We start from the raw sequence: 57671 nt of genomic DNA on the forward strand, positions 1-57671 counted from the left end.
TGTTCCATTTTAGAGATTTGTTTAAGATAAGATATAACTCATTGAGATGTGTCATAGTATTCGTCGTTAGAAAACAATTATTGTGACATTATTTCAATGAGTTATCTATTTTTGTCGTGTACAGAGAAGAAATTTCATTAAAAATATCTTTAACTGAATTAAGAGTTGATGTGTAATATTTAAATATAGCTTCTGCCATAATTTTTGGTAGTAAACTATCCAACAAAATTAAATTATTCTCAAATACAGCATTATTTAAATGGGAAAATTTAATATCGGCTCCCAACATTTTTAAATGTGCTATACGAGATTTAATAATTGGTTGTGGCAATGCAAGCTGATTAAAATCTTCAATCTCTTTTTCGGTTAGGCAAATATTTTTTATTTCAAAAATAAAATTTGTTGTCTTTCCTGCATTTAACAATGTGGATGGTTTACCTAATTTTGACTTTACGCTAAATCCCAATTCAGGCATTGTTCCAATTTTTGCATCATAAATTACGATTCTAATATCACTTTTCGCACTAGATTTTGCTTTAATCTTATTTGATTGGTATCTGGATATAAAGTTTTCCACATCTAGAATAGTAAATGATGCCGTTTGCTTTTTCTGTAATTCTGCCAGCAAAAACTGAGTAATATCTCTGAGTTCCTGTAATGGTATCTGAAAAACATCTTCACCCCGCAAAATCTCTACTATACCCTCTGATTTATGCGGTACATAAGTGAATAAATGATGATGTTCTTGACGTAAAATTCTAATTACAGGATAAATTAAATTATTTATTTTATTTAAGTTTTCATCACCCGCACTTAACTCCCCATCACATAGTAATTTAAAAATGGCATAGAGTTCACTCCATTCCCCCTTATTTGCTGTAATCATACTCACCAATCTTCAATGCTTTTAATATTTCTTTTGCAGTTGCCTGTATCGCTGGAATAGCAACAGAATTTCCAAATTGTTTATAGGCTGAGGCATCTGAAACCACGATTTTGAAATGATCTGGAAACCCCTGCAACCGTGCCCATTCTCTTGGCGTCATTTTCCGAATACCTTTCCGATTTACCTCTCCTTTAATTCTAGTAGTTGGAGTAAAGTCTGTAATTCTATGATCTATAACTAAATTACGCTCTCTCCCCATTCCACCTACAACTATGGCATTGGCAATTGCGTGATCTGGAATAATAGCGTAACCAAAACCATTTCCTTTATTTTCATGTCGAGCTTTATGCTTTTCCAAGGTATCTAAATACTGTGTAGATAAGTAATATTTAGTAGGTACAACCTGAGTTTCCTTTATATCGGCAAAACAGGTTTTTTTATTTAATGGTTGTGGATAAGAGAAATTTTGAATTCCAGTATCTTTATGGAAGCCTACAATAAAAATTCGCTCTCTATTTTGGGGAACACCAAAATCTTTAGCATTTATAATTTGAGGCTCAGCAACGTAGTAACCTAAATCATCTCTTAATGTTTTTAAAATAGTTTTAAGTGTATTTCCCTTATCATGACTAATTAAGCCTTTAACATTTTCTAAAAAGAAAGCTTTAGGTTGTTTCCGTTTTATAATATCCGCAACGTCAAAAAATAGCGTACCGCGTGTATCTTCAAATCCAGATCTTTTACCTGCAATTGAAAAAGCCTGACAAGGGAAGCCTCCACATAAAATATCGAAATGATCAGGTATCGCATTTTTAGTAGACTCTAAAGTGATATCACCATAAGGCGTTTCACCAAAATTGACGGAATATGTTTTTTGGGCATATAGGTCTATTTCTGATGAAAATACGCACTCGCCACCAAGATTTTGTAACGCTAGCCGAAATCCACCAATTCCTGCGAATAGGTCAATAAATTTAAATTTACTTGGGTATTCTGGATAAAAAGGGATTGATTCAAAGAGGGAAAGGTTTTCCTCTTTGTTTACCACTAATTCACCATGAGCCTTTAAAACTTTTGGACTAGTAGAGTTCATCTCAAACCTTCAAGGCGATACAATAACAAAGCCATTACAATAACAAAATTTATCTTAAATAGCATGCAGTGCAAGACACAAGCTGTCGCTCTAGCACAATATTCGATAAGCGTTAGGACAGATGCCTGAGCTGAACTCAAATCACAAAAACGCTTCCAACACCGAATTTAAAAACACATGCCCTTGCGCAGTACATGCCAATCGCTTCGGATCATCCTGCAACAATTGCCGCTGACGCAATGTATTTAAAATATCCTGCAAATCATCCAAGTTTAAACCTGTGCGGGCAGTATACAAGTTTGCCTCAACCCCATCATTCAGGCGCAGTGCATTCATCATAAATTCAAATGGCAACTCATCGGCTGCAATTGCTTTAAACTGCAAGTTTTCCGCAGGTACTTTGGCTAAGTAATCTTTCGGCAAACGGGTTTTTTGGAAGCGATACACACCATCATGCAAAGTCACTTTGCCATGCGCCCCCGCACCTATCGCCAAATAATCGCCAAACTGCCAATAATTTAAATTATGTGCAGACGGCAACTCTTTACGCCATGCAGACACTTCATAATTCACAAAACCTTGCGCAGTTAAATAGGCTTCACCCTGCGCTTGAATTTCTTCCAAGACATCATCTACAGGTAAAATTGGCTGAGTGCGGAAAAAAACAGTATTAGGCTCAATAGTCAATTGATACCATGAAATATGCGTTGCACCATGTTCCACTGCCAGTTTTAAATCCTGCAGTGCTTGCTGCAAAGTCTGTTCAGGCAAGCCATGCATTAAATCGACATTAATTCGCTGAAAGCCCGCTTCACGCGCCAAGCCAATTGCGGCAATCGCATCATCATTAGAATGAATACGCCCTAATTTTTTTAAATGCTCAGTATTAAAACTCTGCACGCCAATCGACAAACGGTTAATGCCTGCAGCCAAATAATCTGCAAAGGGATCATGCTCCACTGTTCCCGGATTAGCTTCCAACGTAATTTCGCAGTCATCTTCAAAAGCTAGCACGGCTTTCAGCTGTGTAAATAACCATTGATACCCCTGTGCTGAAATTAGCGAAGGTGTGCCACCGCCAATAAAAACACTGTGAATTTTCCGCCCCTGCGCAAACTGAGTCTGGGTTTTAAAATCTTCCAGCAAAGCCTGTAGATATTCCTGTTGTAAATCTAAGCTCAACTTACCGTCAGGCACAGCATGTGAATTAAAATCACAATACGGACACTTACGCACGCACCACGGCATGTGAATATATAAAGATAAAGGAATATCAATGGGTTGAAGTGGATTCAAAGACAGACTCAATGCAAAATCAAAACAGTGATACAGATTTTAACATGACTACAGCAGGACACTGATGTATTCCCTAGAATTTGCTTTAGACTAGAATCTGTTTAATAAGAAAAAATGTGAAAATGATGAAGATATCCAGCCAATTACTCTTAATTTTGCCACTGGCGATGGGCATCGGGATTGCAATGGCCTTTCAAACTGCAATCAACAGCCAATTGCGTGAATATTTATATTCTCCGTTACAAGCTGCCCTTTTCTCTTTTTTGGTTGGTACAATAGTTTTAGCCATACTGGTATTTTTTCAGCAAGTCGAAAAACCCAACCTCAGCACCTTGCTCAACATCCCATGGTATTTATGGATTGGCGGATGTCTAGGGGTTTATGCCATCAGCATGAGTATTTATAGTGCTCCAAAACTAAGTTTACTCACTTTATCTGGGGTGATTATTTTTGGACAAATGGTCACATCAATGCTGATTGATCATTTTGGGTTCTTGGGCACTGAAAAAGTCAGTATCAATTGGCAACGTCTTTTAGGTAGCGTGGTGATTTTTATTGGTGTGCTTCTCACTTTACAACGCTAATACCCAAACGCTAAGCACCTCATGCATTGAGATTTTTTGTGTCAAATATACATTCTGTGACCACGACCCGTTTTGAATTAAAACAGCTTTTTCAACTGATGATTCCAATTTTGGTCACACAATTTGCGCAAGCAGGTTTAGGTCTGATTGATACCATTATGGCAGGTCACATGTCTGCCACCGACTTAGCTGCTATTGCTGTTGGGGTCGGTTTGTGGATGCCCATTATGCTACTGTTCAGTGGCATTATGATTGCTACCACACCCTTAGTCGCCGAGGCTAAAGGCGCGCGTACCCCAGAAAAAATTGCAACCATCGCCCGTCAGTCTTTATGGATTGCGTTTATTTTAGGTGTGATTGCAGGGCTGATTTTACAGCTCATGCCTGCACTATTGCCATTATTTGGTGTGCCTGAAAATTTACAGCCCAAAGCAGGCTTATTTTTACATGCCATTGGTTTTGGGATGCCTGCCGTGACCATGTATGCTGCCTTGCGCGGTTATTCAGAAGCACTGGGCTATCCACGCCCTGTGACTGTAATTAGTCTGTTGGCATTGGTTTTATTGGTTCCGCTGAACTTTATGTTTATGTATGGCTGGGGGCCTCTGCCTGAACTGGGCAGTGCGGGTTGCGGTTTTGCCACCGCCATTTTGCAATGGTTAATGTTTATAACTTTGGCATTTTATATTTTTAAAAGTCGCGCCTATCAAAGCACGCAGGTATTTAGCCAATGGGAAGCGATTGATGCGGTCTGGATTAAACGTATTTTGCTGTTAGGACTGCCCATTGGTTTAGCCATTTTCTTTGAAGTGAGTATTTTTAGTACTGCCGCCATTGTAATCAGTCCTTTGGGAGAAACCAAACTGGCAGCCCATCAAATTGCCATGTCAGTCACATCTCAGTTATTTATGATTCCCATGTCTTTGGCAATTGCCCTGACCATTCGTATTGGCACATATTATGGCGAACAAAATATTCACGCCATGCGTAAAGTACAAGGCTTAGGCTTTGCAACTGCAACTGTATTTGCCTTTTCTACAATGACGCTGATGTGGTTTTTCCGTCCTGAAATCATTTCAATTTACACCCGCGACCCGCAAGTGGCGCAAGTGACGATGTCTCTATTATTATTTGCGATTGCCTATCAACTCATGGATGCATGGCAAATTAGCGCAGCAGGTTGTTTGCGTGGCATGCAAGACACTCAGGGCCCAATGTGGATTACCATGCTTGCTTATTGGGTTGTGGCTTTCCCCATTGGCGTGTATTTAACTCGTTACAGCAGTATGGGCGCTGCAGGGGTTTGGGTCGGGCTGATTGTCGGTTTAAGCATTGCCTGTGTGTTACTTCTGACCCGTTTATATTTCAACAATCAACGACTGGAACGCCAATTTACAGCATAAACCTCAGCCTACTCACCTACATGCCAAAATACGTTTTGGCACGTGGGTCTTGTGATCAAAAAATACTTTAACAATTAAAAGTAGGCATTTTGCTCACGAACACTTATGATCAAAAGATAGTAAAGATGATCTTGAGGAACATCGCATGGCAAAAACGGCGCGTACACCTGGTCGTCGCTTTATGAAACTTGCGAGCATGACAGCAAGTATTGCAACCAAAACGGTATCGAACTCGATTAAAAACCTCACCGCAGATGAAGAACAAAAAAATGCGGCACGCAGCCAATTGTTTCAGGATATTGGTATCCAAATTGCTGATACCTTAGGCGAAATGAAAGGTGCGGTGATGAAAGTCGGGCAAATTGCCTCGCAATATAAAGATATTTTTCCGCCTGAAGTTGCCAAAGCCATCAGTAAATTACAGCGCCAAGCACCTGCCATGCCTTTTGCTGAAATTAAGGCACAAGTTGAAAAAGAACTCGGTAAACCGCTCGACAAAATTTTTAAACACTTTGATGAAACTCCGTTTGCAGCCGCATCTATTGGGCAAGTGCATAAAGCCATTTTACCCAATGGCGAGCAAGTGGTGGTCAAAGTGCAATATCCTGGGGTCGATGAAGCCTGCGAAAGTGACCTGAAACAAGTCCGTTTGGCACTGCGTTTAATGGGTGTACTTAAAATAGACCGTAAATTACAAGACCGTCTATTTCAGGAAATTCAGGAAAGTTTAGACAATGAGCTGAACTACCAGATTGAGGCACAAAACCTAGAAGTAGCGCGTACCTTTCACGCGGCTTTGGATGATAAAATTATTATCCCACAAGTGTTTAAAGACTATTCTTCGCGGCATATTCTCACCTTAAGTTTGGAACAAGGTGAAAATATAGAAACGGCAAGCACATGGTCACAGCGTACCCGCAACACTTTGGGACGACGTTTATTGCGTGCCATGGGTCAAGAAATCTTTTATTTAAAACGCTTTCATTGCGACCCGCATCCGGGCAACTTTGCGTTCCGCCAAGATGGTTCTGTGGTGATTTATGATTACGGCGGCGTCAAAACTCTATCGAATGATGTAGTGCATCATTTTCGACAACTGATTCATGCTGCGCGTGCGCAAGATATTGCCGAAATTGAACAGCATCTAGATGCACTGCAGGCAATTTCTGCATTGGGTAAATTCCCTGAAGATTTATATTTGCAATGGTTAGAAGTGCTGATGCGTCCGCTAACCACACATTATGATTTTGCTGAAAATTCTGCCCATCATGATGGCGTTGAGTTGGTCAAAAGTTCATTGAAATATTGGGATGTGTTTAAGCCTTCTCCCGATACCTTAATGGTGAATCGAACTGTTTCAGGGCATTATTGGAATTTAATTCATTTAAAAGTACATGATAATTTAAATGATATTTTTGAGGAGTTGGTTCCACCGCGAGCTTAGACTCAACTTTGGACTCAGCAAAGGATGCTGAAAATAAAGCCCAATCTGTTTTATGCTCCGTAACTAAAATTATAATCCAGACAAAAAATCCTCCCAAATGTAGGAGGATTTTTTGTTATCTAAACCGATTCATTCAAGTTGAAACGATGAAATTCAAATTATTGAATTTCAAGGTGTTTGATTAAGCATTCCAGATCATCGGCAGACAGTTGTCCAATATAAGTGAGTTGTGTTTTTTGGATAGGCAGCTGATATGTTTGTACTGTATCAATCCACGATGGCTTTTTTAAACCAGCCTGTTGCCAGTTTTTAATTTCCACATATTTGCTTTTAATAAAAGCAGACTTATTTTCGTACTGACTACTTAAACGGAATACAACATAGTCGGTGTCCGTTTGGCGAATATACAACACAGGTCTGGTCTTACCCTCGGCAATATCTGTAAAGCCAACATAAGCCCAATAGAGTTGTTGGGTCATTAGTAGCCGCCATCATCTTCTAAAAAAGCAGCAGTATCCGCAGCGTTAGACACTTTTACACTAGGAACATTATGGCTCATCGCGATTAATCTTGCTGTATTCAAATCCTCGTCACTCACTTGAGTCGTGACAGGTATTTTTCCAGTTCGTGCAATTTCAGCGTAAACCATGCTCATTACAGTGGCAGGCGTCAGACCAACTTTTGTCATAATGTATTCTGCCGATTCCATAATTGCCTGATCAACCGTGTATTGAACCCGTTTTTTTACCAATGTTGTCATCATCTACTCCATACATACCACTGAATGCCATTTTATGCCTTAAAATGGCATGGGTCAAACTTGTTCTTACGATGCCTTTTCACTTCCAATAGAAAAAATTATTTAATCTGTGCAGACACTATTCCCTCAATGACAGCCCTTATACAACAGGTTTAAAAAGGGATTGGATAATTTTTGATGTAAAACTCACTAGAAAGAATGCATGTGGGTTTTATTTGCCAAATTAATTGTTATGTTATAACATTTCACAAATTACACACTTAGTTTGGAGAAATCTCATGCGTCCGAATATCCACCCAGAATATCGTGAAGTTTTATTTCACGACACCAACGCCAATGCCTATTTTGTGATTGGCAGCACCTTACAAAGCAGCCAAAGTAAAGAATATGAAGGCAAAGTATATCCTTATGTGACTTTGGATATTTCAAGCGCATCGCATCCGTTCTACACAGGTGAACAACGTCAAACCAGCAATGAAGGACGTGTCGCGAGCTTCAACAAACGCTTTGCACGTTTCAAACGCTAAGCTTGAGTTTTATTGCAAAATCTCACAATCACTTCATATTCAGTTAAGTTTTCTGTTTTATATTTTAAACATAGCAAGATTGCTCATCGAAACGATGGGATATCCTCTATCTTCAAAGCCCAAGCACTCTCCTCCAGCTTGGGCTTCTTTTTATTTATAATTTTTATCTAATGGATTTTTCTACTCAACGATTGATTTGGTACAGACCCTAATCTAATGTTTTAAAAACTGTTGAATCACATAAAAACCCAATCCCAGCAACATCACTCCCAAAACCACACTGGAAAGCGCATAACTAAACGCCATACCTTGCTGTCCATGTCTTAAGAGTTGCCAAGTTTCCAAACTAAAACTGGAAAAAGTGGTAAAGCCACCTAAAATACCTACCATCAGTAATAAGCGGGCTTCCTGCTGCAACACAGGATATTTCTGACTCAATGCAAAAAATACACCTGCCAAAAAGCAGCCAAACAGATTGACCGACCACGTTGCCCATGGAAAATGCTGTGCCGATTTAAATAAATACAGGCTTGCGGCATAGCGTAAACTTGCGCCAATTGCACCGCCCATTGCTACCAAAAGCCAATTCATCTGTTCTACTGTCCTTTTTGCGGCTATGTCGTGTATTTCTCACAGCCATAATTTTTAGTCACATGTGATCTCTCTCTGTATTTCAAGATATTCTTGCCCGAAGCATCCATATCTTTGCTCAGATTTTACATCTTCCTAAATCACATAAGTTAAATACACGAAAAAGTTTTCCACTCAAAACCAAATTGCGCTAGTCTGCATATTATTTCAATTTAGGCACATGTGGAGGATGTCATGGCAAAAGAATTATTGGCTCAAGTTGAGGCAGGCAGTGCAACATTTGCCGATGTGATTGCATTCATTGAAGCACACTATAACCACACCCCAACCGCATTTAAAAATGGACAACAAAACAATGCGGCCACTGAAAATCAGGGCAGTGCCAAAATCTTTTCATTTGCGAAACTCAATGGCTTAAATCAGGCGCAAACCCTCAGCCTATTTGCGGAACATTATGCTTCGGTACTTGCGACACCTGAAGGAATTGATCATCAAAATATCCGCCAGTTTATGCAGCACGGTTGGGATGGTATTCAGTTTGAAACGCTAGCCCTTAGCGCCAAATAAAAACAACTTTAACCAAGCAAAAACCGCATGAAAGTTAAACCTAATCATGCGGTTTTTTATTAGGGATGTGTACGTTTCACGTGGAGCAATACTGAAGCTATTTACCGTGTATAAGATGCGGTTTCGGCAACTATCTACAATTCAAACTCTAAACTAAACATCACACTCAGCTTTTGACTTTTTCAATCCACTGAATTGAACTAACGCGAAATACTTCACAAGCACCATCCCCCGTATCGGTGGGTGTAAGAGAGGATGTCCAAACCAAGTCGTGATCTTTCACTTCAACCAACTCACCTTTTAAACGTACCAAATCACCTCGTTTTACTTTTTGAATGTCTTTGGCAATTTTTGGGTTGGCAGGAATGATGTGCATATTAGATACCATTTGCATGGCTTGTTCAGCAGGCACAGGTAAACGGTCTATTTTCCAGTTTAAATAGCGGTCATATTGATTGACTGTGATATGACGGGCAATTTCAGGCTCAGCAAACAAGCCCCAACTCACCGCATAATCAATCGGAGAAAATTTGGCTTGGGCATCATCCTGATAGGTTTTTGAACCCAAAATCCGAAAATCACCTTTAAAGGGTTGCAACACTTCAATCGACTGACTTTTCAATACAGGAGGCAAGCCTTTGGCAATATTACGCTCGACCGCAGCATAGACGGAACATGGCAAAGCCAGAGTCAGTAACAATGCCGTGAGTTTTAGCGAAATATGCGTGTTCATCTTAAAATCTGCCTATCAAGTTCGTGTATCTATATTTATCTTAATCACAGATCATGAATACAATAGTTGAAATTGGTAACAAAATGCAGTCATTGGCTCATTCTGACATGGCAAAAACCCTGTAATTTCAGCTAAGCTTGTCGGTATAAAAATCAATAATCAGATCTGCACATGCTCTATAAATTTTATCAAAAACATATTTTCCCGCACTTGCTGAATCAGGTCATGCAAACTCCATCCTTAATGGATTTACGACGTGAGCTTTTATTTGGCGTATCGGGCGAAGTTTTGGAAATTGGCTTTGGCACAGGTTTAAATTTACCTTTTTATCAAAGTGTAGATACCGTGTATGCCTTAGAACCCAATGCAGCAGTTTTCAAATTGGCGCAGCAACGAATTGATGCAGCACCGTTCGTGGTTGAGCAGATTACCGCAAGTGCAGAACAACTGCCTTTTGTAAATGATCAATTGCAGCATGTGGTGTCCACGTGGACCTTGTGCAGTATTCCAGACCTAGAACAAAGCCTGCGAGAGATTTATCGCGTCTTGCAACCAGGCGGTACTTTGCACCTCGTAGAACACGTTTTAAATCGACAAAATTTGAATGTTCAGCGTTTACAACATCTGCTCACACCAATTCAAAAGAAAGTTGCAGATGGCTGTCACTTAAACCGTGACATTGAAATTGCCCTACTGGAAACTGGTTTTGAGTTGGGTGAAATCCAATATGTTGATGCTGCAGATATCCCCAGTCTTGCACAGCGCATGTTATTGGCGCGAGTACATAAACCTCTTTAATCACAATCCTCAAAATCAATCCGAATGGTTTCAAAACGCAGTCTGCCCTGCTGAATGGCCTGCGCAATTGCTTGCTGACCTTTGGTCAAACGTGCGCCACCACTTTTAATATCAATTAGGACGATTGCAATATCTTCGGCATGCCCATTGCCATCCCGATAATCGGTATAGCCATCAAACACGATATAATCAACAGGATCACCTAAAAATTTGGCATCGCTCGGTAAATACTGAAATTCAGGCATAATCGGTGCTAATTGCTCTGCCATTTTGCCTTTCAGTACCGCACGACTGGTATTTACACTGCGCTTTTGTGCCTGCAATAATGCCTGCTGATGTGACAGTTCAATTTCTGCAATATATTGTTCATACTCGGCTTTAATCCGTCCATTGCGGCTATTGCTTAAAATTAAGGTGGTCAGCACCACGCCTATACAGGCACCAATCAGCATCGCCATCCAGATTGACATAAAACCTTCCTAAACCTTTTTTGCAGAACTCGATACGACTTTTGTCAACTGTCATATTCCGAGCACAAAACAATGATATGCTAGGGATGAGCAGATTAAAATCGATTCGAGGGTCATGAAAACTATATTAATTGCCAACCAAAAAGGTGGCTGTGGAAAAACCATTACGGCTATTAGTTTAGCATCTGCGCTTGCACAAAAAGGCTATAAAGTTGCTTTGGCGGATGCCGACAATCAAAAATCTGCGCTGCAATGGTTAAAACAACGACCAGAAACAGCCGCTCCAATTCAAAGTTTAGATTGGCGTCATGAAAAGTCGATTGGCGATGCACCCAAAAACATTGAATATTTAATTATTGATGCACCTGGTGCGTTATCGGGTGAGCATGCCGAGCAGCTGATTAGCGAAGCACATGCCATTATCACACCTCTACAGCCTTCATTTTTTGACATTGACTCCACCCGTCGCTTTTTAAAGCATTTACAAGATATTAAGCGGATTCGCAAAGGCAAGGTACAAATTTTATTGCTGGCCAACCGTGTTAAACCAAACTCTGCCAGTTCTAAAGATATTCAGGATTTTTTCCAGAAAATTGAACAACAACCTGTGGCTTGGATTTCAGAACGTGCCGCTTACGGACAATTGGCCATGCAGGGTCTCAGTATTTTTGATAAAACCCAAAAATCTTATTTACAGATGCAAAACCAATGGCAACCTGTATTAAACACCATTGTAGATGACCCTGCTCAATGGTTTTAAAGCCTAGAATCGCCACCGTTTAGAACTTATTCACCAGAACTTACCAAGCTCTCGTTTTCGGGAGCTTTTTTTTCAGTTAATATGGCACATGACCTTAGGAATGTTTCAGTGAATTCAGTGCAACAGTACGCGCCAACATTACAAAAAATTTTATTGTTTGGACTGTTTTTTGTCCTGATCTTTTTGGGTTTTCACATACTCAAATATTTTATTGTTCCTGTTGTTTGGGCAGCAATCATTGCCTATATGAGCTGGCCACTATATCAGTCGGTGCTACGTTTATGCAGTCATCGTCCTACGCTTAGCGCAGCCTTAATGATGCTGATGGTCACGTTGGTGGTCGGCATTCCACTCACTTTTGCCATTTTTATCCTGCAACATGAAGGTCGCAACTTATATTACGAATTACAAAAACAGGTCTTTTCCGGACACTTAAATGTCCCTGATTTCATTCGCAATTTACCTATTATTGGTAAAGAAGTCACCCGCACCCTTAAAGAAATTAATCACGATCCGAACAGCATTGTGCAATCCATTTCCTTATGGATTCAAGGGCATTTGAATTACGGTAAAGTGGTGATTAATGAAGTCAGCAAAAACCTGATCAAACTGGGTTTTGCCCTGCTGTCATTATTCTTTTTCTACCGCGATGGTCACACCATCTTGCATCAAGTCAGCAAAGCGCTAGAAATGGTGATTGGGCCACGTATTCATCACTATTTAGATACTATTTCTGAAACCACACGTGCCGTGGTGTATGGGGTTGGTCTTACGGCAATTGCACAGGCCTTATTGGCAGGTGTAAGTTATTTTGTGGCCGATGTACCTAACCCAATGGTACTGACAATTGTGACCTTCTTATTTGCGCTGATTCCCTTTGGCCCACCGCTGGCTTATGGTTCGGTATCCTTATGGTTATTCACCCAAGGGCATACCATGGAAGCCATTGGCGTTATGGCTTGGGGCGTGTGTGTAGTCAGCACGGCAGATAACGTCATCCGACCTTTGGTGATTTCAGGTGCGACCCAAATTCCATTCTTATTGATTATGTTTGGTGTACTGGGTGGTATTGCTAGCTTTGGCTTAATTGGTCTGTTTATTGGCCCTGTTATTTTGGCCGTGTTACTGGCCATTTGGCGTGAATGGTTGCATGAAAATAATCAACCCGAAGCTTTAATGATGCCGAAAGCCACACTTGCCCACGACCTACCCGAAGACGATTCATCTTCCAATTCAAAGCTTGATTAAGCTTTCTTTCTGATCATATTGCTCACATGACTGTGTTGATCTGAACAAATCAGCTCAACACAGTACATACATTCCACTACGCAAACGTTGTATTGTAACGTGGCTAACTTTGTTTCAATCAAGACATCCCTAAATATTATGCACAACAAACAGGATGTCTTTTATGCGCTCAATACTCCAATTTGCCAGTCTTGCTGCTTTTAGTGGTCTCGTACTCATGGGCTGCAGCACCACTGCAACCTCACAAGAAAAATCAAAATTAGTGAAAATGCATGCTGTTTCAGCACAAGGTATTGGCAAAGAATTAGGTACGGTTGAACTGCGTGACAGTGCAGCAGGCTTAGTTATTCACACCCAACTCCAGCAACTCCCTGCAGGTGAACGTGGTTTTCATATCCATGAAAAAGGTTCATGTGCAGCAGCAGAAAAAGATGGAAAAATGGTTGCTGCTTTGGCAGCGGGCGGTCATTTTAATCCGAAAAATGTCCCGCATCATGGTACACCACTAACAGGACATTTAGGTGATTTACCTGCTTTAAGTGTTGCAAGCGATGGAACAGCCAAAGTAACCGTGATTGCACCACGTTTAACATTGGCACAAGTTGAAGGATTGGCTTTAATGATTCATGCAGGCGGCGATAACTATGCCGACCATCCAAAACCATTGGGCGGTGGTGGTGAGCGAATCGCCTGTGGGGTCATTTAAACCCGCTTTATACATTTTCAATAAAACATTTAAAATCAATTGTGGATAAGTTAAGGGTTATACACATGCCTTTCGACTTATCCGCAAAAAAGTAAAATCATCTTGTTGTGGATTATTCTAAAAATAAGCTCAATGCAGCTCGTCTCGCTTTATATCAGTCGTGTTTCATATCCACACTCACTAATTTTTGAAAAACTTGCTACGAACTAGCAGAAAACAGCTCAATTTTGCAAACATCGTGTCTAACTTATAAATGTGCAGAGATCACAACCGCTCATCTTTGCGAATGTCTAAATTTCAGCTACACTGCATTTTTATCCACTTTAAAAAGATTGGCATGAACATTAAAACATTACGTCTGGTTGGGTTCCTAGAAGGTATTTCATTCTTATTGTTGTTATTTATTGCTATGCCCATGAAATATATGTTCGATAACCCAATTTTAGTGAAATATGTAGGTATGGGACACGGCGTATTGTTTATCGCATTTTTAGTGGTGCTTTTTGTGGTTTGTGAAAAACAAAAATGGTCTCTTAAAATGTTTATTTTGGGCTTAATTGCTTCAATTTTACCTTTTGGCCCATTTGTTTTTGATGCTAAATTGAAAAAGATGGAACAACCAGTACAAGCTTAATCTGCAAGTCCTTTTCAGCTTTCATCATATTACACATTTTCTGAAATTTAATTTATAAATCAAATGTTTGCAAGGTGATGCCACATCACCTTGTTTTATGATGCAGCTGAAAAATTTAAACCCTTAAAACTGCCCTGCAGCAACTCGCTCCTGCATCACCTGTTTAAGCATCATGCGTGGCAAACTAAACCAAAGCGTTATCAACACCAAACAAGCCAAACTATACGCCCAAATATCAAACCGCATATATAAAACACGTACGAGTTCAATCACAATAAAAAAGCACAGCATCAATAGCATTGAAACACTAGCAGCAACAGTACCTTTAGACACTTCCGATGACATTAAGGCGAAACGGTATAAGACTGAGAAGCTCATTCCCTCACCAAAACTGATCAAGCTCATACCAATCACCAAACACCAAACAAAATAACTTTGCCAAATTGCCCCCAATACGATCAGCACACTACCCAACAACATTAAAGGTAAACCAATCAAGACTGTTTTTCCTAAAGGTAAACGGTCAATGACTTTCATCAGTACCAGATTGCCTAAAATCAAACCACCCAAAACAGGAAACTGCGCCAAACCGTATTGCAGACTACTAAAGCCTAACTCTTCCACCAACATCACAGGAGATAACGCAATCCACAACATTAAAGGCATGCTCAATAAGGGCAGCGCCAATGTCAAACCTAAGAATCTGGTATTTTGAAAAACTTGTTTAAAATCATCCCATACATCTCGAAATGGAGGTTTGGGAATACGCTGCTGATTTTCAGGCATTTTGGCTTTCAGTCCAAACCAACTCAAAAATGCCAACAGTGCTATGCCGATAAAACCCCAATGCCAAGAAACATGCTCAATCATAAATGCACCTAAGACTGGGCCGAGCAAGGGAGCAAGTAAAGAGACGTTAGCCATGAGCGCCATGACTTTAATTGCATCACGTTCTGCAAAGTTTTCCTGAATAGCCGCATAACCGACTGCACTAATGACTGACAAACCAAAACCTTGAAAAAAACGAAGAACAAGGAAGCTTTCAATGTTCTGAGTCAATAAAATCAATAAACAGGTTAGGGTAAAAAATGCCACGCCGCCCAATAATACTTTTTTGCGTCCCAAACGGTCAGAGAGTGGCCCCAATAACCACGCCACACAAGCACCCCCCAGCAAATAAAATGACATGGACGAAGCTGCCCATGCACTACTGACACCAAAATCTTGTGTGACGGCCAACATTGCGGGTTGAACCAAGTCATTGCCAATATAAACCGCGAACTCAAACAAGACCAAAGCCAAGGGAAACATGAGTGTGGCACGTTGAATGGTATTTTTTTGCTGCTGTGGCATGAGTTATAAAGGACAAAACGATGCAAGTCAGCCGCGTTTAGCCCATAAAATAGAAAATTGAGCTGCAGTTTAACAGAGTTGAATGGCAAATTTATGGCGCATTTTTTAAGTCCGTTAAATAAATTGCGGCACTTGATGTGACATCAGACCAAGTTAGGCATCACCTCCTTCAGCGGGTTAAGGCGATACGGTATTGCCCAATTCATAATATGAAAATACCGAAAGTACAGGATAAAACTACCCACGGCAATGAGGCGATCATTACAGTGTAGAAATGCTAGCGTTTTGATGGACATGCTGCGCTCACACGTTTTTGAATCGAATGAAGTCATCCTAAATAAAAGCTGTGGATAACACGAGTATTATCCACAGACGCTTTGTTGCATTTTTAGAACATCATGCAAGATTTACCTAAGCCCTACAGCAATTTAAGGACATTTTTTGCTTTGGAAAGTCTTGGTATTTTTACCACGTGCGCATAAGTAAGCGGTTTGCACATCACCCTGCTGCCATTGTCCATTAATATTTTTAAAGTGATAAATACTACGAATTGAACGTACCGAATCATCCATTAAGCCTGTTTCGGTAATTTTTACTTCTGCCGCAGTTGGTGCTTCGACACGGTTAAAGTATTGACGAATTTCAACGGTAGCCAATTCTTTACGCAAATCTGGACGTTGTTTGAGTACCTGCGCCAAAGGTGTTTCTGCAGGCGTAACTTGTGAAATAATATTCTGTGTAGTCGCACAGCCTGACAATAACGCAACACCCAATGCGGAAACCGTGATTAAACGCAACATAACTCCTCCAAAATGTTGATTATTATTTATGCTTCTATGATGCCCTGTTAGCGCAGAAACGCTAGAACAGAAATGTAAAATTAAAACAGCGGCATAAAAAAACGCATCACGAGGATGCGTTTTTCAATTCACTTAAATAAATGAAAGGCGAAAGGAATTACAAATCAAATAATTTGCCTGGGTTCATAATGCCTTGAGGGTCAAAAACCTTTTTCAACGCTTTCATATATTCAATTTCTTCAGCCGAACGTGAATATTCCAAATATGGTTTTTTGGTCATGCCTACACCGTGTTCTGCAGAAATAGAACCATCATATTTCTTCACAGTATCAAATACATACTTATTTACCACCTGACATTTGGCAAAGAATTCGTCTTTGCTTAAATCGGCAGGTTTAAGAATGTTCAGGTGCAAGTTACCATCACCAATATGGCCGAACCAGCAAATTTCAAAGTCAGGATAGTTTTCTGCCACAATTGCATCAATTTCCTGAATAAATGCAGGAACATGAGTAATCAATACTGAAATATCGTTTTTATATGGAATAAACGGTGCAATCGACTCAGAAATGTCTTCACGCAAACGCCATAAACTTTCAACTTGGTCTAGGCTTTGGCTCAATACGCCATCCATCACCCAGCCTTGTTCCATACAGTGTTCAAAAATTTCCATCGCCTTGTCCATAATTGGCTCAAATGGCGCTTCAAATTCAAGTAACACGTAAAATGGACATTCGGTTTCAAATGGACGTTGCACATGACCATGATCCAAGACTTTTTGCATCGCCAATTCACCAAAGAATTCAAATGCAGTCAAATCAATTTTGGCTTGGAAAGCATGTAATACAGGCATCACCGAATTAAAATCAGGTACGCCCAACACCATCACTTGCAAATCTTGCGGTTGGCGTTCTAGCTTAATTTCAGCTTCGGTCACTAAGCCAAGTGTGCCTTCACCGCCAATAAATAAATGTTGCAGCGCATAACCTGTTGCGTTTTTGATCATGCCTTTGTTCAGACGCAGGATATCTCCTTTGCCTGTTACCACAGTCAGACCCAACACCCAGTTACGGGTCATGCCGTATTTAATGACTTTAATACCGCCCGCATTGGTACCAATATTACCGCCAATTTGTGAAGAACCTGAAGATGCAAAATCGACTGGATAATACATGCCTTGTTCTTCGGCATAGTTTTGTAGTTGCTCAGTCACCACACCCGCTTGCACACGTACCATACGGTCTGCAGGGAAAAATTCCAAGATTTGGTTCATCTTGTCCATGCTGACTACAATTTCACCATTGGCTGCCACCGCACCCGCAGATAAACCTGTACGTCCGCCCGATGGAGTAATGGCCACATTAAACTGATTCGCCAGTTTTACAATGGCTTGTACTTGCTCTGTGCTTGATGGGAAAACGATGACCGATGGGTTCGGATCAAAATGCTTTGTATGGTCACGACCCCAGTTTTGGAGGCTATCGGCATCCGTTTTAATACGGTTTTCACCGACTATTGCCGTTAATTGGGTCAATAACTCAGGGGTTAAAGCGACTGGAGCATTCATCGTTTGCAGACCTAGCAAGAATTAAACAGGAAGAAAAGCGACTGTCTGCATATCTTGATCAATTTGAAGATACTGCAGACTAAATATGTGCATCAAAGCAACAGCGTGGGTTGGCTTTCATGTGTGCCGCTTATTATAAGCGATTTTTTTGAAAAACCTGTGAATATTGGCAATTCCGATAATATAACGTGGTAAGAACAGGGCAATTTTGGGCAATATTTCTGAAAGAGATTATATCTGACAAAAAATACCTGCACTCTTGGTCATAAAGGAAATGTATATCGACCCATCTCCTATGTTATCATACCGCCACTAAATTTGGCCTTTGTAGCGGAGCCGTAATGAGCCAACATCTTTCACTACCTAAAGATAAAATTCGTTTCTTGTTGTTAGAAGGCGTACACCAGAACGCAATCGACGTGTTAAATGCAGCGGGTTATACCAACATCGATTATCGTAAAACGGCGCTTGAGGGCGATGCGTTAAAAGAAGCGATTAAAGATGCGCATTTCATTGGAATTCGTTCACGTACACAGCTAACTGAAGAAGTTTTTGAAGCTGCGAACAAACTAATTGCGGTAGGTTGTTTCTGTATTGGTACGAACCAAGTGAACTTAACTGCAGCAATGCAACGTGGTATTCCAGTTTTCAATGCCCCTTATTCAAACACCCGTTCGGTTGCAGAATTGGTATTGGCTGAAGCAATTTTATTGCTACGTCGCGTACCTGAAAAATCAACCGATACACATGCAGGTGGCTGGAACAAGTCTGCTGTAGGTTCATTTGAAACACGTGGTAAAACTTTAGGTATCGTGGGTTACGGTTCAATCGGTTCTCAACTTTCAGTATTGGCTGAAAGCTTGGGTATGCACGTCATTTATTATGATGCTGTAACCAAGTTACCTTTAGGTAATGCACGTCAAGTTGGCTCTATGGGCGAATTATTGGCAAATGCTGACGTGGTTTCTTTACACGTTCCAGATGTACCATCTACCCGCAATTTCATGGCAAAAGAACAATTTGCACAAATGAAAGAAGGCGCAATTTTCATTAACGCGGCACGTGGTACTTGTGTGGTGATTGAAGATTTAGCAGATGCTATCAAGTCTGGTCATATTGCAGGTGCTGCAGTTGACGTATTCCCGAAAGAACCAAAAGCCAATGGTGAAGAATTTGTTTCTCCACTACGCAACCTACCAAACGTGATTTTAACACCGCACGTGGGTGGTTCTACTATGGAAGCGCAAGCGAACATTGGTTTAGAAGTGGCAGAGAAATTTGTTGCATATTCAGATAAAGGTATGACTTTGTCTGCAGTGAACTTCCCTGAAATTGCACTGCCATTGACTGAAGGCAAGCACCGTTTATTGCATATTCACCAAAACATTCCAGGTGTATTGTCTAAAATCAACAACTTGTTTGCTGAACACGGCATCAACATCTCTGGTCAGTCACTTATGACCAAAGGTGATGTCGGTTATTTAGTGATGGATGTTGATGCGACTGCATCTAAAGAAGCACTAGATACTTTACACGAAGTTGAAGGCACAATTCGCGTACGTGTATTGTTCTAATACCACCAGCGCATGCTACAAAAAACCACAGTCTGCGTACTGTGGTTTTTTATGTCTGCTGCATCTACACAGCATCGTGCTGCAACCCGCTAGTATTTTAAACTTGCTATAATCTCCCCCGTATTCCTATTCTGACGCTTTAGAGTATTTTCCTGCCTCATGCCAAACGCCCAACTCACTGCGGTGTTGTTCATGGTTCTGTCCATGATCTCCTATCAAATCAGTGCCTCATTTGCCAAACAACTCTTTCAGGTACTCGACCCGCTTAGCGTGACAATTTTACGGCTGTGCTTTGCCAGTGTAATTGTGGCAATCATGTTTCGCTCATGGCAAATTCTGTCGCGGCTCGCACATTTAAAATGGCGTGATTTATTGTGCTATAGCGCAGCCTTGGGCTTAATGAATATTCTGTTTTATCTGTCTTTGGGCAAGTTGCCGCAAGGTATTGCGGTGGGTTTAGAGTTTGTCGGGCCTTTGGGCTTGGCTTTATTATCCATTCAAAACCGTAAAGATTATGTTTGGGTGTTGTTGGCGATTTTAGGCATTATTCTTATGGTGCCTTGGGGACAAGCGCAGGGAGATCATTTTAGTCTGTTTGGTGCAGCATGTGCCTTAGGTGCAGGATTGTGCTGGGCTTTTTATATTTATTTTGGGCAAAAAGTGGTGCAACAAAATATTGGCATGCACGCGCTGACCATCGCCATCAGTATTTCAGCTTTGGCACTGATCCCATTTGGATTGTATAACAATGCACCTGCGTTGTTTGAGACTCAATATTGGGGCAAAGCACTTGCCATTGCTGTACTCGCCACCGCCATTCCTTATGCTTTAGATTTACAAGCGCTGAAACAACTCAACAAAATGAGTTATGGCACACTTTCCAGTTTATCGCCTGCTTTGGCTGCACTGACAGGCTTGGTGTTGTTGGGTGAGAAAATCACTTCACTGCAATGGATTGCCTTATGTTGCATCATGTTAGCTTCGGTTGGCGTAACTTTTAGAGCAGTAAAAAAGTCTAAACAGCCACAGAATGTTTAAACAAAATCCTTAAACCAAACTGTCTTTAGCCATCTTTTGATATTTTTCATATTCTGCCAAATATTGTTTAGCTAGACTTTGTTTTTGCTGCTCAGACAAAATTTTACCTGCCTGCTGAAAAAACCCATGTTCTTCTTCTTTTAAATGATGATGCACTTTATCTGACAGCTGCTTTGCAATGGCCAGCCAACCCGTGTTGCTCATTTCAGTTTCGGTTAATTGTTCGAGTAATTCATCCATTTGATGATGTTCTGCCAAAGCATGGCGGGTGATATTTAAACCCGCGTCAGTCATCATTAAAGGAATATAAAAATAGCGATCTTCTGCTACCGCATGCGCAAATAATTCATTTTTAAGTTGTTCAAATATCGCTCTACGTTCAGGGCTATCACCTGAAGTTTGCGTCAGTTGGCGGGCTAAATCTCGTTGAATCTCGTGACTTTGGCGTAAAGCTTCAAAAATATTCATGTGCAGCCCTCTATTTTTAACCCATGCGCGGCGAACAGATTGATAAGAATCTACTCGCACATCCACATCGGTTTTGGAGTCAGTTTTGATTTCGTTTTTTAATCCTCTAGCTACTGTATAGAGGATCAATCCGAATTCCTGCAACTATTTGTATAGAAAGCTTTAATTCACTTACCCACTTTATTCAAGTTATGTATCTGAGCAAAATTTAGAGATTTAAAACCCGTTTCGGTACCAAGCGCTTTTTATCTGTAATTTCAGCCAAACCTAAACACTTTTCACCATCAAAGACCAACACTTGCGCTGCTGCAGGATGGTCAATATTACTTTCCATGCCGCGACTAAAATATTCAGCGCGTCCTTCAGGGACTTGAATGTGTAGAAAATGCTGCACAGGTGCATACGCAGGCAGCAATAAAGCCTCACGTTCTGCTTCACTTAAACTTTCTAAATATTCAATGCTATAGCTCGGAATCAGGTCAAAATGCCCCGTTTTAATCCGATGTAAATAGGTCAAATGTCCGTAAGTGCCCAAGGCTTTGGCAATATCTTCACCTAAAACACGAATATACGTGCCTTTAGAACAAGTCACATCCAAAGTGATGCTCTGTTCAGTAAAAGACAGTAACTCAATCGCATAAATGGTAACTGGGCGCGCTTCACGTTCAATTTCAATGCCTTGTCGTGCCAATTCATACAACGGACGCCCTTCTTTTTTTAAGGCAGAATACATGGGCGGAACTTGCATAATATCGCCCTGAAATTGTGCCAATACCTGTTCAATGCTCTTTTGGCTCAATGCAGGTACAGCCTGCTGCAACAACACTTCCCCTTCCACATCTCCCGTGGTGGTGCTATGTCCCAATTGAATGGTGGTTTGATAGCGTTTCACCGAATCGAGTAAATAGTGCGAAAATTTGGTCGCTTCACCCAAACAAATCGGCAGCAAACCTGAAGCCAATGGATCTAATGCTCCTGTATGCCCTGCTTTTTGTGCCCGATATAACCAACGCACTTTTTGCAATGCTGCATTGGAACTGATGCCCAAAGGTTTATTCAATAAAAATACACCACTAATGGCACGACGCTGGATTTTAGCCGCAGATGATTTCATAGCACACATAGGTCAAAGCAAAACTGCGTCATGGTAACAATCTGCCGCGATAAATGACAACATTTCTAGAACAGCGACTTACTTTTATGGCATATTTGGGCGCTTAGGATTAAAAAAATAAAATGGATAAACAGGTGCATTGGAATGCAGAAACATAAAATATGGATTGTTTTAGGCGTAGTGATACTGCTGATTGCGGCTTTGGTGTATTGGCTAATGCCACCATCAACCTCTGCCCATACATCGCCTCAGCTAAGCTCAAATAATGAAACAGCTCAAGCGTTGAACCTGCAGCAAGCCATGCAAAATCATCATGCTGCAAATTTTTTAAGCCAAAGTCAGCAAGACACCGAAGTCAATTGTCAGCTTAAACTCGATGCAACTCATCGTCTGATTGTGAATGAGCAAACCCGTAACTGTTTTGAATATTTTATTACCCAATATGGCGAAAAAAGCATTGAACAGATTCGTGGTGATTTTAAAAGCTATATTCAACAAGGACATAAAGAACCTGCCTTGTCGCAAATTTTAGATTTATGGCAGCGTTATTTGGACTATCGCAACGCGCTTGGGCAACTGCAAGCACCGAATTTAAATCAGGAAGACCCGCAATATTACCGCAGCATTTTTAGCAGCATGCAAAATCTGCGTAAACAATATTTTTCTGATTATGAAATTGAAGGTTTATTTGGTACGGAAGATGCCTATCACGAATATACCCTAAAGCGCATGGCAGTCATGGATGATAAAAAATTATCTGAAGCTGAAAAAGCACGACAATTGCAGGAATTATTTAAACAATTACCTCAAGATTGGCAAGAAAATTTAGAACAGCTGAACACCTTGCAAGATTTACGCAGCTTGACTGCGGCAATTAAAGCACGTGGTGGTTCTGCTGCTGAAATCCGCCAAATGCGTTTAAATCTGGTTGGTCCTGAAGCAACTCAGCGTTTAGAACAATTAGATGGGCAACGCAGTCAGTGGAAATCACGAGTAGAGGATTATTTAAGTACGCGTGATCAAATCATGCAAAGTGGAATGAATGATCAAGCCAAGCAACAAGCCGTGAAACAATTACGCGGACAGCATTTTCAAAATCCACAAGAGCAATTGCGTTTAGAAACCTTTGAACAGGTACATGATCAAGGTGGAAAATTACCTTTTGCTGACTAACATATCTACATAGGAAACTGGGGCATTCAACATGCCCTATTTTTATGCCTGAAAAGCTGTTTTAGTACAAACTCACCACAACGATTTAATATACAAATGTCTATAAATATTAAATAGATATCAATATGCATGTAGATTTACAAATCTCTGGGACAATGCGCAATAACTGTCCCCAAATGATATGTTTTTTCTAAATTACGCATGAAAAAATACCTGAGCGTACAAAAAATAGTCGAGAATGACTCACAATAATGTGCCGTAACCAACGGCAATTTGCATATCTGAGCTTTCAGGAGGGAAGCGAAGCCACCACTTCACTTGTAATAAAAATAAAGAACACAGGATTGTTTTATGACCATCATATCTAACATACGGGCAATTACATTGGCTGTCACTGGCTGCTTGTTCGGCTCAATGGGTGCAGCTCAAGCGGCTCCAAGCGTGTTGCCTATTCAGGAGCAGGTCAAATCTGACTATGCCAAAACCAAATATCCATTGCTCATGGTGCACGGCTGGCTCGGTTGGTCACGCATTGGCAATGAAACCTTTAATATGGATTATTGGTATCAAATTTTGCCAGATATGGCACGTAATGGCGCAACCGTATTTGCCGCACAACTCTCCCCTGCACATCGTACTGAATTTCGAGGTGAGCAACTAATTGCCCAAGTCGAAGAAGTCATAGCAATCACGGGCAAATCCAAAGTCAATTTAATTGGTCACTCGCATGGTGGTCCAACAGTACGTTATGTGGCTGCCACCAAACCTGAATATGTGGCATCAATTACCGGTGTTGCAGGAACATTCCGTGGCTCCAAAGTTGCCGATGATATTCAAAATAATCGTTTATCACGCACCGCGTTTAATATTTTAGGCGACTACATGGTGGCTCCACTCATTACTTGGGCGCAGCAACAGCCAGACATGCCTGTCGATTTTGATGCATCGATGGCTTCTTTAACCGAAACAGCGTCTGCAGATTTTAACCGTCGTTTTCCAACCACAGCCTTGGCCGCAAATTGCAGCAGCAGCGGTGCCAAAGTAGATCGCGGAATTCATTACTATTCATGGACAGGTGTAGCACAAGCCACCAATTTACTGGATATTGACACTGTTTTAATGCAACTCGGCCCACTGTCTTATGGCAATTTAGACAACGATGGCATGGTCGCACGTTGTAGTACCCACATTGGACACGTCATTCGTGACAACTACCGACTAAATCATACCGACCTTGCCAACATGATGTTTGGCTTAACGGGCTTGTTTGCACCTGACCCAGTTGCACTGTATCGACAACATGCCAACCGATTGAAATTACAAGGTTTGTAATAGTAAAGCTCATTTCAATCTTGGCAAAACCATCTTCCTGTGCTTGAAACTCAAGTGCGAGAAGTTCAATAACCATGAATCATTCAGAACTTGCAATCTAGCAAATTTCCTGAATAATGATATTTGACAATAGATATTGTCATGCTAGGAAAGCACAATAAAATAGAGGATGTTATATGAAATATGGATTATTCATTGCAGGCTTAATTGCGGCTAGTACCTTCAGTACCGCGCACGCATCCAATGCAGAACAGGTCAAATCTAACTTCGTGATCTCCAGTTATGCCAAAACCAAATATCCGATTGTGTTTACTCACGGTATGGCAGGCTTTATCAATATTGGTGGAGATCAGTTAGGTGTCGATTATTGGTACCAAATTTTACCCAATTTAGCACGTAACGGTGCTAACGCTTGGGCAACCCGCGTATCTCCATTTAACTCATCAGAAGTTCGTGGCGAACAATTGGCACAACAAGTCGATGAAATTCTTGCGATTACAGGCGCAAGCAAGGTCAACTTAATTGGTCACTCACATGGTGGACCAACCATTCGTTATGTTGCAGGCGTGATGCCATTTAAAGTCGCATCGCTGACTGCTGTCGGTGCACCAAATAAAGGCTCACCTGTGGCAGACTTTATTTTGAATGTACAAGGTGCACCGCTCGAAAAACCATTAATTGATATGGTCAATTTAGTGTCTAAAACCATTACTTGGGCACAAGGTTTAGATCCAAATAGCTATCCACATGACTCATTGGCAGGTGCCAACAGTTTGAGCACCACAGGTTCAGCACAATTTAACAGCAAATTCCCAATGGGTATGCCAACGACAAGTTGTGGTGAGGGCGCTTATCAAGAAAAAGGCATCCAGTTCTATTCATTTACGGGCAATACGGCTGTCACTAATTTACTTGATCCAGACTCAGCCATGTTGGCGACCAGTTTGTTGATTGATAATGGTCGTGATAATGATGGTTTGGTATCACGCTGCAGCGCCAAATTTGGTAAAACCATTCGTGATAACTACTATTGGAACCACTTAGATGAAGTCAATCAACTCTTGGGCATGAAAGATATTTTTGCACCAGATCCTGTTGATGTATATCGTCAACATGCCAATCGCTTAAAAATGCAAGGTTTATAAACTCAAATACCAGACATAAAAAAATGCGCCTAAACGGCGCATTTTTTAGCTGTAAAGCAAAGTTAAAATTAACCTTGTTTACGTGCTGGTAATTTCTCACGAATACGTGCAGCTTTACCAGACAATTCGCGTAGGTAGTAAAGTTTAGCACGACGAACGTCACCACGACGTTTCACTTCGATTTTCGCAACGATTGGAGAGTGAGTTTGGAAAACACGCTCAACACCAACACCGCTAGAAATTTTACGTACTGTGAACGCAGAGTTCAAACCACGGTTTTTCTTCGCAATTACAACACCTTCAAATGCTTGAAGACGTTCACGATCACCTTCTTTTACTTTTACTTGAACGATAACTGTATCGCCTGGTGCAAAAGCTGGGATGTCTTGCTTAAGCTGTGCATTCTCAACAGCTTGTACTAAAGGATGCTTACCACTCATGGGGTATCTCCAGTATGTGTGGGTCAGAAGAGGTCTGATTTCCACTGGGTATAGAGGCTAAAACGCATAGACCCGATTGACTTTCCCTTTATGCCTGACCGCTTCAATGCATAAAGAGCCTATTTAAAAACTACAAACCAACTGCCTGTAGCCATGGTGCTTAGATAAACCAATTATTTGGTCTACCCTTGCGAATCTTTTAGCCATTTTTTTTGCTGCTTGCTCAACTCAACTTTTTCAATCAACTCAGGTCGACGCTCTAAAGTCCGTTGATAACGCTGCAAAAACCGCCATTTTTCAATATTGGCATGGTGTCCCGACTTTAGTACTTCGGGGACATCCAAACCTTCAAAATGGTCTGGCTTGGTATATTGTGGGCAATCTAAAAGACCATCCACAAATGAGTCTTGCACATGAGATTGCTCATCAGACATAGCACCTGGAAGTCTCCGAATAATACTGTCCAACAACACCATTGCAGGTAGCTCCCCACCCGATAAAACGTAATCTCCAATTGACCATTCCTGATCAACATAGTTTTGGATTAAACGCTCATCGACCCCTTCATAACGACCACACAATACAATTAATCCATCAGATTCAACGAATTGTTGTACTGCAGTTTCGTTTAAGGTTTTACCTTGTGGCGACATATACACCACAGGTACATGAACTGCTCCTGCTTGCTGTGCAAGCTGTTTGGCATGCTGGATTGCTTGCGCCAAAGGCTCTGCCATCATCACCATACCTGGACCACCACCAAATGGACGTTCATCCACCCGTTTGTAGTTGCCCTGTGCATAATCACGTGGATTAATGCAATGAATTTGCATCAATTCACGTTTTGCTGCACGTCCGCTAATACCGTAAGCTGTAATCGCTTCAAACATTTCAGGAAAAAGCGTAATGACTGCAAAAAACACCGCAGACTCCTCTATTTTCCTGCTCTGCGAATCCTGAATGGATTAATAATCTACGCCCCAATTTACGTAGATGCGACCCGCTTCGAGATCAACGCGTTGTACCACATCTTTATGCCATGGAATCATACGCTCTTCGCTATCGACGCTATCGGCAGTTGCGCGAACTACCATCACGTCATTGGCACCTGTTTCAAACAATTCATGGATTTGACCGAGGTTTACTTCTTGTTCGTCATCGTCCAGACCTAACACTGTTAGACCTTTTAAATCAGACCAATAATACTCGTCCACGCCTGGTTGAGGCAGTTGCGCTTTTGAAATCCAGATATTTGCGCCAACCAAGTTGTCTGCTGCGGTACGATCACTCACACCTTTTAAGCTGACCACCAAGCCTTTGCCATGTGGTTTCCAACGTTTTACATCGACCATTTGCCAACCTGCTTTGGTTTCAATGTACCAAGGCAGGTAGTCAAATATGTTGCTCATGGGTTCTGTATTGGAATAGACCCAGAGCCACCCATTTAATCCATAAGCTGAACGTAGCTGTCCAATCTGAATACGATCTTCGGGCACATTCTGTGTTGGTGTCATGGGCTAACCTACTACTTAATTTGTAAAAATTATGCAGCAGCTGCAGCTTTCTTCGCTTGAGCAGCTAAAGAAGCAACACGTTCAGACGGTTGAGCGCCTTGAGCAACCCAGTGTGCAAAACGGTCAGCATCTAAACGAAGTTTTTCTGCTTTACCTTGAGCTGTTGGGTTAAAGAAACCGATACGTTCGATGAAACGACCGTCACGCGCATTGCGGCTGTCAGTTACAACGATTTGATAGAATGGACGCTTTTTAGCACCACCACGAGTAAGACGAATAACTACCATGATACAACCTTATAGTTTTTACGGATTATCCCTGTATCGACCATCGATACATTTCAAACCCCTTTCATAGAGGGCAGTATTTTACGTGAAATTTGCCCTGAATGAAAGATCAAAACGTATTTATCCGCAGATTTGAATTTATTTATTTTCCGTCCCAGTTGGAAGTTACGGATGGTGTGCAAGTACTTCCTTTAGTCCAACATTTTTGCCCCATACTATTAATCACAATACTTCCATTACCCTGTTGACGAGTACCATTTTTAGGGCTAGCTGATAAAATCCAATTACTATTTGTAACCGTTAATACCAAATCATACATTGCTGCACCATCTTTCGGTAATACATTTGCACCATAAACCCTTGATAAATCAGCATTACTAAAGTTACCGTTTGTAGCTTTATATTTAGCTAAATTTTGCGCAATAACCAACAACTCTGATTGAGCTTCTACACGTTTCGCTTTAATTAAATAGTCTTGATAAGATGGATATGCAATGGAGGCTAGAATTCCAATAATGGCAACTACGATAAGAAGTTCAATTAATGTAAATCCCGATTTTTTTACCATTCTTCGCCCCCTGTACCACACCCCGTATATGTCACTAGATTGCTAGCTTTATTTTTACAACGCAAACCTTTACTTGTTAATAAGTAGCTAAAATTCTCGGGATCACGACTATTTGCTCTGATCGCCCATTGATTTCCTGATGCATTTGTATCAGTCAATAAGGTGCTAGTAGAAACACCATCAACAATACTAATTGTATATGTTGAGTTTAAATCCAATGTTTGAGAACTCGCATCAAAAATAGATCCACCTGTATAAAGATAAGTTGCATCAAAACCCTTGTAACTAAAATTACGAGATTTATGACGTTCTAACTGTTCAGATAATTTAGCTATTTCTTGTTGAGCTTGAGCTGCCACGCTTCGTTGAACAAACTGTTTATAAGATATTGTTGCGATAGTTGCCAATATTGAAAGTATCACAACCACAATCATTAGTTCGATCAGGGTAAAACCCTGATTAAACTTTTGAGATGGTAGCATTTTATGTGTTCTTCTCATTATTATCAGTCCATTTTCGCATAGCGTTCAAACCAACGGTTTGGAATGAAACGAATTGAACCACCTGCTGGAAGGAATTTAGGCTTACCCGCACAGTCTGTACCTACACATGATGATGCACCTATATCATCTGGATCTGGAACTACGATAGATTTAATATTACTACCATCCACTGAACCAACGTTTAGACTAACAATACCCGCACCTAAATTATATTTATGGTTTGCATTTTCAGGACACACACCTGTCGGCAAACATAAACGCTGTGTAAAACTATGTCCTTTTACACCCGCACCACAACTTGAAGACGTACCATTATTTGAAGCATCATACATTGTCACATAAAGACTACCTTCCATAGCAATTAGTGGGGATAGCCCTTTAATAATGCTCGCCTCAGCATCGGTACCATCAAATTTTTTATCAAATTTATAGTACCACCCCCCCCAACCATTTGTTGAATGTGCCAAGGCACCTTTTACCAATGTATCTTCATTATCTGAACGCACTACGTCTCTGATTAACTTGAGATGACTCGTAGATGCGGTAGCATTCTCATTGCTCAGAGTTCTAGCGGTAATGTGACTATTCGGGAAGAACTGGCCATTTGGATGAATATCATAATCATAAATCGCATATACAGCATCATATTGTAAACCCAGAGGATTTTTCTTACCTGTTTCTGACGGCGAGTCAACTGTAGCTAACAACGGAGAACTCTTATTGCCAGATATAAATGTTGCAACTACAACATGCGCACCTTCTTTACGCTGTGCACTATGATGGGCTGTAAATGTCGGAGACATATAGAATCGTGGGCTAGTACCATCATTTTGATGAAGGTCTAAAATTTTATTAATTTGTGAATTAAAACTTGTCTTTGTGCCATTAAAATCAACACGGAAAGCTTGTCCGGCTAAATCACCAAAATATATGTGATCCACTACACCATCATTATTACGGTCAATAGTTTTAATATCACTCGCAACGCTGTATTTAAGATCATTATGACCTATGTGTGCAACACCGTTACTTCCACTTGAATCTGAGTTCGCATACCAGAGAAGATCTCCATTATCTGCATCAAACATATAGACGCCCGAACCTTTTTTATTATCCTGAACATGGTTGTAGTGTTCATATCCAGCATAACCAGTGCGAATTCCATGCGCATACAGTCCATCACCATGCTCACCGCCAGCATCGTAACCACCACCCACAAACATCACTAACTTCCGCTCACCCATCCAGTTCACATAATCAAGTTTGGGTTTTGACCAACTTTGAGCCATATTGGAAATAGCAGCATAAGCTTTCCCAGTCGGATGATCTGCTGAATATACTTTTCCTGTTGAAGGATCAATATGAAATTTAAGCTTCGGTTTGTTAATATCGGTAAGATCTAATGAATAATAGCTTCTCCCTCCCATACGCATACCACCATAGACCCACTGTTTACCATCAAAGTTTTCATTTTCAGCAGGTGTTGCACCTAAAATGGCACGCGAGGCACCTTTTACTGTCATGGTACCATCAGAGTCCGTGACATATACGGTATGCGCAACCCATTCACCATCAAGACCATAGTAGAGAGCATTTTTACCACCTGATAAACTTCCCGCATTTTCCTTAAATGTTTCAGGTTGTTTTTCAATTATTTCCTTAGGGACAAAACTAAACTTTTCTACTCCATTATTGGCATCTACTACTGTCAGTAATCCTTGAGTGGTACCGAACATTACATAATCTTTTCGATCTGTAGTGCTTACGAAAACTTTATTCGTTGTCGTACTTCGCTGAGCAACTGCTTTACCTTCTTGAGTTAATAAAACTGGTAAAGAATGATAGATACTTCCCATTTGACGTAGGTTTTCATATGCAGTCGATTGTGACAAATCTAAATCAGTTGGATCAACTGAATCCTCAATACGAATACCCAACAACGCCATTAGACTTCTAATTCGATTTGCTTCATCTGTCTTCGTTTTAGCATTTTTAGTATATGTGTGGTCTATTTGATTAAGATCAAAGTTTCGTGTAATTTGATCATCTGTAGCTACAGTACCATCAAAATTATATTCAGTAAGAAGTTTACGACCTGTTTTTTTAATTGGCTGATTAGATGCATCTACACCATCGACAACACCTAACAATAATTTACTAAGTACTCCGCCCTTTTTAAATACAGGCGTATTATCAGGATAAGTAACCCCCGCCTTAGCCCAAGCATCGTCTAAATCTTGTAGCTTACTTTTCTTAACCACAATATTTGAGCTACCACCTGTTGGACTAGAGTAAATACCACCTTCAAATACATAATACTTTTTAAGATTACCAAACCACAATTGTCTATTATCTGCTGGATCTGCTTTAGGTTCAAACTGAGGAGAATAAGCGTAAGGTTGGATGATTTCTGGATTCAAAGCATCCACAGGAATTGTAGATGAACCCGTACTCATCGAAGGAATATCTTTTTGAATCTCATTAATAAAGTTATTAATACTATCTACAACACTTTGTGAATTGGTACCTACATACCACTTACCACCGCCAATGATTCCCCAATTTTTTGCATCTTGAACATCGACATTAGTATCTGAACTAAAACTAGAACTAAAACCAACCACTGCAGTTTTAATTTGCAAGCCTATTGGATTTGAAGCTTTTTCTAATAGCGTCTCAGCATAATTGCCCACACAGCTCCATGCATTTTGAGGGTTCTTATACCCATTGAGATTACCAAGATTACTGTCTGAGCAACTAAATAAATCTTTTTTATTGCCTAAACTTTGTGCCATTAGCTTATATGCAGTACCACTCTTCCCATCACTTCCAGGTGCTGTGCCGTTAGGCTCTGGTTCACCATCAGTCAAGAAATAAATACCTTGTCCGCTACACTCTCTTTTATTAACAGCCTCTTCAGAATCACCTAATTGAGCGGTAATCGAGGATGGAGCTATGTATCTGCTTAATGTTGCATTTTTAACACTATCTACAGAATTATTCCACCCAGAATAATTATTATCAGAATCGTTAAACTCTTTATTATAACGATAACAAGTCGCAGAATAATCTGTATACCCACTTCTTATCGTACAACTATAAGAGCTTGTATAACCGGTAGGCACATTTCCATAGTTAGTTACTCGTGAGCCCCAATTACGACATGTATTGTCGCTCAACCTCCACGACTGACAATCCCAACCCTCATCAGTGTTATTAGCTGTACGTTTAGCATGTGCGGGTACATTTCTTTCTATATTCGGTAAGACTGTGCTTTGCCCCATCAAGTAAGCAGCAACCTCAGCATAAGCATATGGGGTAGGTGTACCCCCATCAGGACTTAATTTTTTGATTTCAGAAAGTAAAACATCTCTGTGTGTTTCATCTCTATACTTAGGAATTTCCTGATAAACATAACGACAGTCACTGCGATTACCATAATTACAATCTTGGTTTGTTGTATACTTATATGGAGAGCTATCTTTGTATCCAGATGAGGAGGTAGTATCACCCGACCATGTTAAACAATTATAATTACTCTCATCCCAGGAAGTACATTTATTGTAATAAGTGGTGGTGGTTGCACCATAGCCACTTCCTACTCTATTACTATAACGAATCCATAAGGGTTTTTTAAAAATTTGATCTACAACTTCTTCACCCGTTTTTTCACCCAAAGGCTTCGCAGGAACTCTAATAAACCCGTTGTCCCCCGCAAATGTCGCTAGCCCCATAACAACTTTATCTTCAACACGCTTAACTGTTGCCGTGCCCTCCAATACATCTTGCAATCCCTTTTTAAGAATATCCAACCGACTATTGCCTGCAGAAGCATTACTTGTGTTATGCATATTCCAACGCATACTGCCTGAAGTATCTAGCATCAACATTAAAGTTGCTGTACCCGTACTATTTTCTGGAATTTTATAAATTTCTAAATCTGCAGCATAGCTTGTAACACTTGAACAGATTAAGGTCGTAATAGAAGCTGCAAGAGTGGCTAACTTAAACTTATCAATCAGTAGGTTAATTTCGGTCCGTGCCACTATAGAGCGATCAACACTTTTCATATTTGAATTCTTCATGCTATTTCTCCTACGATGCACGCACTGGCTTCATCGTATATTCCATTTCTTGGGTACTATACGGAACATTAAGACTTGCTAGACAATCTGTAACTGTTTCATTTTGAACCAGATTATCTTTAAAGCTTGTGAAGTTTGAAAGACACTCATTAATTTTTGAATCATCACTATTGCTGAGTTTTGGAATCAAGGAAGTTGCCGTAATAACCACCTTTTGAATGCCTGTGCTCTTGGAGGTTTCTTTATCATCACCTTCCATCAAATGCTCCCAGTCGCGATCGCTTGAGCCCGCTCGAACACTTACTTGCGTTAGGACGGCATTTCTACCACTTAAAAAGTCAGCTGTACGTCCAACTTGGCAGAATCCATTTTTACCCATGTCTGTATTTCTTATTGCATTACCTTGCCAGTACACCACACTACCAATACGGCTACCCACAAAGTTGTCCGCAGTCTCCCCCCGAACACAAAAAACAAGCTCCTTACCTTTGTTCTCTGGACGAAGGGTATAATTGAGCATGCCATCACCAATACGCATGTTGGTAAATACCAGCTCGTCATCTGTTTTATTTTCCAATGTAAAGAAAACAGAGTCACTCGTTTGCTTTAATAGCGCTACAACTTGAGCATTTGTAGAAATCTTTAATGACGTTATACTGCCTCGTATTGCCCATAAGCCAACCAATGTGAGGAGCACCAACATAACAAGCACAACAATAAGTGTTGCTCCTCTTTGAGATTTTTTAGCCTTGATTTTTTTCATGTCTTTACCTACTCAATCCCAAAACCATTTCTAATGGCGATTGTCTGATTTACAACACTTCTCAAATAGAGATGATTGTTCGCATCCGCAATTAACTTACCTTTTGCACCCAACACTTCAAACACACGATCCTCATCGAAATACTGATTCGCACCAGTAGAATCAGAAGATCGAACCAAGAGACCTAGTTGAACAGAAACAATTTGTGGTTTTCTTCCCGACAACCCCATGTAATCATCAACATCCATATAACTAAAACAATCTAGCTTAGTATCAGGTTCGTAATTAGTGGTCACCCTACTCTCACCCTCCCCTGTAGTTACACTCGTACCAGTACAATTTGGATTCGCACCATCAAATGCGACACCTAAACGAACTGAAAAGTGGTCTACACGAGGCACAATAATCTCCCCTCCCCCAGTCAATCCAGACAAGGTTGTGTTAGTTTTTGCAGTACTTTCTGTATATCGTGTAGCTTTACATGCCAACACCAAAGCTTTATTGGGATCATTGCGTGGCTTATCGTCTTCTCTTAAAAAATATCTTTCTACAACATAATCATTTGCTGTAACTTCCTGCCCCTCACAATCATATTGATTCGCTGTACTGACCTTATATTGCACAACGAGCTGATCACTGCTTTGACCATCTAAGTTTGAAGGACCAATAGTACTTTTTGTAAGCAAATTATCATTAATTGTAAAATTTAAGCTTCCGTCTTCTTTAACATTGTTTGAAATATTGTTTCGAGACAAAACAATTCCACCATAAAGCACAGTGTCATCAATAAAAGGCTTTGATGAGTTTAAATTTGCTATGCGTATTGAGTTAATTACTGAGCCTAAATTAAATAAAGTTGAGTTTTGAAGACTCATCATTCCCTGCTGCACAGTAGAGCTTCTTTGCCCCAAAAAAAATATATTAATAGCTATTGCACTAACAAGCAGACCTAGTACCAATGAAATCATCAACTCAATCAGTGTAAAACCTAGCTGTTTTGGATTTTTTATCATTTTAGTAAGCCTCCAAAACTAAACATTGAGTATTGCTTCTGTATGTACCTGTAGTTTCATTAACACATGCTGACACATCTGTTGCACTTATTGTTGTATTACCCCATGCAACATAGATACAACTTAAATTACTTTTCACACACCTTCTAACAACAAGTGTTTGACCTAATTCTTTAGCCCTTAAAGTAATCTCACTTACATCATGTTTTGCCATAGTATTTGCATTACAATTTGGAATTTGCACACTTGCTGCGCCAGTTCCGACAGAATTAGTTGAAGTACAACTGCTTTCATCCTCTTCCTTACTATTGATAAATGTCGCGTATTGGGATAAAGCGGAACGATTCACTCGCATTCTTTCTGCTAAGTCTCTTGCAAGATTAACAGCTATTGCTTGTTCATTGGCTTCCTGTGCAGCCTCGATACCTTTAAGCTGCAATGCAGAAAACCCTAAGACACCTATTGCTAAAATTACTAGTGCAACAAGCACCTCCATCAACCCGACTCCCTTTTGTGCATATAGACCGCTCATGAACACACTCCTGACTCAATTCGATCTACAATCCCAACACTAGATATATAGACTGTGCGACTTTGCTTAATTTTTGAATTACAAAATGTAAATTCCAAAGGAACAATTACTTGAATTTTTTTTGGATTTTCAGGAGGATCTGCATTCAAATCCTCAGGAAGATTTGGATCATAATTCGGATTATCTATCATGGCTGTTCTTTGTTTTGCTAATCCAAGCCCTGAAAAAACCACATCATCCAGACTTAAGCTTTTTAACTCAGTATCAGCGAGGGACTTGCTCCAATAATACAAAGTACTTGTATTTTCTGGACACACTTTTACCCCCCCACTATTCATAGGACATTCCAGTTTTATCGTTATATTTTTTCGTAGAGATATTGCATGACCTCTAGCATCCGTAACTAAATTTGCAAAATCACGCGCTAAAGTATTCAATCTTTGCTTTGCAATCAAATCCCCAAACGAAGGAGCCGCCATCATCGCGATAATCGCCAACACCGCAATGGTCACCATCAACTCAATTAAGGTGAACCCGTTTTCTTTTTTTCGCATACTCCCCCCAAGACACAGACTTTGCCCTATTAAAAATAATAGCGAACAACTTTACAAAACCCTCACACTTCAGGATAAAAGGCATAAAAAAGCAGATAACCGTCATGCAACAGTTATCTGCCTATTTTTCATCAATTTTTTAGAGTGTTATGTACTTCGCAGTTTAAGCCTGTATTACAGGAATACGTAACTCTTTTGGCAAACTAAAGGTAATATTTTCTTCACGGCCTGCAAGCTCTTCAGGGGCAGTTGCACCCCAGTCTTGCAAACGCTGAATCACTTGTTTAATTAAAATTTCTGGTGCAGATGCGCCCGCAGTCACCCCAATTTTTGTATTCGGCTGAAACCATGCTTGCTCCAACTCGTCTGCATTATCCACCAAATAGGCGCGTTTCCCCATACGTTCAGCCAACTCACGCAAACGGTTAGAGTTAGATGAGTTTGGAGAACCGACCACCAACACCACATCACACTGATTGGCTAAGTCGCGCACTGCGTCCTGACGGTTTTGAGTGGCATAACAAATATCGTCTTTACGTGGTCCTTGAATATTAGGATATTTTTGGCGCAAGGCATCAATGACTTTGGCAGTGTCATCAATTGACAACGTGGTTTGTGTCACAAAAGCCACTTTATCTGGATGCTGAACCGCAAGTGCAACCACATCATCTTCATCTTCCACCAAATAAATTTCACCGCCATTTTTCTTGTCGTACTGACCCATCGTCCCTTCAACTTCGGGGTGTCCTTCGTGACCAATTAAAATCGCCTCTGTGCCTTCACGCGCATATTTGGTGACTTCAATATGTACTTTGGTGACCAACGGACAAGTGGCATCAAACACTTTTAAGCCACGACGCTCCGCTTCTTGCTGCACTGCTTTAGATACGCCATGTGCACTAAAAATCACGATATTGTCATCTGGCACTTCGTCCAGCTCATCGACAAAAATCGCACCGCGCTGACGCAAGTCATCTACCACAAATTTGTTGTGAACCACTTCGTGACGCACATAAATAGGTGGGTTAAAACACTCAAGGGCACGATTTACAATCGCAATTGCTCGGTCTACACCTGCACAAAAACCACGTGGATTCGCCAATACAATTTCCATAGAACCCTCTATGTTGAAGTTAAATAGGTGGGATGTTTTAAAATTTATGCCAACAAAAGCCATCTTGGCTATTTTGTTTAAGGGGCGTCTACTCTAAAATAGAGAAGATATTTTATCATATCAGGAAAAATATCATGTCGGGTCTATTGTTTGTCGTTTCTGCCGCTTCAGGAACAGGCAAAACATCCCTCGTTAAAGCCCTGCTTGAGCGTGTGAATAATTTACACGTTTCAGTTTCTCACACAACACGTGGTCAACGTCCCGGCGAACTCGATGGTGTGCATTATCACTTCACGCAAAAACAAGATTTTATTGACTTGGTAGAACAAGGCGGTTTTATTGAGTATGCAGAGGTGTTTGGCAACTATTATGGTACCGCGCAAGCCACGGTTAAAGAGCAGTTAGCCAAAGGTCACGATGTGTTACTTGAAATTGACTGGCAAGGCGCTCAGCAAGTACGCAATCTTTTTCCTGAATCGAAGCAAATTTTTATTCTTCCACCAAGTCAGTTTGATTTACGCGAGCGTTTGTCTAACCGTGGCACAGATGCTGTTGAAGTGATTGAACATCGTCTAGGCTGCGCAGTTGAAGACATGCAACAATATGTCAATTTTGACTATGTGATTATTAATGATGACTTTAATAAGGCTCTGCACGATTTAGAATCGGTGATTACGGCTAATCGTTTGGTGATGGCGCAGCAGGCACATCGTCATCAAGCCTTGATTCAAAAGTTAATTAGCCCGCCAAGCGCGTGATTAAAACTTGAGTCTATAAGCAAAGCACCTTATACTGCACAGTCTGTTTAAATTTATTATTCGAACGAGAATTCTTATGGCACGCGTTACCGTTGAAGATTGTTTAGACCATGTAGACAACCGCTTTGAGCTTGTACTAGTGGCAAGCAAGCGCGCGCGTCAATTGGCACGTCAAGGCATAGAACCTACCGTTGAGTGGGACAACGACAAACCTACCGTTGTTGCTTTACGTGAAATTGCAGAAGGTCACGTTTCTAAAGACATTTTGAAACAACGTGATCAAGATTATCAAACTTCGAGTCTTGACCTCGCACTTTCAGCAAATAACTTGAATTTAGATGGTTTTTCTTTCCAATAAGAACGACTTTCTGAAAAAGCCTAGTTTTTTACTAGGCTTTTTTGTTGTCTGAACTTTAATCTTGCGCTAAAAACCGTTATAACATAAGGATTAAGACCTAATTTTAAATGGTCTAATGACCTTATGTTTTGGTACGAAAAAAATTGACAAGTCATGCAATATGCTTTTCATTATAAGGTCTAACTGTAGATTCGTTATCACTTGTATTTTAAAGGGTGTTATATGCCAGGCACGATGGTCAGCCAAGCCAAACAACAGCTTCAAGCCATGATCGAACCTTACCTTAGCGTAAGTGAAGTCGAACAGGTGCTTACGGCTTGCGATTATGCCGAACATGCGCATGATGGCGTTACCCGTAAAAGTGGTGAACCGTATGTGTTACACCCGATTGCGGTGAGTTGTATTTTGGCGCACATGCGTTTGGATGCCGACACGCTCATTGCTGCCCTATTGCATGACGTCATTGAAGATACCGACTACAGCAAAGATGACATCACGGAGAAATTCGGGCGTACCGTTGCTGAACTGGTCGATGGTGTAACCAAGCTGAGCCATTCCAGCGACAAGGAATACAACAAAGCCGCATCGTTCCGTAAAATTCTGCAAGCGACCTTACAGGATCCACGTGTCATTATTGTGAAACTGGCAGACCGCTATCACAACATGACCACTTTAGATGCGCTGCGACCAGACAAACGCGCACGTATCGCCCAAGAAACCTTTGATGTATTTGTACCCATGGCACGTATCGTGGGTATGAATGAAATGGCAGATAACCTCGAACATCTGTGTTATCAAAATCTTGATTTAGATATGTATAACGATGTGCAAGCCGCCCTTTTGCACACCAAGCCAAAACGCTGTGAATACCAGTCCAAATGGGAACAAAACCTTGCCGACCTACTCCGAGACAATCAAATTACCGGTCGGATTAAAAAGAAAAATAACAATATTGAATTACTGCGCCACTTTGTTAAAAACGATATTGATCTACAAGAACTGACCCACAGCCATGCGTTTGAAATTATTTTACAAAGCATTGCCGACTGTGACCGTTTGGCCGATATTTTACGTGACAGCTTTCAGGTCTTGCATTATGAAGATCATATCCGTCGCCCTCTGCCAGGCGGTAACCAATCGCTGATGATGCGTCTAAAAGGTGAACAAACCATCCTATCACTCACCATTCAAACTGAATTGATGCGTAAAGCCGCACGTTTTGGCGTAGTCTTGGGTGAAAACGCACCACAAGCCTGCCGTTCTGCCATTCAAGCTTCTATGAAAAGCTTAAACGTGTTGATTGATGGTGAATGCGCTAAAACCACATTTAGCGATTTACTGGATTATCTGCACCAAGAGAAAATTCATGTTTATACCCCGCACGGGCATTTACATGAATTGCCACAAGGCGCCACCGCGGTTGATTTTGCCTATGCAGCCAGTTTATTCTTAGGTAACCACGCCGTCGGTACAAAAATTAATGGTGAAAGCAAACCGCTGTCAACACCACTCATCAGCGGGCAAGTGGTCGAAATCATCACCGATGTGTTAGCCACACCAAACCCAGACTGGCTAAGTTTTATTAATACCCAAAAGGCCCGTCGTGCCTTACAAAACATTCTGCGTGATCAGGATATTGAAGAACAGCGTTTGGTAGGTCAGCAAGCCCTGAACCGTGCGCTGAAATTGTTTAATCACTCGATTCAAGACTTGACCGAAGCAGATTGGTTAAATGTGTTGCAATGGCGTCATATCGACTCCAAAGACCGTTTATTTGAGCAAATTGCAGTCGGTGATTTATTACCGCAGTTGGTGGCGAACCACATTTACGCTCTCGATCAGGACAGCAACGAACATTCTGACCGTCTGATTCAAGGCACAGAAGGCATTGATGTGAAATATGCGCACTGTTGCAACCCGGTGCTGGGCGACCCGATTCAGGGCAACTTGTCACGTCGCGGTTTAATTGTGCACCGTGCGCGCTGCAACAACTTACTGCATGAGCAACATCAACATCCTGAAAATATTATGCCACTACAATGGACTTCAGAAGATGTAGATGATGTGAGTTTTACCGCTTACCTCAGCATTGATATGGATATGAATGACGAACAAATTTCCGATTTGATCTATCAATGCCGTAAGGCCAAAACGGGTGTAGAGATGGTACGCAGCCACGATGGCAAAACGCATGTGAATATTGTGGTCAATAACCGTAAGCAAATTGCCAAAATTATTCGTGATTTGCGTATGCACTTCGGTTTTCCACGAATTAGCCGCTTAGCGCGTCCCATCAGCATCGCAGAAGAAGCCAAAGCTTGTTAAGGGCTTGGCAAGGCAATTTGCCTACACAGTACAGACACTACTTTTCGCATTAGTTACCAATAAGACTACTGTGATGCAGTCTGATGGTCTATGATGTTTATAAATTATTTTAGGAGAAATCAATGTCTCGCCAAGTCATCCATACTGAAAATGCACCTGCAGCAATTGGTACTTACTCTCAAGCCATTTTAGTGGGCAATACGGTTTATTTATCAGGTCAAATTGGTTTAGACCCGTACAGCATGGAATTGGTGGAAGGCATTGAAGCGCAAATTCGCCGCGTATTTGATAACTTAAAGGCCGTTTGCGAAGCGGCGGGTGGCTCTTTGGCCGATATTGCCAAGCTCAATATTTTCCTGACCGATTTATCACACTTCCAATTGGTCAATCAGATTATGGGTGAATATTTTGCACAACCTTACCCTGCGCGTGCAGCCTTAGGTGTGGCCAGCTTACCTAAAGGTGCTTTAGTTGAAATGGATGGCGTGGTGATTGTCAATTCATAAGTCATTATCATTCAAATACTTAAAAACAAATAAACGATGCCACCTATTAAGTGGCATTTTTTAATTCAAAAACCCAATTACAATAAATGACTTTTCAAATGATTTTTATTGACAAACGATAATAATTATCAATAATAACACTTATCTTATTTCAATTATTGTGGTTGCATTCATGTACGTTTGCTTATGCCGTGGTATTACAGATCAAGACATCAAAGAAGCCGTTGCCAATGGTGCAGAGAGCTATCGTGAAATTCGCGATATGTTTGACTTAGGTACGTGCTGCGGTCGCTGCGCACCTGAAACTCGTGCCATCATCAGTGATGAAATTGCTCAAATTGCCTCTCGTCTTGCCGTTGCTGCCTAAAGCTGCCGTTTTATTGCTCTCCCGCATTTCAGTATTATAATCTTTACTCAGTGTTTCCTCTCCCGCTTCCGACTACAGCGGGTTTTTCTTGTCTTACATTTCTTCACACCGCCTAGCTAATTGTTTTTGATTGCGATTTTCATTTGCGGTTCCCTAAATCACTCGCCATTTTGCCCAGTCTTGTTTAAGATAGAAGCATAGATTGCCTTAAGCGGTTTAAGGCAGAAATTGTTGATGGAGTGCTGCAATGAAAGGCAATCGCGATGTGATTAATCAGTTAAACCAAGTGCTATATCATCACCTGACTGCAATTAACCAATATTTTTTACATTCACGTATGTTTAATGATTGGGGCATTGAGCAACTGGGTTCGGCTGAATATAAAGAATCGATTCGTCAAATGAAGCATGCCGATAAAATTATTGAGCGTATTCTGTTTTTAGAAGGTCTGCCAAATTTACAACATTTGGGTAAATTGTATATTGGTCAGCACACTGCTGAAGTGCTGAATTGCGATGTACGAAAAGTCAAAGAGAATATTGAAGCGATTCAAAAAGCGGTGGTTTTGGCAGAGCAACAACTGGACTATGTGACTCGTGATTTGGTCCAGGAAATTCTAGAAAAAGAAGAAGAGTACTTAGACTGGGCAACGACACAACTTGATTTGGTTGAAACTGTGGGTATTGAAAACTATATTCAAAGCCAACTCTAAGATTCATCTGGTTTAGATAACTCAAAAGACTGGTTTTCCAGTCTTTTGTTTTTTGGGGCACTTTACCTAAAATTCAGCATCTTGCCTATCTCTAATGAAGAAGCTCTCAATATCAATATATTTTACTTATGCGCATTTTAAATTCTTGGATTTATAAAAAAGTATTTATAACGCAAAAAAATGTTTCATGGGTTGCATCTGTTGATGCAATATCCGAATAATAAAAATTCCATAATCCTGTTTTTTATAAAAAATAGCATGTTGATGATGATCGTGACGGCGTATTCCCTCGCCAATATCTACACATGCATAACCAATCAGCGGTGAACTCACTAACAAATGAAAGGTATTTTCCAAATGTTGCGTGTATTGGTCAGCTTGAGCTACACCAAAATTAAGTAAGGTGTATTCATAAATAGCAGTGAAGTCGTCGACAGCTAAATTTGATAGCTTATACACGATGCTTCTGCTTCACTTGAGCCGCAATATCTTTTAGGCTAAGTGTACTTTCTCCACTGTTCTCACCTGCTTCAATCGCTTGCTTTAAAGCTGCAGTTTGATTTTCTTGCTGCTCCAATAATCTTAGTGCAGATCGCATCACTTCACTGGTTGAACCATAACGTCCAGATTCAATCAGTTTGCTCACAAAGTTATCGAGTTGTGGGCCAATTGTTACACTTGTAGTTCTCGCCATCAGCATGCCTTATTGTTTGAATAGATCATACAATTCTAACACAACTCCCTTTATCTGAACAAAAGTTCAGCATCTCTTTAAATTTTCGCACATGAAATCAATTTTATAATGAATACCCCCTCTCTTTTTAAAGAGAAGTTGGGAGAGATTTTCAACATTGAAAATTTTCACCATATTTGGCTCACTATTTTCAAATCCCCCTCCTTGCGCTACACAAATCAGCGCGGCTTTGCCTCATCCAATAAAGTCGCATAATCCACATTAACCTGCCACAAAGTGCTTAACAACCATAATTGCTTTTTGGCTTCTGCTTCATAACCGTTAAATGCTAATACGCGTGCATATTTCAATAAATCGTAGCGGGTTGGATAATTCAACACAATTTCATGGATATCCTGCAATTGATCAGGTGTTTGCTGGCTATACGGATTTAAACGAATCCACGCAATACGGCGGTTAAATTCTTCAAGTACAAAAATACGCTCTTGATGGGTGATTCTTTCAGGCGTTTGTTCATAACGTACCGACTGATTCAATTTAGGCACCATTACTTCATAATCACGATAAATCAGCATCAACAACAATGCACCAATCACAAAAGTCGTGCGTAAATAAATTGCAGATAAAGTGAAGCTTTTGAACACACGTTGTGATTGAACCATGCCGATAATAAAACCCACAGGCAGCAAGAAGTAGGCATAGTTTTGTGGAAATTCCAGCATGGCATGTACACTAAATGCACCGACCATTAAAATCCCCGCAACCGATTCAACCGATTGGGTATGTTTATGCAGTTGGTAGCCCCAATAACCAAGATACGCCAAAAATGGTACGCCTAGTAACACACCATTCCAAAGTAAAAAGTCCAAAATAAAATTGTGTGCGCTACGAATCCACACAGGACCTTGTACAAATTCACTAACTGTGACATACGCCACACTGGTTTGATGCCAACCATAGCCCCACCATGGTTGATGCTCAATCGCAGCGAGCATTTGTTGCCAAATCGCCAAGCGCGACATATCACCTGTGGCGCGCTGTACCACATCACGAGATTGCACCGAAAGGTCTGCGCTTTGTGAGAGTAGCTGACTTAAAGAAGGTGCAATAAAGATTAAACCAACAAAAGCGGCAAACCAGAGCGCACTATAGAACCATTTCAGGCGGATATAGCCTTGGTATTGCTGACAACCGAGATAAGCCAGAATACACAGTGAGGCGACCCAAGAGGTACGCGATTGACTTAGCACCACCCCGCTTAAGATCACCAAACCAGCTGTAACCACGAACGCTGTTTTCAGTTTCTGTTTTTCATACAGGTATAAACAGGCCATTAATGACATGACCAGAAAGGTCGCCATATTATTCGGCTGAGCAAAGTTAGCATAAGGACGCTGGCCGGTACGAATATCGACTATAAACGGAAAATACTGGTCAATGGTCAGCCATTGGCAAATGGCCATAAGACCAGTTAGGGTACCGACACCTAAAAAGACCAAACTTAAACCTGTAAATATTTTTTCTCGCTGCGCGGCATCTAGGGTCAGGTTATAGCCCAATACGATTGCCAGCCAGAATCCAAAAATATACAGACTGCTAAATAGGGCTTTATCAAAAAAAAACAGCAAACCACAAGCCCATTGGATAAATGGAACCGCGGCTAAGGCCAGCAAAGGCAGGCTGATTTTAGGGAGAATTAGTTTTTCTTTTAGGAAAATAGCCGCCAAAGCGAATAGTGCAAAAAAGGCATATAGCTCACCGGTATAAGTGACCCAAGGGCGGTAATGAATGGGAAGCAGCCAGGCGAGGGAGATAAAGATACTGGCGAGAAGCAAGAGGAAGAATTTCATGCGCAAAGAAAGGTAGAAAATCTATAAAATTATACAGAAAAGTTCCCCTCTATACCTTCACTTAAATATCCAATTTTTTAAAAATAAAAAATGGTATATGGCGAATGATGCGCATGATGATTTGCCATATTTTCGGGGTGTAGATAATACGCTGCCCACATGCCATACCTTTTACAATCTGTTCTGCAACCGCTTCAACACTGGCTAATTTTTTTCCTGTCGCGGTTAAATGTGCTGTCATTGCCGTTGCCGTTGGACCTGGTTTGACTAAACTCAATTGTACCTGAGATTGCTCCAATGCAATGCGATGTTGCAACCCTTCAACATAACACGCCACAAAGGCTTTTGAAGCCCCATATGCATAGTTGGCTTTACGCCCCCGATCTCCAGCAACAGAACCAATCACTGCAATTTGGATCGTATGGGACTGTGTCGCAATCTTGGCATATAGTGCATTTAAAATCACCGCAACGCTCGCCACATTCACATCCAGCATATCCGTCAGTTGTGCTGCTGTTAAGTGATCTTCTGCCTGATACATACAGCCCTGTGCCAGCAACACCTGATCCAGTTTTGGATGATGCTTACATATCGTATCAATTTGCTGTGTCAGTGCTTCGGCACAGGCAAAATCCACCGCATGCGACTCAAACACCGCATGTGGAAAACGAATTTGTAGATCTGTCACTTGTGCCTGTAGCTTTTGCGCATCACGCGCCACACAAATAAACGTCACCGCTGTAGACTGCTGTGCCCACATTCGAATACAGGCTTGGGCCATACTGGCAGTCGCCCCAAAAATTAAAATATTGCGCATGTGTTAATATCCAAATAAACGTTTTGCCATATCTGAGATCAATTGCGGATCTCGATACAGCTCAAATTTTTTATAGTTCGGATAGCTTTGCTGGAACATCTGCTGTGACATCCGAGCATCTTTGGCCAAATATAAACACCCTTGTGCCTCTAATACCACTGCATCTAATTGTTCAAATAAAGCCAATGTACGTTGACCCAGATTTGGAAAATCCAACGCCAAGGTCACGCCTTGTTGTGGAAAGCTCAGTAAGCCTTCACTTTTTAGATCACCAAAGGTTTTTAATACCACCAAAAACGAGCCTTGCTGTGCCTGTTGAATCAACTCTAATAGGCGTTCTATCGCTGGCTCTGCAGTGTCATACGGAATCACACATTGATATTGATAAAAACCTTTTTGACCATAGAGCACATTCCAGTTTTCAATCGCATCTAGTGGATACTGAAATTGATAAAAATGCTGCAGGGTCTGTGTTTTTCTTGACTGGCTAAAATAATACCAAGCATTAAACAGTTTTAAACTGAGCTGATTAATACATGAAATTGGTGGGGTAAATGGAATTTTTTTGGTTTTTGTAGCATCTGGCAGCGTCAACTCGCCTTGCTGCACATGGTTGGCCTGCATAAACACACCACGTACATGTTTACCGCTCAGACAATCAATCCAAGCCACCGTATATTCGTGAGTATCGTTGGAAGCTGCGGCCAATGCTAAAAATTCAGGAATCCCCTTAAATGCATGATATTCAATTGCCACACTGGATGATGTGATCGGCATCAATTGAATTTTGGCCGATAAAATCACGCCTGTGAGTCCAATACCACCCAATGTGGCATAGAACAAGGCAGCATTTTGTTCACGTGAGCATTGCACCACACCCTGATCGGAACGTAGCAGCGTGAGTGCTAATACATGATGCCCAAAGTTGCCGCGTACATGATGGTTTTTGCCATGAATATCATTGGCAATGGCACCACCGACCGAAATCAGTTGTGTGCCCGGTGTCACCGGCAGCATCCAGCCGCGGGGTATAAAGGTGTCCTGAATCTCTTTTAATAAGACCCCTGCCTCACAGACTAAAATGCCTTGCGCAGCCTCAAAGGCTTTAAAGCGTGCATAGCTTTGTGTGCTGATCACTCGCCCACCGCTATGCAGGCAAACGTCGCCATAACTACGGCCTTGGCCTCTCACCAGTACAGTTTTATTTTGATAGATCTGCTGTTCCTGACCATGTTGTAAATACTGCAATGCACTTTCACTTTGATACAGCCTACCCCAACTCTGTACGTTCATTGGCCAACCTAATCTGTTCTAAATACAAAATGTTTATCTAAATAGTACTTGGCAATATAGCCCAAGACCAAGCCTAAAAAACCACCCACGTATTTCATGACATCTGTCGAAAAGTACAGATAAAAGGCCCATTCCATTCCCCAAAAGATACTGGTGGTCAGCACCCCCATGACGCTATATAGCAAAAATACATAGCCTTGTTGGGCATTATTTTTGGTAATAAATTTAAAAACATAGGTTTTGTCTAAATAAAACTTAACAACCAGCCCCACCAAGGTGCCCACGACAATGCTGACCCATAACGCATAAGCAGCGCCATACAACATTAAACTCAGTTCCTGCGCACAGAAGTTGGCAATAATCGCGACAAGCGCAAAAAAGCTATAGGAAAAAACCAGTTTCATTTATACTTATTGAAATAAAAGATATTTCTTATTATATACATTTTTACTGGATGCAGACGTATGTCTAGTCAACTTTTGGGGCTTATACAACTTTGCCGACCGAAGCAATGGATTAAAAATAGTTTTGTTTTAGCCCCTTTACTTTTTGCCGGTTTATTTACTGATGCACACAGTGTTCAACAGGCGTTTATTGCCATGTTGCTATTTTGTGTCGCTTCTTCAGCCACTTATATTGTTAATGACCTTAAAGATATTGAGAAAGATCGGTTGCATCCTATCAAGTCTAAAACGCGACCTTTAGCTGCAGCTAAAGTTTCTACAAAAGCCGCCAAGATACTCTTGATAACGCTTTATATCATCTTGATTGCAGCTGCCTTTTGGCAACTCGCTGTTTGTATAATTATCACCGGTTATTTATTGCTTAATTTGGCCTATAGTAGCTACCTGAAGCATCAACCAGTTTTAGACATTTTTACAATTGCCATAGGTTTTGTACTTAGGGTCTATGCCGGTGCAGTGGCATTAAGTGTGCCAGTCTCAAGCTGGATGTTTATTACAACCTTATGCCTAGCATTATATTTGGCTGCTATTAAACGTCGCCAAGAATTAGGCACGCATGGCACAACTAGCCGTAAAGCCCTAGAAGGTTATTCTGTTGGGCTACTTGATCGCTATGCTGAGATGTCTGCCGTTGGTGCACTCTTATTTTATAGTATCTTTGTGGTCAGCAGTCGTCCTGAGCTAGTGTTAACCATTCCTTTAGTGATTTTTGGTATGTTCCGCTATTGGTATATCTCCGATATTCAGCAGCAAGGTGAATCACCTACCGAGGCTATTTTTTCCGATTTACAATTAATATTGACCGGTTTGGCTTGGGTCATTGCCTGTGTGTATGGTGTTTGGAGTCACAGCAATGTCCTATGAGTATCTCATCACGCCTTTTGTGGCTTGGTTAGTCTGTGGGGTCACCAAGTTTTTCGCCAATTGTGTTCGAGAAAAACGTTTGGCTTTCGATTTAATTGGTTATGGGGGTATGCCCAGTAATCATAGTGCCATTGTCAGCAGTATGGCCGCCTTAATTGCCTTTAAGGAAGGTATAGATACGCCTGCGTTTGGTGTTGCGCTCACACTCGCATTTATTGTGGTCATGGATGCCAACAGTTTACGTAAGAAAATGGAGCAGCATGCCAAAGAAATTAATCAGCTCAAAAACTATGAAGGACCTGTTTTAAGAGAAAGAATTGGGCATAGTAAGCTTGAAATATTAGTTGGTGCAATATTAGGCACAGCCGTAGGCTATATGATCTTCAAACTGTTTGCCCTCTAAGAATGAGGCTAAATCCAATAAATACCACTGCTATGCCTAAATAAGTCATGAAATTTATTCTTTCATTTAAAATAAATGCGGAAAAAAGGAAGACTAAAAGAAAGGTAAGTAATGTGAAACTATAGACTACTGTTAAGGAAATTTTGGACAAACAATAGACCCAAAGCACAAAACCTAAAAAATATAAAAATAGTCCCACCAACATATAAATACTTAATATATTAGTGGAACCTTTTTTCAAAAAAATCTGTCCAAATGCTGCTGAAATGCTACTTAATGTTAGTAGAAAATAAATCATTAACGGCCTAGAGAGATCATATAATGCTTCAATTTAGCGAATACATTAATAAATGGATTAGGTAGAATACTAAGTATTCTATTTCTTAATAACCACAATAAGCTTATACCCTGATTGTAATCATAAGCCTCTGTAACCATTTTAGATTTGATATCTGAAGGCAATTTTTCAAAAATAGATGACTTCACCAATAGCAAGGTATTGTATCTGTACCAAGGCTCAATATTTTTATTTTTAGCAATAAGCGGTCGAATACAATCAAGGCAAACATAGTCATGGTGATTAAATTTTTTGACCCAATAACTTAGAGGTTGCTCATTTACGTGAAATTCACCACCTTGACCGGGCACTGCAGCAGAAAATAGAACAATATCACCATGTTTAACAATATTCTCTATCAAAGTATCTGCGTCAGCTTCTTGCAAATGTTCTGCAACTTCAAGACATTGAACCATGTCAAATTTTTTGTTTAAATTAAATGACTTTGAAATATCTTGATGCCTAAAAAACTCCTTTTCCACTAGTAAGTTTTCTACATTTACGTAATCACCATCTACACCAAAAACAGATTTACCATTCTTATTCCATTCAGCAATCCAAGCGCCACGCCCACATCCGATATCTAAAATACTATTTACTTGTACTGGTAGAGTCACATCATGAATAAAATTTTTAGCTGATCTTGAAGATGAAATATCAATGTAGTTAAAAAAAGAATCTTTATAAATATGAGCCATTTAATTACCTATTATTTTCCAAAAACTAACCAATTGCCTTCACTGAAGCGAATTCTATAATTATGACATGGGCTATGCTCAATGACATTGGCAATAGATAAATCATATGCCCTAACAATAAACATATCATAGTTTTGACAACTATTTAACTTAAGAATATCGTAAGGCCGCCACTCAAACCCTGGTTTTGCTTCTGGGGTTTGGTCTGGCTTGTATCTAACAATTTGCGGATGAAACCATGCAAAATTAAAGTCACTCCAACCACCTTTTTGCGCCTGATACCAAGAGCCGAAATGCACGTAGGTAAATGGCACTGTTAAGCTCGGGCTTATAGGCTCAAAAATTAAGCCTAAAACGCGTTTTTCTTCAGGTAATTTATTCACCAGCGTTGCAAAATCCACCGTTTCTTTTTTGGCAAATATGATATTTTTATAATCATCGCTTAAAAGGTAAATAATCACAAATAGAAATAGAGCTTTAAAGTAATTTTCATATCTGAATTCATTTAATTTATCAAAAATAATATAATAGAACACAAAAAATAAAATACTATATCTTTCATATATAAAATAGGTGTTATTAATAAAATATGGCAACGAAAACCACACCAAAATAAATATGCTTAAAGGAATATATTTCACAGCATCCTTAGTAAACATGTACCCCATTAAAAATGGCGCAATCAACAGCAAAATACTATAGATAACCACACTACCACTTGCCATAGAAAATGGATAAACCATAAGGTTTTTCACTTTCTCAGTAAAGGAGTGATACATTACATTTACGCCATAGTCATACTGACTAGACAAAGTATCCCCAATACTCAAATACATAATTACCAATAAAAAAAACACAAAATATAGTGGAAGTATTTTTAATATTTTTTTCTTATCCATTAAATTAAAAAAAACAAATACAAAAGAAAGTAAACAAAAGAATAGGAAGCTAAGTATATGACTAAAGAAAAGAAAGACTCCAAACAGCGTCACGAGCAAACAATTTTTAATATTTAAATTTTCTGCTAGTTTAATATTTTGTATAAAAAACAAAATACCAATCGAAATTGCAATTAGATAGGTAATAAATCCCCATTCATAATTAAAACCAAAAAAGCTAGGAATTGCGATCCAAGTTACAATATTTGAAGCCTGAATCTTTTTTTGTAGCTTATTAACTGAAAAAACAAATAATAAAAAAGCAAGACTAACTAAAACTCTACTTGACGTTACAATATCAAAAAATTGCAACAATACAAGCCAAGATAAATAACCTACAAGATAGGGTGTACGAAAATTTAACTCAACCAGATCATGCCAATGACTTTGCCCTTTAATTAGATCATTAAGAGCGGCTACTTGCCCTGCATGCTGTGGTAAATCAACCATAGGTAGATAACTACCATTAAGAATGATGGCAATAGTAAAAAAAACAACTAAATAAAGAAAATATCTTTCTAAATCAAATTTTTTAAAATTCATTAGGTTAATTCATCTTCAATAATAAAGCGCGGACGGGCTTTTACTTCTAAATAGACTTTGGAAATATAAATACCTATGACACCTAAGGTCAGCAACTGAATTCCACCTAAAAAGTACATCGGTACGACAATCGACGTCCAACCATGTACTGTACCACCCACAAAGAACTTAACAATGAGCGCCCATAGCCCCATTACACCAGATACTAAACTAATTAAAAAGCCTAGCCACATAATTAAAATGAGCGGCATTACACTAAATGATGTCACCCCATTTAAAGCCAAAGCTAACATCTTTTTTAAGTTATATTTTGTTTCACCAGCCTCTCTAGAGAGGCGTGAATAATAAACTTTGGCGTGCCTAAAGCCTAGGATTGGAATAATACCTCGCAAAAACAAGTTTACTTCTTTAAAATCTTTTAGTGTGTCTAATGCTTTTCGGCTCATTAAACGAAAGTCTGCATGGTCTTGAACAATATCAACGCCTAATTTTTCCAAAAATTTATAATAGCTTTGTGCAAAAAAACGCTTGGCAAAACTATCACTGCTACGATCATTGCGTACTCCATACACAATTTCTGCACCAGCATAATACGCTTTAATCATATCTACAATGACGCTAGGATCATCCTGTAAATCTGCATCTATACTGATACTCATGTCTGTCTTAATCTGCATAAGACCAGCCAATAAAGCATTTTGATGACCAAAATTTTTGGATAGCTTTAACCCCTGTACTTTGTCATTTTGCTTATTGTATTGGCTAATCAGCTGCCACGTTTTATCTTTTGAACCATCATCAACAAATAAAATTCTACTTTCTTCAGTCACTAACTGTTGTTGGATTAAGTTCTCTAAAATGTCTATAAACTTAGGAACACTAATCGGCAACATGTCTTCTTCATTAAAACACGGTACAACGATAGTTAAGCTGGCTAAATGGTTCATTCACATTCTCTATTTATTCTCGGCATGCATTTGGACGGTACTTAGGATCTAATGTTCCCGGTGTACATGTCCAACTTGCCGCCCCATCTGTCGTTTCAAAAAAGATTGTTTGACCTGATGCCTTACCAGTGGTCATCGTAATCGTAATATAACCACTTGGGTATGCACCACTCACTGAAGGTGTTAAGGTTGAGTACTTCCCAATTAAGGTAGCATTAATCTGTCCTGAACTCGCTACTACGGTTGGTGCAACCAATAATGACGGCCAATCTGCATTATTCCAACCATAGTCACTTAAGACCGATTTCATACCTGAACCCAAAAAAACTGCCTCTGCTACTTGAGAGCGAGTAATATAGTTTTGGTAAGCAGGTACACTAATCGCTGCTAGTATCCCAATAATTGCTACCACGATCATAAGCTCAATTAAAGTAAACCCTTTATTTTTTTTCATTTTATATGGACCTCAGAACATAGATTAATGAGTTCCTAGCAATTTTCATTCCATAAAAAATGTTTTTAAATTTCAAAATGTTATCTACTTTACATAAGTGGCGCAATTTGTCACTTTTTTACAATTTCTCACCAAGGTTTTAAGTTAACAATCCCCAAAGGTTGGCCTTGCTTGTTAAACAATGCCACCATGTCTTGCTCGGTTGCTTTCACAGGTAACCAACCCGCCGCTTGTGGATATGCATATAGGCTTTGTTTAAGTAACTTAGCATCTGTATTGAGCTGACTTAACTCAGACAGTGGTTTAAGCTTGGCTTGTATTGCTTGTTGCTTTACAGAAATACTTTGATAAGTTTCAGGTCTAGCTGAAATATTAATTCCTTCAAACATTTCATCTTCTTTTTGCTGCTGCATTTTTTTCGGATCGCTAGAATACACAGCAGCAACCCACTGTGGCCCTTGTAGGATGGACGGTGCAAACTCAGCAGGCATACGGTAGTCTGCGGTTTTTTTCACTTCACTCAGGCTTATGAGTTCAATGTCATCAATTACGAAGACCTGCCATAGTGGCCGACCTTGATGCAAAGTGTATAAACCATAAAAATAGGCCCCCAGTTGTAACAGCAAAATAATGGTTAAATCAAACTTTAGCTTACGTTTATCTGCTTTGTATACAACAAACGTGAGTGCCGGCCCCAAGATCAAATCAATAGCCAACAACAGCAAATAAATAGAAGTCACCCCCACCGCAATTTCTAAAGGTGAGGGGTACCAAATGCCAAATACCAATACCAATGCAATACAAAGTAATAAACCAGAAAACAACAAATGAAAAAACAAAGCTCTAAAACGTAATTTCAGTGATATAGGACTCGTCTTTTGCATATTAACCTCCTCCTTACTTATTTTTACTTTGCAAATACAGTATTTTCTTTAAATTTTTGACAGATATTCTGCTGCTCAGGATGTCGCTCACAATAGGTCTTAAGTACCTGACCAGTCACATAATATGCTTCGGATTTTATTTTATCCGAGGTCAGTTTTGTCTCGAAATACAAAGCTTCTGACTTATCATATTTACCCTGCGCAAATAGTAATGCAGAACGTTGATAATTAGGCATTTCTTTTTGATCTTTTAATAAATACCATTCTGCAATATCTAGATATTTTTCCGATTTTTCTAGATCATTTTCAAATAGCATTTGTCCAAGTGCATAACTACTATAAGCTCCCGCCATTTGATTGGCTGTAATTCTAAAGTAGTCTGCATGTCGTCTAGCATCAGGCTCCTTCGATTCATGAAATTTTGGTAAGGCATAAATTGCACCTTCCAAATACTTTAAACCTTCTGGTTTCGCTTGATTAATCAAAGCACTCGCATACGCCAATTGATCCACAACTTCTAGACCATTGTGCTCCTTACTGTATTTTTCTGCTTCATCGATCACTTCTTGATACTGTCTCTTTTTTAAAGCGCCATAAAAATAATTATAGCGAGCAATCCCCGCTTCAGGGTGTAGCTTATGCGTCCACTTCCACAAGCTATAGTCACTCTGCCATAAAGGCACAATACTCTTAATCGTGATTGCACATATCGAAAACCATGCCAACACAATTACACTAACTAAAAGCTTCTGTGTATGTAGGCGAACTTGTAGACGATTCAAAACATGCGAATAAGGTATAAAGACTAATGCAATTGCAACAAATGCCAAGCCCAAGGTCATAAAACGTTCATGACCAATATTCCCTGCGGTTTCAATTGGAATAAAATTCAATACCAAGGCAATACTCAGCAATGCAGCAATAGCAAACCATGCTGCTAAACTTTTTTTGAATACAGCCTGCCAGAATATCCAAAGTACAAACAGCCCAGCCGTAATTGCTTTTACACGTTCTACAACATCATTAAAATTCCAGTCATCTAAAGGGTGTAGAATATTGGTAGAACTAAATGGGATAAAAGTTTGTTGCAAATAAAAAAGCAAGGTATGTAGTGGCAGCCAATCTTTTATAATCATATTTTGAATATAATCTGCTGTCATAGATGCATGGTACATGGATGACATCGCATGAGCACGTAGTGCAAAATACACAACCAAGACCACCATTAAACTGAGCCATAGTACTTTCTGATCAAGCAAACAGCGTTTGAGGGTCGCCACTAGACTCAAGTTCTCAGTCTGTTGATACAAAGCAAAGCTCAAAACCAATAATATAGCGGGCAACACTAAGCCTAGTTCCTTGCTTAGTAACGCACACATGACACTAACAGAAATCACAAATACACTGACGAAGCCAATACGTTGCTGTTGTAACTGGGCTTTAACCAATAGTACAGAGGCCAATAAACTAAATAAAGTACACAGCTGGTCAAAGCGACCGGATACCCAAGCAGAAGATTCAATCAAGGCAGGATGTAAGAGATAAAAGCCACCTGCAAACAATGCCCAGCGTGCAGCATGTTGTGGTTTAAATTTTGCAGCCAAGATATAAGCCAACACTGCCACCAAACAGCAGTTAATATAAAATATAATTAAACCAATAATATGTGAGGTCGTAGCCGACTGCCCAAGCCAATTAAACTCAAAATACCACGATAAAAATACCAACGGGCGAAAATAGGTTGTGCCCGGTAAGACCGGTTCAGAAAGGAGCTGCCAACTCAGAGGCTGGGTCAGTAAACTGGTTTTTCCAACAAACAGTAGTGTGTCATCCCAGACATATTCAAAATGGATGGCTGGATAATAAAAGGCGCCTAATAATAGCAATAACCCAACGAATACCAATCCTATTTTTTTTTGTTTTAGCACCCCTACCCCCCTCAATTTCAATTCATAAAAAAACAAGACCACAAAGGGTCTTGTTTCTATGACGCTTTAAACAATCGTCAAATTATGGCTTACATGCGTTTGGTAAGTATTTCGCATCAATAGTTGTACCAGCACCAGTAACACCGTCAACGGCTGTGTTACCACATGCCCAAGCAGAACCACCATTTTCTGTAGTATATGTCAATACGCTACCAGATGCTTTACCAGTAGTCATCGTTACAGTGATTGTACCTGTAGGATAACCAGCACCATCAATTGTAGTAGTAACAGTTGAGTATTTACCCACTAGAGTCGCATTTAGCTGATCTGTAGTAGGAGTTGCTGTTGGTCCTACTAAAAGTGTAGGCCATGCATTTTTATCTGCACCGTATTCAGCAAGTGGAGATTTTAACCCCCCACCCAAAGCTACAGCTTCAGATACTTGACCACGGGTGATGTAGTCTTGATACGCAGGAATCGCAATCGCAGCCAAAATACCAATGATCGCAACAACGATCATCAATTCGATAAGGGTAAAACCTTTTTGCATCGTCTTCATAAACATTCTCCACAAATGTTTGTTAATTTAATTATAAGCTTTGTAAGCTATTTTATACTTAGCACTAAACGTGCCAACTTTTATTATAGACAATTCTCACAAAAAAACAGCACCTTACACATAAAAAATTTAGGACTTTTAATTTTACTGTATATTTTTGTTAAAAAGTGACAAATATTGTCAGGCAAAAATTGTGAATTTAACAAATTTTGTCATTTTTAGAGCAATAGGCCGCATTTTTTATTTAAAAATAAACCTATCACACATTTATTTGTATTTTTGATATAATTTTCAGCAAATTTAGCTAACGTATAGTAGTTATCTTTTGTGCTGATGTGGCTTCCCTTTTTGAAAAAGTAAGTCAAATGTAGTGAAAGCCACCCATGTTTAAAAAATCTCTCCTAGCCTCTCTTTAAAAAAGAGAGGGACATTCATTATAAAATTGATTTCATGTAAAAAAGTTAAAAATACACAAGTTTTCACTTTTTGGCACATCGCCCAAATAAACTTGTGCAAACTTCCCCCTTTGAAAAATGTGAGCCATATTAGCTTTGAACTAAAATATGCTCGTGCTAGCCTCCCCCTTTGAAAAAGGGGGATTGAGGGGGATTTAAAAAGATTAAGCCATAGATGGTGCAAGGAGGGAGATCAAAAAAGAAAGGAACACTAGCAACACTCAGCCCAAAATAATCGGCGCATTCCCCAGTTCATTTTGCTTGTCTAGCGACTGGCGGTCATAAAAACCATCCAAAATTTCACCAATTTCTTGCACACCAGTTATCACTGCTTGCCTATACTGCTGCTGTGCCAAACCCTGCACTATATGCGCACAGACTTCATCCCACACCTGTTGCGTAGTTGCCGTTTTAATGCCACGGTCAATCACAATTTCAACTTTGCGCTCACACAAATTCAGGTACAGCAAAACCCCACTGTTCAGTTCAGTATCCCAAACACCCAATTCTGCAAACAACTGACGTGCGCGGGCATGAGTATCGACATAATAAGCCAAACGCGAGGGTAAACAACCTTCAATCACCACCTGAATTTCACCCACATGCCCATGCTCGGCAGCAGTGACCGCTTCTGCAATGGCATGTTGATCCTGCGCATTAAAAAAACGTTTGGTGGCAGGTAAATAAAAGAAGTGCTTCAGCCAACGCTTTACACTCGGACGCGCTGCAATCTCCATTTTCGGTTGAGTAATAATTTCTGTTGTATCTGTTGTGGTTACCATGATCCTGATGCTCCTCCCCCACCAAAGCCACCACCGCCGCCGCTATAGCCGCCTCCACCACTAAAACCGCCACCGCCACGTCCGCCACCACGCCCTGCAGAGGACAAGAAAATTTGGAAAATGGTCTGTGCAATAGCGGTGATAAGTAAAAAGAAAATCCCAGCACCAATCATTAAACTGGTGATTAAGCCAACACCATTGACTAAACCTGCTACTGTTCCTGCTACGGCAGCAGTTGAAGCACTGAGGCGTTTTCCAACAATCAGAGAGCCAATTACGCCTGCAATTAAAATAAACA

64 protein-coding genes and 1 pseudogene (1 of these 65 running past the window's edge) are annotated in these 57671 nt (G+C 40.2%); 23 read left to right on the top strand and 42 right to left on the bottom strand.

Features of this window, described 5'->3' with window-relative positions; translation table 11 throughout:
* Window positions 1-88 precede the first annotated feature (88 nt).
* The 3 genes from FTT78_RS01325 to hemW all read right to left on the bottom strand — a co-directional run bounded on the left by FTT78_RS01325 (window position 89) and on the right by hemW (window position 3275).
* Complete coding sequence (locus tag FTT78_RS01325; RefSeq protein WP_257221870.1) at window positions 89-886, bottom strand: HpaII family restriction endonuclease; 798 nt, start codon at window positions 884-886, stop codon at window positions 89-91.
* On the bottom strand, window positions 870-1979 hold the full coding sequence (locus tag FTT78_RS01330) for a DNA cytosine methyltransferase (protein ID WP_004974609.1): 1110 nt from the start codon (window positions 1977-1979) through the stop codon (window positions 870-872). Before FTT78_RS01330 ends, FTT78_RS01325 begins: the two co-directional genes overlap by 17 nt.
* A gap of 141 nt (window positions 1980-2120) precedes the next feature.
* Window positions 2121-3275 (bottom strand): radical SAM family heme chaperone HemW, encoded by a 1155-nt coding sequence (gene hemW / locus FTT78_RS01335; protein ID WP_180043371.1) that lies wholly within the window; start codon window positions 3273-3275, stop codon window positions 2121-2123.
* Between the two features lie 122 nt (window positions 3276-3397).
* Here hemW and FTT78_RS01340 point away from each other — a divergent pair, with 122 nt between their 5' ends.
* From FTT78_RS01340 to FTT78_RS01350, 3 genes are all read left to right on the top strand, one after another.
* Complete coding sequence (locus tag FTT78_RS01340) at window positions 3398-3859, top strand: DMT family transporter (protein ID WP_131260603.1); 462 nt, start codon at window positions 3398-3400, stop codon at window positions 3857-3859.
* A gap of 38 nt (window positions 3860-3897) precedes the next feature.
* A complete protein-coding gene (locus FTT78_RS01345; RefSeq protein WP_278517693.1) occupies window positions 3898-5262 on the top strand; it encodes an MATE family efflux transporter in 1365 nt (454 codons plus the stop codon).
* A 145-nt stretch (window positions 5263-5407) separates the two neighbouring features.
* On the top strand, window positions 5408-6706 hold the full coding sequence (locus tag FTT78_RS01350; protein WP_004974602.1) for an AarF/ABC1/UbiB kinase family protein: 1299 nt from the start codon (window positions 5408-5410) through the stop codon (window positions 6704-6706).
* A 158-nt stretch (window positions 6707-6864) separates the two neighbouring features.
* On the opposite strand, the gene FTT78_RS01355 is transcribed toward FTT78_RS01350, so the two are convergent.
* Both FTT78_RS01355 and FTT78_RS01360 read right to left on the bottom strand, forming a co-directional pair.
* Window positions 6865-7185, bottom strand: coding sequence for a type II toxin-antitoxin system PemK/MazF family toxin (locus tag FTT78_RS01355; protein ID WP_131260605.1), 321 nt, complete (start codon window positions 7183-7185; stop codon window positions 6865-6867).
* Complete coding sequence (locus FTT78_RS01360; protein ID WP_131260606.1) at window positions 7185-7466, bottom strand: type II toxin-antitoxin system RelB/DinJ family antitoxin; 282 nt, start codon at window positions 7464-7466, stop codon at window positions 7185-7187. The genes FTT78_RS01355 and FTT78_RS01360 overlap by 1 nt, the downstream gene beginning before the upstream one ends.
* Before the next feature lie 278 nt (window positions 7467-7744).
* Between FTT78_RS01360 and FTT78_RS01365 the strand changes: the two genes are divergently transcribed.
* Window positions 7745-7993: a type B 50S ribosomal protein L31 gene (locus tag FTT78_RS01365; protein ID WP_004974599.1), complete on the top strand. Its 249-nt coding sequence runs from the start codon at window positions 7745-7747 to the stop codon at window positions 7991-7993.
* A gap of 213 nt (window positions 7994-8206) precedes the next feature.
* Here FTT78_RS01365 and crcB read toward each other — a convergent pair whose 3' ends face one another.
* The gene (crcB, locus tag FTT78_RS01370; RefSeq protein WP_131260607.1) at window positions 8207-8584 is read right to left on the bottom strand and encodes a fluoride efflux transporter CrcB; all 378 of its coding nucleotides are present in this window, start codon (window positions 8582-8584) and stop codon (window positions 8207-8209) included.
* Window positions 8585-8818: 234 nt separating this feature from the next.
* On the opposite strand from crcB, the gene FTT78_RS01375 reads away from it, so the two are divergent.
* The gene (locus FTT78_RS01375) at window positions 8819-9151 is read left to right on the top strand and encodes a HopJ type III effector protein (RefSeq protein WP_154320287.1); all 333 of its coding nucleotides are present in this window, start codon (window positions 8819-8821) and stop codon (window positions 9149-9151) included.
* A gap of 166 nt (window positions 9152-9317) precedes the next feature.
* Here FTT78_RS01375 and FTT78_RS01380 read toward each other — a convergent pair whose 3' ends face one another.
* Complete coding sequence (locus FTT78_RS01380) at window positions 9318-9884, bottom strand: hypothetical protein (protein ID WP_180043373.1); 567 nt, start codon at window positions 9882-9884, stop codon at window positions 9318-9320.
* A 171-nt stretch (window positions 9885-10055) separates the two neighbouring features.
* Here FTT78_RS01380 and FTT78_RS01385 point away from each other — a divergent pair, with 171 nt between their 5' ends.
* Complete coding sequence (locus FTT78_RS01385) at window positions 10056-10682, top strand: class I SAM-dependent methyltransferase (RefSeq protein WP_131260610.1); 627 nt, start codon at window positions 10056-10058, stop codon at window positions 10680-10682.
* Here the strand turns inward: FTT78_RS01385 and FTT78_RS01390 are convergent.
* Entirely contained in the window at window positions 10679-11152 is a 474-nt protein-coding gene (locus tag FTT78_RS01390) for a Holliday junction resolvase-like protein (protein WP_004974557.1), read from the bottom strand. The two genes, FTT78_RS01385 and FTT78_RS01390, sit on opposite strands and share 4 nt — an antisense overlap.
* Window positions 11153-11267: 115 nt before the next feature.
* Between FTT78_RS01390 and FTT78_RS01395 the strand changes: the two genes are divergently transcribed.
* From FTT78_RS01395 to FTT78_RS01410, 4 genes are all read left to right on the top strand, one after another.
* A complete protein-coding gene (locus FTT78_RS01395) occupies window positions 11268-11912 on the top strand; it encodes a ParA family protein (RefSeq protein ID WP_180043375.1) in 645 nt (214 codons plus the stop codon).
* 108 nt (window positions 11913-12020) lie between these two features.
* Window positions 12021-13160, top strand: a complete 1140-nt coding sequence (locus FTT78_RS01400; protein WP_180043377.1) for an AI-2E family transporter — start codon at window positions 12021-12023, stop codon at window positions 13158-13160.
* 163 nt (window positions 13161-13323) lie between these two features.
* Window positions 13324-13866, top strand: coding sequence for a superoxide dismutase family protein (gene sodC / locus FTT78_RS01405; RefSeq protein ID WP_180043379.1), 543 nt, complete (start codon window positions 13324-13326; stop codon window positions 13864-13866).
* Window positions 13867-14203: 337 nt separating this feature from the next.
* Window positions 14204-14500: a DUF3817 domain-containing protein gene (locus FTT78_RS01410; RefSeq protein WP_070153801.1), complete on the top strand. Its 297-nt coding sequence runs from the start codon at window positions 14204-14206 to the stop codon at window positions 14498-14500.
* 123 nt (window positions 14501-14623) lie between these two features.
* Here the strand turns inward: FTT78_RS01410 and FTT78_RS01415 are convergent, their stop codons facing one another.
* From FTT78_RS01415 to FTT78_RS01430, 4 genes and pseudogenes are all read right to left on the bottom strand, one after another.
* Window positions 14624-15853: an MFS transporter gene (locus FTT78_RS01415; RefSeq protein ID WP_167846350.1), complete on the bottom strand. Its 1230-nt coding sequence runs from the start codon at window positions 15851-15853 to the stop codon at window positions 14624-14626.
* A 180-nt stretch (window positions 15854-16033) separates the two neighbouring features.
* Window positions 16034-16143, bottom strand: a pseudogene (locus FTT78_RS01420) (pirin family protein); the annotation flags it as partial.
* 138 nt (window positions 16144-16281) lie between these two features.
* Entirely contained in the window at window positions 16282-16653 is a 372-nt protein-coding gene (locus FTT78_RS01425; protein ID WP_004974545.1) for a hypothetical protein, read from the bottom strand.
* Between the two features lie 157 nt (window positions 16654-16810).
* Complete coding sequence (locus FTT78_RS01430) at window positions 16811-18220, bottom strand: FAD-binding oxidoreductase (RefSeq protein WP_154320282.1); 1410 nt, start codon at window positions 18218-18220, stop codon at window positions 16811-16813.
* A 341-nt stretch (window positions 18221-18561) separates the two neighbouring features.
* Here FTT78_RS01430 and serA point away from each other — a divergent pair, with 341 nt between their 5' ends.
* Together serA and FTT78_RS01440 are read left to right on the top strand one after the other, a co-directional pair.
* Window positions 18562-19794: a phosphoglycerate dehydrogenase gene (gene serA / locus FTT78_RS01435; RefSeq protein WP_180043381.1), complete on the top strand. Its 1233-nt coding sequence runs from the start codon at window positions 18562-18564 to the stop codon at window positions 19792-19794.
* Window positions 19795-19953: 159 nt separating this feature from the next.
* Entirely contained in the window at window positions 19954-20832 is an 879-nt protein-coding gene (locus FTT78_RS01440; RefSeq protein WP_180043383.1) for a DMT family transporter, read from the top strand.
* A 9-nt stretch (window positions 20833-20841) separates the two neighbouring features.
* On the opposite strand, the gene FTT78_RS01445 is transcribed toward FTT78_RS01440, so the two are convergent.
* Window positions 20842-21300, bottom strand: a complete 459-nt coding sequence (locus FTT78_RS01445) for a hemerythrin domain-containing protein (RefSeq protein ID WP_180043385.1) — start codon at window positions 21298-21300, stop codon at window positions 20842-20844.
* A 208-nt stretch (window positions 21301-21508) separates the two neighbouring features.
* Entirely contained in the window at window positions 21509-22414 is a 906-nt protein-coding gene (gene truB, locus FTT78_RS01450) for a tRNA pseudouridine(55) synthase TruB (RefSeq protein WP_180043387.1), read from the bottom strand.
* A 144-nt stretch (window positions 22415-22558) separates the two neighbouring features.
* Between truB and FTT78_RS01455 the strand changes: the two genes are divergently transcribed.
* The 3 genes from FTT78_RS01455 to FTT78_RS01465 all read left to right on the top strand — a co-directional run bounded on the left by FTT78_RS01455 (window position 22559) and on the right by FTT78_RS01465 (window position 26064).
* Window positions 22559-23587, top strand: a complete 1029-nt coding sequence (locus tag FTT78_RS01455; RefSeq protein WP_154320278.1) for a lipase secretion chaperone — start codon at window positions 22559-22561, stop codon at window positions 23585-23587.
* A 414-nt stretch (window positions 23588-24001) separates the two neighbouring features.
* Entirely contained in the window at window positions 24002-24919 is a 918-nt protein-coding gene (locus FTT78_RS01460) for a triacylglycerol lipase (RefSeq protein WP_257221873.1), read from the top strand.
* Between the two features lie 176 nt (window positions 24920-25095).
* Entirely contained in the window at window positions 25096-26064 is a 969-nt protein-coding gene (locus FTT78_RS01465; RefSeq protein WP_180043391.1) for a triacylglycerol lipase, read from the top strand.
* A 68-nt stretch (window positions 26065-26132) separates the two neighbouring features.
* Here FTT78_RS01465 and rplS read toward each other — a convergent pair whose 3' ends face one another.
* The 12 genes from rplS to ispH all read right to left on the bottom strand — a co-directional run bounded on the left by rplS (window position 26133) and on the right by ispH (window position 37437).
* Window positions 26133-26504: a 50S ribosomal protein L19 gene (gene rplS / locus FTT78_RS01470; protein ID WP_004974529.1), complete on the bottom strand. Its 372-nt coding sequence runs from the start codon at window positions 26502-26504 to the stop codon at window positions 26133-26135.
* 182 nt (window positions 26505-26686) lie between these two features.
* Complete coding sequence (gene trmD, locus FTT78_RS01475) at window positions 26687-27427, bottom strand: tRNA (guanosine(37)-N1)-methyltransferase TrmD (protein WP_180043393.1); 741 nt, start codon at window positions 27425-27427, stop codon at window positions 26687-26689.
* 42 nt (window positions 27428-27469) lie between these two features.
* Entirely contained in the window at window positions 27470-28018 is a 549-nt protein-coding gene (gene rimM, locus FTT78_RS01480; protein ID WP_096901260.1) for a ribosome maturation factor RimM, read from the bottom strand.
* Between the two features lie 29 nt (window positions 28019-28047).
* Complete coding sequence (rpsP, locus tag FTT78_RS01485; protein WP_004974526.1) at window positions 28048-28305, bottom strand: 30S ribosomal protein S16; 258 nt, start codon at window positions 28303-28305, stop codon at window positions 28048-28050.
* A 142-nt stretch (window positions 28306-28447) separates the two neighbouring features.
* Window positions 28448-28873 carry a type IV pilin protein gene (locus FTT78_RS01490; RefSeq protein WP_180043395.1) on the bottom strand — a complete coding sequence of 142 codons (426 nt, stop codon included), beginning with the start codon at window positions 28871-28873 and terminating at the stop codon, window positions 28448-28450.
* Window positions 28867-29355, bottom strand: coding sequence for a type IV pilin protein (locus FTT78_RS01495; RefSeq protein WP_180043538.1), 489 nt, complete (start codon window positions 29353-29355; stop codon window positions 28867-28869). Before FTT78_RS01495 ends, FTT78_RS01490 begins: the two co-directional genes overlap by 7 nt.
* A gap of 23 nt (window positions 29356-29378) precedes the next feature.
* Complete coding sequence (locus FTT78_RS01500; protein ID WP_257221871.1) at window positions 29379-33461, bottom strand: hypothetical protein; 4083 nt, start codon at window positions 33459-33461, stop codon at window positions 29379-29381.
* 10 nt (window positions 33462-33471) lie between these two features.
* Window positions 33472-34224 (bottom strand): PilX N-terminal domain-containing pilus assembly protein, encoded by a 753-nt coding sequence (locus tag FTT78_RS01505; protein WP_180043397.1) that lies wholly within the window; start codon window positions 34222-34224, stop codon window positions 33472-33474.
* Between the two features lie 8 nt (window positions 34225-34232).
* Window positions 34233-35237: a PilW family protein gene (locus FTT78_RS01510; RefSeq protein ID WP_180043399.1), complete on the bottom strand. Its 1005-nt coding sequence runs from the start codon at window positions 35235-35237 to the stop codon at window positions 34233-34235.
* Window position 35238: 1 nt separating this feature from the next.
* Entirely contained in the window at window positions 35239-35769 is a 531-nt protein-coding gene (gene pilV / locus FTT78_RS01515) for a type IV pilus modification protein PilV (RefSeq protein WP_180043401.1), read from the bottom strand.
* A complete protein-coding gene (locus FTT78_RS01520; protein WP_180043403.1) occupies window positions 35766-36323 on the bottom strand; it encodes a Tfp pilus assembly protein FimT/FimU in 558 nt (185 codons plus the stop codon). Before FTT78_RS01520 ends, pilV begins: the two co-directional genes overlap by 4 nt.
* A 163-nt stretch (window positions 36324-36486) precedes the next feature.
* Window positions 36487-37437 (bottom strand): 4-hydroxy-3-methylbut-2-enyl diphosphate reductase, encoded by a 951-nt coding sequence (gene ispH / locus FTT78_RS01525; protein WP_180043405.1) that lies wholly within the window; start codon window positions 37435-37437, stop codon window positions 36487-36489.
* Between the two features lie 134 nt (window positions 37438-37571).
* Between ispH and gmk the strand changes: the two genes are divergently transcribed.
* From gmk to bfr, 6 genes are all read left to right on the top strand, one after another.
* On the top strand, window positions 37572-38195 hold the full coding sequence (gmk, locus tag FTT78_RS01530) for a guanylate kinase (RefSeq protein ID WP_180043407.1): 624 nt from the start codon (window positions 37572-37574) through the stop codon (window positions 38193-38195).
* A 76-nt stretch (window positions 38196-38271) separates the two neighbouring features.
* A complete protein-coding gene (rpoZ, locus tag FTT78_RS01535; RefSeq protein WP_004809957.1) occupies window positions 38272-38553 on the top strand; it encodes a DNA-directed RNA polymerase subunit omega in 282 nt (93 codons plus the stop codon).
* A 222-nt stretch (window positions 38554-38775) separates the two neighbouring features.
* Entirely contained in the window at window positions 38776-40878 is a 2103-nt protein-coding gene (locus FTT78_RS01540; RefSeq protein ID WP_180043409.1) for a bifunctional (p)ppGpp synthetase/guanosine-3',5'-bis(diphosphate) 3'-pyrophosphohydrolase, read from the top strand.
* A 122-nt stretch (window positions 40879-41000) separates the two neighbouring features.
* On the top strand, window positions 41001-41384 hold the full coding sequence (locus FTT78_RS01545; protein ID WP_180043411.1) for a RidA family protein: 384 nt from the start codon (window positions 41001-41003) through the stop codon (window positions 41382-41384).
* Window positions 41385-41556: 172 nt separating this feature from the next.
* Window positions 41557-41751: a bacterioferritin-associated ferredoxin gene (locus FTT78_RS01550; protein ID WP_004809963.1), complete on the top strand. Its 195-nt coding sequence runs from the start codon at window positions 41557-41559 to the stop codon at window positions 41749-41751.
* 247 nt (window positions 41752-41998) lie between these two features.
* The gene (gene bfr, locus FTT78_RS01555) at window positions 41999-42463 is read left to right on the top strand and encodes a bacterioferritin (RefSeq protein ID WP_096901270.1); all 465 of its coding nucleotides are present in this window, start codon (window positions 41999-42001) and stop codon (window positions 42461-42463) included.
* Window positions 42464-42628: 165 nt separating this feature from the next.
* On the opposite strand, the gene FTT78_RS01560 is transcribed toward bfr, so the two are convergent.
* The 6 genes from FTT78_RS01560 to FTT78_RS01585 all read right to left on the bottom strand — a co-directional run bounded on the left by FTT78_RS01560 (window position 42629) and on the right by FTT78_RS01585 (window position 47521).
* Window positions 42629-42922 (bottom strand): type II toxin-antitoxin system RelE/ParE family toxin, encoded by a 294-nt coding sequence (locus FTT78_RS01560; protein ID WP_070153485.1) that lies wholly within the window; start codon window positions 42920-42922, stop codon window positions 42629-42631.
* Window positions 42915-43157 (bottom strand): type II toxin-antitoxin system ParD family antitoxin, encoded by a 243-nt coding sequence (locus FTT78_RS01565; protein ID WP_004974509.1) that lies wholly within the window; start codon window positions 43155-43157, stop codon window positions 42915-42917. The genes FTT78_RS01560 and FTT78_RS01565 overlap by 8 nt, the downstream gene beginning before the upstream one ends.
* A gap of 218 nt (window positions 43158-43375) precedes the next feature.
* On the bottom strand, window positions 43376-45007 hold the full coding sequence (locus FTT78_RS01570; protein ID WP_180043413.1) for a PglL family O-oligosaccharyltransferase: 1632 nt from the start codon (window positions 45005-45007) through the stop codon (window positions 43376-43378).
* A 61-nt stretch (window positions 45008-45068) separates the two neighbouring features.
* Window positions 45069-45824 carry an SDR family NAD(P)-dependent oxidoreductase gene (locus FTT78_RS01575; RefSeq protein WP_180043415.1) on the bottom strand — a complete coding sequence of 252 codons (756 nt, stop codon included), beginning with the start codon at window positions 45822-45824 and terminating at the stop codon, window positions 45069-45071.
* Between the two features lie 3 nt (window positions 45825-45827).
* Complete coding sequence (locus FTT78_RS01580) at window positions 45828-47117, bottom strand: FAD-binding oxidoreductase (protein WP_180043418.1); 1290 nt, start codon at window positions 47115-47117, stop codon at window positions 45828-45830.
* Window positions 47118-47125: 8 nt separating this feature from the next.
* Entirely contained in the window at window positions 47126-47521 is a 396-nt protein-coding gene (locus FTT78_RS01585; RefSeq protein WP_180043420.1) for a GtrA family protein, read from the bottom strand.
* A gap of 60 nt (window positions 47522-47581) precedes the next feature.
* On the opposite strand from FTT78_RS01585, the gene FTT78_RS01590 reads away from it, so the two are divergent.
* Window positions 47582-48445, top strand: coding sequence for a decaprenyl-phosphate phosphoribosyltransferase (locus FTT78_RS01590; protein WP_180043422.1), 864 nt, complete (start codon window positions 47582-47584; stop codon window positions 48443-48445).
* Window positions 48435-48848 (top strand): divergent PAP2 family protein, encoded by a 414-nt coding sequence (locus tag FTT78_RS01595; protein ID WP_180043424.1) that lies wholly within the window; start codon window positions 48435-48437, stop codon window positions 48846-48848. Before FTT78_RS01590 ends, FTT78_RS01595 begins: the two co-directional genes overlap by 11 nt.
* Here FTT78_RS01595 and FTT78_RS13545 read toward each other — a convergent pair.
* From FTT78_RS13545 to FTT78_RS01645, 10 genes are all read right to left on the bottom strand, one after another.
* Window positions 48829-49146 (bottom strand): EamA family transporter, encoded by a 318-nt coding sequence (locus FTT78_RS13545; RefSeq protein WP_373686451.1) that lies wholly within the window; start codon window positions 49144-49146, stop codon window positions 48829-48831. The genes FTT78_RS01595 and FTT78_RS13545 overlap by 20 nt on opposite strands.
* Window positions 49146-49883: a bifunctional 2-polyprenyl-6-hydroxyphenol methylase/3-demethylubiquinol 3-O-methyltransferase UbiG gene (locus FTT78_RS01605; RefSeq protein ID WP_180043428.1), complete on the bottom strand. Its 738-nt coding sequence runs from the start codon at window positions 49881-49883 to the stop codon at window positions 49146-49148. Before FTT78_RS01605 ends, FTT78_RS13545 begins: the two co-directional genes overlap by 1 nt.
* An 11-nt stretch (window positions 49884-49894) precedes the next feature.
* On the bottom strand, window positions 49895-51364 hold the full coding sequence (locus FTT78_RS01610) for a hypothetical protein (RefSeq protein WP_180043430.1): 1470 nt from the start codon (window positions 51362-51364) through the stop codon (window positions 49895-49897).
* Window positions 51364-52311 (bottom strand): glycosyltransferase, encoded by a 948-nt coding sequence (locus tag FTT78_RS01615; RefSeq protein WP_180043432.1) that lies wholly within the window; start codon window positions 52309-52311, stop codon window positions 51364-51366. Before FTT78_RS01615 ends, FTT78_RS01610 begins: the two co-directional genes overlap by 1 nt.
* Window positions 52312-52324: 13 nt before the next feature.
* Window positions 52325-52765, bottom strand: coding sequence for a pilin (locus FTT78_RS01620; RefSeq protein ID WP_180043434.1), 441 nt, complete (start codon window positions 52763-52765; stop codon window positions 52325-52327).
* Window positions 52766-52893: 128 nt separating this feature from the next.
* Complete coding sequence (gene tfpZ, locus FTT78_RS01625) at window positions 52894-53649, bottom strand: TfpX/TfpZ family type IV pilin accessory protein (RefSeq protein WP_180043437.1); 756 nt, start codon at window positions 53647-53649, stop codon at window positions 52894-52896.
* A 23-nt stretch (window positions 53650-53672) separates the two neighbouring features.
* Window positions 53673-55577 (bottom strand): hypothetical protein, encoded by a 1905-nt coding sequence (locus FTT78_RS01630; RefSeq protein WP_180043439.1) that lies wholly within the window; start codon window positions 55575-55577, stop codon window positions 53673-53675.
* A gap of 82 nt (window positions 55578-55659) precedes the next feature.
* Complete coding sequence (locus tag FTT78_RS01635; protein WP_373686453.1) at window positions 55660-56127, bottom strand: pilin; 468 nt, start codon at window positions 56125-56127, stop codon at window positions 55660-55662.
* 685 nt (window positions 56128-56812) lie between these two features.
* A complete protein-coding gene (locus FTT78_RS01640; RefSeq protein WP_180043444.1) occupies window positions 56813-57373 on the bottom strand; it encodes a TPM domain-containing protein in 561 nt (186 codons plus the stop codon).
* Window positions 57367-57671 carry the final stretch of a YgcG family protein gene (locus FTT78_RS01645; protein ID WP_180043446.1) on the bottom strand. It continues 802 nt past the right edge of the window, so 305 of the gene's 1107 nt are visible here — the last part of the coding sequence; its start codon lies off the right edge, out of view; the stop codon is at window positions 57367-57369. Before FTT78_RS01645 ends, FTT78_RS01640 begins: the two co-directional genes overlap by 7 nt.

It is taken from the genome of Acinetobacter sp. YH01011 (genome assembly GCF_013420785.1).
GTDB lineage: Bacteria > Pseudomonadota > Gammaproteobacteria > Pseudomonadales > Moraxellaceae > Acinetobacter > Acinetobacter towneri.

Coding starts and splice junctions, on each gene's coding strand:
- FTT78_RS01325 (WP_257221870.1), bottom strand. CDS start 886: ATGATTACAGCAAATAAGGGGGAATGGAGTGAACTCTATGCCATTTTT.
- FTT78_RS01330 (WP_004974609.1), bottom strand. CDS start 1,979: ATGAACTCTACTAGTCCAAAAGTTTTAAAGGCTCATGGTGAATTAGTG.
- FTT78_RS01340 (WP_131260603.1), top strand. CDS start 3,398: ATGATGAAGATATCCAGCCAATTACTCTTAATTTTGCCACTGGCGATG.
- FTT78_RS01350 (WP_004974602.1), top strand. CDS start 5,408: ATGGCAAAAACGGCGCGTACACCTGGTCGTCGCTTTATGAAACTTGCG.
- FTT78_RS01355 (WP_131260605.1), bottom strand. CDS start 7,185: ATGACCCAACAACTCTATTGGGCTTATGTTGGCTTTACAGATATTGCC.
- FTT78_RS01360 (WP_131260606.1), bottom strand. CDS start 7,466: ATGACAACATTGGTAAAAAAACGGGTTCAATACACGGTTGATCAGGCA.
- FTT78_RS01365 (WP_004974599.1), top strand. CDS start 7,745: ATGCGTCCGAATATCCACCCAGAATATCGTGAAGTTTTATTTCACGAC.
- crcB (WP_131260607.1), bottom strand. CDS start 8,584: ATGAATTGGCTTTTGGTAGCAATGGGCGGTGCAATTGGCGCAAGTTTA.
- FTT78_RS01375 (WP_154320287.1), top strand. CDS start 8,819: ATGGCAAAAGAATTATTGGCTCAAGTTGAGGCAGGCAGTGCAACATTT.
- FTT78_RS01380 (WP_180043373.1), bottom strand. CDS start 9,884: ATGAACACGCATATTTCGCTAAAACTCACGGCATTGTTACTGACTCTG.
- FTT78_RS01385 (WP_131260610.1), top strand. CDS start 10,056: ATGCTCTATAAATTTTATCAAAAACATATTTTCCCGCACTTGCTGAAT.
- FTT78_RS01390 (WP_004974557.1), bottom strand. CDS start 11,152: ATGTCAATCTGGATGGCGATGCTGATTGGTGCCTGTATAGGCGTGGTG.
- FTT78_RS01395 (WP_180043375.1), top strand. CDS start 11,268: ATGAAAACTATATTAATTGCCAACCAAAAAGGTGGCTGTGGAAAAACC.
- sodC (WP_180043379.1), top strand. CDS start 13,324: ATGCGCTCAATACTCCAATTTGCCAGTCTTGCTGCTTTTAGTGGTCTC.
- FTT78_RS01410 (WP_070153801.1), top strand. CDS start 14,204: ATGAACATTAAAACATTACGTCTGGTTGGGTTCCTAGAAGGTATTTCA.
- FTT78_RS01415 (WP_167846350.1), bottom strand. CDS start 15,853: ATGCCACAGCAGCAAAAAAATACCATTCAACGTGCCACACTCATGTTT.
- FTT78_RS01425 (WP_004974545.1), bottom strand. CDS start 16,653: ATGTTGCGTTTAATCACGGTTTCCGCATTGGGTGTTGCGTTATTGTCA.
- FTT78_RS01430 (WP_154320282.1), bottom strand. CDS start 18,220: ATGAATGCTCCAGTCGCTTTAACCCCTGAGTTATTGACCCAATTAACG.
- serA (WP_180043381.1), top strand. CDS start 18,562: ATGAGCCAACATCTTTCACTACCTAAAGATAAAATTCGTTTCTTGTTG.
- FTT78_RS01440 (WP_180043383.1), top strand. CDS start 19,954: ATGCCAAACGCCCAACTCACTGCGGTGTTGTTCATGGTTCTGTCCATG.
- FTT78_RS01445 (WP_180043385.1), bottom strand. CDS start 21,300: ATGAATATTTTTGAAGCTTTACGCCAAAGTCACGAGATTCAACGAGAT.
- truB (WP_180043387.1), bottom strand. CDS start 22,414: ATGAAATCATCTGCGGCTAAAATCCAGCGTCGTGCCATTAGTGGTGTA.
- FTT78_RS01455 (WP_154320278.1), top strand. CDS start 22,559: ATGCAGAAACATAAAATATGGATTGTTTTAGGCGTAGTGATACTGCTG.
- FTT78_RS01460 (WP_257221873.1), top strand. CDS start 24,002: ATGGGTGCAGCTCAAGCGGCTCCAAGCGTGTTGCCTATTCAGGAGCAG.
- FTT78_RS01465 (WP_180043391.1), top strand. CDS start 25,096: ATGAAATATGGATTATTCATTGCAGGCTTAATTGCGGCTAGTACCTTC.
- rplS (WP_004974529.1), bottom strand. CDS start 26,504: ATGAGTGGTAAGCATCCTTTAGTACAAGCTGTTGAGAATGCACAGCTT.
- rimM (WP_096901260.1), bottom strand. CDS start 28,018: ATGACACCAACACAGAATGTGCCCGAAGATCGTATTCAGATTGGACAG.
- rpsP (WP_004974526.1), bottom strand. CDS start 28,305: ATGGTAGTTATTCGTCTTACTCGTGGTGGTGCTAAAAAGCGTCCATTC.
- FTT78_RS01490 (WP_180043395.1), bottom strand. CDS start 28,873: ATGGTAAAAAAATCGGGATTTACATTAATTGAACTTCTTATCGTAGTT.
- FTT78_RS01495 (WP_180043538.1), bottom strand. CDS start 29,355: ATGCTACCATCTCAAAAGTTTAATCAGGGTTTTACCCTGATCGAACTA.
- FTT78_RS01500 (WP_257221871.1), bottom strand. CDS start 33,461: ATGAAGAATTCAAATATGAAAAGTGTTGATCGCTCTATAGTGGCACGG.
- FTT78_RS01505 (WP_180043397.1), bottom strand. CDS start 34,224: ATGAAAAAAATCAAGGCTAAAAAATCTCAAAGAGGAGCAACACTTATT.
- FTT78_RS01510 (WP_180043399.1), bottom strand. CDS start 35,237: ATGATAAAAAATCCAAAACAGCTAGGTTTTACACTGATTGAGTTGATG.
- pilV (WP_180043401.1), bottom strand. CDS start 35,769: ATGAGCGGTCTATATGCACAAAAGGGAGTCGGGTTGATGGAGGTGCTT.
- FTT78_RS01520 (WP_180043403.1), bottom strand. CDS start 36,323: ATGCGAAAAAAAGAAAACGGGTTCACCTTAATTGAGTTGATGGTGACC.
- ispH (WP_180043405.1), bottom strand. CDS start 37,437: ATGGAAATTGTATTGGCGAATCCACGTGGTTTTTGTGCAGGTGTAGAC.
- gmk (WP_180043407.1), top strand. CDS start 37,572: ATGTCGGGTCTATTGTTTGTCGTTTCTGCCGCTTCAGGAACAGGCAAA.
- rpoZ (WP_004809957.1), top strand. CDS start 38,272: ATGGCACGCGTTACCGTTGAAGATTGTTTAGACCATGTAGACAACCGC.
- FTT78_RS01540 (WP_180043409.1), top strand. CDS start 38,776: ATGCCAGGCACGATGGTCAGCCAAGCCAAACAACAGCTTCAAGCCATG.
- FTT78_RS01545 (WP_180043411.1), top strand. CDS start 41,001: ATGTCTCGCCAAGTCATCCATACTGAAAATGCACCTGCAGCAATTGGT.
- FTT78_RS01550 (WP_004809963.1), top strand. CDS start 41,557: ATGTACGTTTGCTTATGCCGTGGTATTACAGATCAAGACATCAAAGAA.
- bfr (WP_096901270.1), top strand. CDS start 41,999: ATGAAAGGCAATCGCGATGTGATTAATCAGTTAAACCAAGTGCTATAT.
- FTT78_RS01565 (WP_004974509.1), bottom strand. CDS start 43,157: ATGGCGAGAACTACAAGTGTAACAATTGGCCCACAACTCGATAACTTT.
- FTT78_RS01570 (WP_180043413.1), bottom strand. CDS start 45,007: ATGAAATTCTTCCTCTTGCTTCTCGCCAGTATCTTTATCTCCCTCGCC.
- FTT78_RS01575 (WP_180043415.1), bottom strand. CDS start 45,824: ATGCGCAATATTTTAATTTTTGGGGCGACTGCCAGTATGGCCCAAGCC.
- FTT78_RS01580 (WP_180043418.1), bottom strand. CDS start 47,117: ATGAACGTACAGAGTTGGGGTAGGCTGTATCAAAGTGAAAGTGCATTG.
- FTT78_RS01585 (WP_180043420.1), bottom strand. CDS start 47,521: ATGAAACTGGTTTTTTCCTATAGCTTTTTTGCGCTTGTCGCGATTATT.
- FTT78_RS01590 (WP_180043422.1), top strand. CDS start 47,582: ATGTCTAGTCAACTTTTGGGGCTTATACAACTTTGCCGACCGAAGCAA.
- FTT78_RS01595 (WP_180043424.1), top strand. CDS start 48,435: ATGTCCTATGAGTATCTCATCACGCCTTTTGTGGCTTGGTTAGTCTGT.
- FTT78_RS13545 (WP_373686451.1), bottom strand. CDS start 49,146: ATGATTTATTTTCTACTAACATTAAGTAGCATTTCAGCAGCATTTGGA.
- FTT78_RS01605 (WP_180043428.1), bottom strand. CDS start 49,883: ATGGCTCATATTTATAAAGATTCTTTTTTTAACTACATTGATATTTCA.
- FTT78_RS01610 (WP_180043430.1), bottom strand. CDS start 51,364: ATGAATTTTAAAAAATTTGATTTAGAAAGATATTTTCTTTATTTAGTT.
- FTT78_RS01615 (WP_180043432.1), bottom strand. CDS start 52,311: ATGAACCATTTAGCCAGCTTAACTATCGTTGTACCGTGTTTTAATGAA.
- FTT78_RS01620 (WP_180043434.1), bottom strand. CDS start 52,765: ATGAAAAAAAATAAAGGGTTTACTTTAATTGAGCTTATGATCGTGGTA.
- tfpZ (WP_180043437.1), bottom strand. CDS start 53,649: ATGCAAAAGACGAGTCCTATATCACTGAAATTACGTTTTAGAGCTTTG.
- FTT78_RS01635 (WP_373686453.1), bottom strand. CDS start 56,127: ATGCAAAAAGGTTTTACCCTTATCGAATTGATGATCGTTGTTGCGATC.
- FTT78_RS01640 (WP_180043444.1), bottom strand. CDS start 57,373: ATGGTAACCACAACAGATACAACAGAAATTATTACTCAACCGAAAATG.